This window comes from Acinetobacter sp. ANC_7634 (assembly GCF_056779875.1).
Genome location: NZ_JBWYIT010000005.1, coordinates 57,672 through 115,342 on the forward strand (window position 1 = coordinate 57,672; position 57,671 = coordinate 115,342).

The 57,671-nt window shown below is 39.9% G+C and carries 49 protein-coding genes, 1 tRNA gene, 2 pseudogenes and 1 riboswitch (2 of these 53 cut by a window edge); of the genes and pseudogenes, 24 read left to right on the forward strand and 28 right to left on the reverse strand.

Annotation, left to right across the window (positions count from 1 at the left end; translation table 11 throughout):
• The 8 genes and pseudogenes from aroB to AC1M9A_RS07195 form a co-directional block, all read right to left on the reverse strand.
• Positions 1 to 538 carry the 5' portion of a 3-dehydroquinate synthase gene (gene aroB / locus AC1M9A_RS07160; protein ID WP_481596118.1) on the reverse strand. Its footprint begins 542 nt before the window's first position, so only the first 538 of its 1,080 coding nucleotides appear in the window; the start codon lies at positions 536 to 538; the stop codon falls past the left edge of the window.
• A gap of 25 nt (positions 539 to 563) precedes the next feature.
• A complete protein-coding gene (gene aroK, locus AC1M9A_RS07165; protein WP_035263975.1) occupies positions 564 to 1,106 on the reverse strand; it encodes a shikimate kinase AroK in 543 nt (180 codons plus the stop codon).
• 36 nt (positions 1,107 to 1,142) lie between these two features.
• Positions 1,143 to 2,873, reverse strand: a pseudogene (locus AC1M9A_RS07170) (type IV pilus secretin PilQ); the annotation flags it as partial.
• A gap of 339 nt (positions 2,874 to 3,212) precedes the next feature.
• A pseudogene (locus tag AC1M9A_RS07175) lies at positions 3,213 to 3,632 on the reverse strand (AMIN domain-containing protein); the annotation flags it as partial.
• A gap of 19 nt (positions 3,633 to 3,651) precedes the next feature.
• On the reverse strand, positions 3,652 to 4,179 hold the full coding sequence (locus AC1M9A_RS07180; RefSeq protein WP_481589152.1) for a pilus assembly protein PilP: 528 nt from the start codon (positions 4,177 to 4,179) through the stop codon (positions 3,652 to 3,654).
• Positions 4,179 to 4,907: a type IV pilus inner membrane component PilO gene (locus tag AC1M9A_RS07185; protein WP_481608945.1), complete on the reverse strand. Its 729-nt coding sequence runs from the start codon at positions 4,905 to 4,907 to the stop codon at positions 4,179 to 4,181. Before AC1M9A_RS07185 ends, AC1M9A_RS07180 begins: the two co-directional genes overlap by 1 nt.
• The gene (locus AC1M9A_RS07190; protein ID WP_035263969.1) at positions 4,904 to 5,530 is read right to left on the reverse strand and encodes a PilN domain-containing protein; all 627 of its coding nucleotides are present in this window, start codon (positions 5,528 to 5,530) and stop codon (positions 4,904 to 4,906) included. The genes AC1M9A_RS07185 and AC1M9A_RS07190 overlap by 4 nt, the downstream gene beginning before the upstream one ends.
• Positions 5,530 to 6,588, reverse strand: a complete 1,059-nt coding sequence (locus AC1M9A_RS07195; RefSeq protein ID WP_035263966.1) for a pilus assembly protein PilM — start codon at positions 6,586 to 6,588, stop codon at positions 5,530 to 5,532. The genes AC1M9A_RS07190 and AC1M9A_RS07195 overlap by 1 nt, the downstream gene beginning before the upstream one ends.
• Before the next feature lie 168 nt (positions 6,589 to 6,756).
• On the opposite strand from AC1M9A_RS07195, the gene ponA reads away from it, so the two are divergent.
• Positions 6,757 to 9,282: a penicillin-binding protein PBP1a gene (gene ponA, locus AC1M9A_RS07200; RefSeq protein WP_481596116.1), complete on the forward strand. Its 2,526-nt coding sequence runs from the start codon at positions 6,757 to 6,759 to the stop codon at positions 9,280 to 9,282.
• Between the two features lie 32 nt (positions 9,283 to 9,314).
• Here the strand turns inward: ponA and AC1M9A_RS07205 are convergent, their stop codons facing one another.
• The 9 genes from AC1M9A_RS07205 to AC1M9A_RS07245 form a co-directional block, all read right to left on the reverse strand.
• The gene (locus AC1M9A_RS07205) at positions 9,315 to 10,121 is read right to left on the reverse strand and encodes a putative RNA methyltransferase (protein ID WP_481609946.1); all 807 of its coding nucleotides are present in this window, start codon (positions 10,119 to 10,121) and stop codon (positions 9,315 to 9,317) included.
• A gap of 71 nt (positions 10,122 to 10,192) precedes the next feature.
• Positions 10,193 to 11,311, reverse strand: a complete 1,119-nt coding sequence (gene mraY, locus AC1M9A_RS07210; RefSeq protein ID WP_092767279.1) for a phospho-N-acetylmuramoyl-pentapeptide-transferase — start codon at positions 11,309 to 11,311, stop codon at positions 10,193 to 10,195.
• Complete coding sequence (locus tag AC1M9A_RS07215; RefSeq protein WP_481609947.1) at positions 11,312 to 12,715, reverse strand: UDP-N-acetylmuramoyl-tripeptide--D-alanyl-D-alanine ligase; 1,404 nt, start codon at positions 12,713 to 12,715, stop codon at positions 11,312 to 11,314.
• A 9-nt stretch (positions 12,716 to 12,724) separates the two neighbouring features.
• Entirely contained in the window at positions 12,725 to 14,221 is a 1,497-nt protein-coding gene (locus tag AC1M9A_RS07220; RefSeq protein WP_481609948.1) for a UDP-N-acetylmuramoyl-L-alanyl-D-glutamate--2,6-diaminopimelate ligase, read from the reverse strand.
• A 7-nt stretch (positions 14,222 to 14,228) separates the two neighbouring features.
• Positions 14,229 to 16,058, reverse strand: a complete 1,830-nt coding sequence (gene ftsI / locus AC1M9A_RS07225) for a penicillin-binding protein PBP3 (protein WP_035263956.1) — start codon at positions 16,056 to 16,058, stop codon at positions 14,229 to 14,231.
• A 9-nt stretch (positions 16,059 to 16,067) separates the two neighbouring features.
• A complete protein-coding gene (gene ftsL, locus AC1M9A_RS07230) occupies positions 16,068 to 16,412 on the reverse strand; it encodes a cell division protein FtsL (protein WP_092767285.1) in 345 nt (114 codons plus the stop codon).
• Positions 16,412 to 17,335, reverse strand: coding sequence for a 16S rRNA (cytosine(1402)-N(4))-methyltransferase RsmH (rsmH, locus tag AC1M9A_RS07235; RefSeq protein WP_481591473.1), 924 nt, complete (start codon positions 17,333 to 17,335; stop codon positions 16,412 to 16,414). The genes ftsL and rsmH overlap by 1 nt, the downstream gene beginning before the upstream one ends.
• Before the next feature lie 184 nt (positions 17,336 to 17,519).
• Positions 17,520 to 18,536, reverse strand: coding sequence for a sulfate ABC transporter substrate-binding protein (locus AC1M9A_RS07240; RefSeq protein WP_481609949.1), 1,017 nt, complete (start codon positions 18,534 to 18,536; stop codon positions 17,520 to 17,522).
• 239 nt (positions 18,537 to 18,775) lie between these two features.
• On the reverse strand, positions 18,776 to 19,750 hold the full coding sequence (locus tag AC1M9A_RS07245) for a sulfate ABC transporter substrate-binding protein (protein WP_481609973.1): 975 nt from the start codon (positions 19,748 to 19,750) through the stop codon (positions 18,776 to 18,778).
• Between the two features lie 405 nt (positions 19,751 to 20,155).
• Between AC1M9A_RS07245 and AC1M9A_RS07250 the strand changes: the two genes are divergently transcribed.
• The 5 genes from AC1M9A_RS07250 (at position 20,156) to AC1M9A_RS07270 (ending at position 23,207) form a co-directional block, all read left to right on the forward strand.
• Positions 20,156 to 20,470 (forward strand): hypothetical protein, encoded by a 315-nt coding sequence (locus AC1M9A_RS07250; protein ID WP_092767291.1) that lies wholly within the window; start codon positions 20,156 to 20,158, stop codon positions 20,468 to 20,470.
• A 127-nt stretch (positions 20,471 to 20,597) separates the two neighbouring features.
• On the forward strand, positions 20,598 to 22,106 hold the full coding sequence (gene gltX, locus AC1M9A_RS07255) for a glutamate--tRNA ligase (RefSeq protein ID WP_481609950.1): 1,509 nt from the start codon (positions 20,598 to 20,600) through the stop codon (positions 22,104 to 22,106).
• Between the two features lie 114 nt (positions 22,107 to 22,220).
• Positions 22,221 to 22,296, forward strand: a tRNA-Glu gene (locus AC1M9A_RS07260).
• Positions 22,297 to 22,401: 105 nt separating this feature from the next.
• Positions 22,402 to 22,743, forward strand: a complete 342-nt coding sequence (locus AC1M9A_RS07265; protein ID WP_035263946.1) for a zinc-ribbon domain-containing protein — start codon at positions 22,402 to 22,404, stop codon at positions 22,741 to 22,743.
• 158 nt (positions 22,744 to 22,901) lie between these two features.
• Entirely contained in the window at positions 22,902 to 23,207 is a 306-nt protein-coding gene (locus AC1M9A_RS07270) for an SEL1-like repeat protein (protein WP_051586493.1), read from the forward strand.
• Between the two features lie 52 nt (positions 23,208 to 23,259).
• Here the strand turns inward: AC1M9A_RS07270 and ettA are convergent, their stop codons facing one another.
• Complete coding sequence (ettA, locus tag AC1M9A_RS07275) at positions 23,260 to 24,921, reverse strand: energy-dependent translational throttle protein EttA (protein WP_035263944.1); 1,662 nt, start codon at positions 24,919 to 24,921, stop codon at positions 23,260 to 23,262.
• Positions 24,922 to 25,219: 298 nt separating this feature from the next.
• Between ettA and AC1M9A_RS07280 the strand changes: the two genes are divergently transcribed.
• The 4 genes from AC1M9A_RS07280 (at position 25,220) to AC1M9A_RS07295 (ending at position 28,474) form a co-directional block, all read left to right on the forward strand.
• A complete protein-coding gene (locus tag AC1M9A_RS07280; RefSeq protein ID WP_035263942.1) occupies positions 25,220 to 26,497 on the forward strand; it encodes an O-acetylhomoserine aminocarboxypropyltransferase/cysteine synthase family protein in 1,278 nt (425 codons plus the stop codon).
• A 242-nt stretch (positions 26,498 to 26,739) separates the two neighbouring features.
• Positions 26,740 to 27,627 (forward strand): SDR family NAD(P)-dependent oxidoreductase, encoded by an 888-nt coding sequence (locus AC1M9A_RS07285; protein ID WP_092767298.1) that lies wholly within the window; start codon positions 26,740 to 26,742, stop codon positions 27,625 to 27,627.
• Positions 27,628 to 27,743: 116 nt separating this feature from the next.
• On the forward strand, positions 27,744 to 28,043 hold the full coding sequence (locus tag AC1M9A_RS07290; protein WP_481609951.1) for a hypothetical protein: 300 nt from the start codon (positions 27,744 to 27,746) through the stop codon (positions 28,041 to 28,043).
• 113 nt (positions 28,044 to 28,156) lie between these two features.
• Positions 28,157 to 28,474 (forward strand): hypothetical protein, encoded by a 318-nt coding sequence (locus tag AC1M9A_RS07295; protein ID WP_092767300.1) that lies wholly within the window; start codon positions 28,157 to 28,159, stop codon positions 28,472 to 28,474.
• A 58-nt stretch (positions 28,475 to 28,532) separates the two neighbouring features.
• On the opposite strand, the gene AC1M9A_RS07300 is transcribed toward AC1M9A_RS07295, so the two are convergent.
• Positions 28,533 to 30,728: a bifunctional SulP family inorganic anion transporter/carbonic anhydrase gene (locus AC1M9A_RS07300; protein ID WP_481607868.1), complete on the reverse strand. Its 2,196-nt coding sequence runs from the start codon at positions 30,726 to 30,728 to the stop codon at positions 28,533 to 28,535.
• Positions 30,729 to 30,923: 195 nt separating this feature from the next.
• Entirely contained in the window at positions 30,924 to 33,290 is a 2,367-nt protein-coding gene (locus AC1M9A_RS07305) for a Tex family protein (protein WP_481609952.1), read from the reverse strand.
• 482 nt (positions 33,291 to 33,772) lie between these two features.
• Here AC1M9A_RS07305 and ompR point away from each other — a divergent pair, with 482 nt between their 5' ends.
• The 3 genes from ompR (at position 33,773) to AC1M9A_RS07320 (ending at position 37,831) form a co-directional block, all read left to right on the forward strand.
• Positions 33,773 to 34,537, forward strand: a complete 765-nt coding sequence (gene ompR / locus AC1M9A_RS07310; RefSeq protein WP_035263934.1) for an osmolarity response regulator transcription factor OmpR — start codon at positions 33,773 to 33,775, stop codon at positions 34,535 to 34,537.
• 107 nt (positions 34,538 to 34,644) lie between these two features.
• Complete coding sequence (locus AC1M9A_RS07315) at positions 34,645 to 36,105, forward strand: ATP-binding protein (RefSeq protein ID WP_092767308.1); 1,461 nt, start codon at positions 34,645 to 34,647, stop codon at positions 36,103 to 36,105.
• A 208-nt stretch (positions 36,106 to 36,313) separates the two neighbouring features.
• The gene (locus AC1M9A_RS07320; protein ID WP_092767310.1) at positions 36,314 to 37,831 is read left to right on the forward strand and encodes an acetyl-CoA hydrolase/transferase family protein; all 1,518 of its coding nucleotides are present in this window, start codon (positions 36,314 to 36,316) and stop codon (positions 37,829 to 37,831) included.
• A 396-nt stretch (positions 37,832 to 38,227) separates the two neighbouring features.
• On the opposite strand, the gene phoU is transcribed toward AC1M9A_RS07320, so the two are convergent.
• Both phoU and abuO read right to left on the reverse strand, forming a co-directional pair.
• Complete coding sequence (phoU, locus tag AC1M9A_RS07325; protein WP_035263928.1) at positions 38,228 to 38,953, reverse strand: phosphate signaling complex protein PhoU; 726 nt, start codon at positions 38,951 to 38,953, stop codon at positions 38,228 to 38,230.
• 96 nt (positions 38,954 to 39,049) lie between these two features.
• The gene (abuO, locus tag AC1M9A_RS07330) at positions 39,050 to 40,390 is read right to left on the reverse strand and encodes a multidrug efflux outer membrane protein AbuO (protein WP_092767312.1); all 1,341 of its coding nucleotides are present in this window, start codon (positions 40,388 to 40,390) and stop codon (positions 39,050 to 39,052) included.
• A gap of 279 nt (positions 40,391 to 40,669) precedes the next feature.
• Here abuO and AC1M9A_RS07335 point away from each other — a divergent pair, with 279 nt between their 5' ends.
• The 7 genes from AC1M9A_RS07335 to AC1M9A_RS07365 all read left to right on the forward strand — a co-directional run bounded on the left by AC1M9A_RS07335 (position 40,670) and on the right by AC1M9A_RS07365 (position 47,360).
• Entirely contained in the window at positions 40,670 to 41,722 is a 1,053-nt protein-coding gene (locus AC1M9A_RS07335) for a hypothetical protein (RefSeq protein WP_481609953.1), read from the forward strand.
• 40 nt (positions 41,723 to 41,762) lie between these two features.
• Positions 41,763 to 41,882: riboswitch (TPP riboswitch) on the forward strand.
• Between the two features lie 87 nt (positions 41,883 to 41,969).
• A complete protein-coding gene (gene thiC / locus AC1M9A_RS07340; RefSeq protein ID WP_481591483.1) occupies positions 41,970 to 43,865 on the forward strand; it encodes a phosphomethylpyrimidine synthase ThiC in 1,896 nt (631 codons plus the stop codon).
• 73 nt (positions 43,866 to 43,938) lie between these two features.
• Positions 43,939 to 44,565, forward strand: a complete 627-nt coding sequence (locus tag AC1M9A_RS07345) for an NUDIX domain-containing protein (RefSeq protein ID WP_035263922.1) — start codon at positions 43,939 to 43,941, stop codon at positions 44,563 to 44,565.
• Positions 44,566 to 44,568: 3 nt separating this feature from the next.
• Positions 44,569 to 45,375 (forward strand): 3',5'-cyclic-AMP phosphodiesterase, encoded by an 807-nt coding sequence (gene cpdA / locus AC1M9A_RS07350; RefSeq protein WP_481590437.1) that lies wholly within the window; start codon positions 44,569 to 44,571, stop codon positions 45,373 to 45,375.
• 206 nt (positions 45,376 to 45,581) lie between these two features.
• Positions 45,582 to 46,103 (forward strand): RNA polymerase-binding protein DksA, encoded by a 522-nt coding sequence (dksA, locus tag AC1M9A_RS07355; protein ID WP_035263919.1) that lies wholly within the window; start codon positions 45,582 to 45,584, stop codon positions 46,101 to 46,103.
• 59 nt (positions 46,104 to 46,162) lie between these two features.
• The gene (gluQRS, locus tag AC1M9A_RS07360) at positions 46,163 to 47,026 is read left to right on the forward strand and encodes a tRNA glutamyl-Q(34) synthetase GluQRS (protein ID WP_481609954.1); all 864 of its coding nucleotides are present in this window, start codon (positions 46,163 to 46,165) and stop codon (positions 47,024 to 47,026) included.
• A 79-nt stretch (positions 47,027 to 47,105) separates the two neighbouring features.
• Positions 47,106 to 47,360, forward strand: coding sequence for a zinc-ribbon domain-containing protein (locus AC1M9A_RS07365; protein WP_481589171.1), 255 nt, complete (start codon positions 47,106 to 47,108; stop codon positions 47,358 to 47,360).
• A 16-nt stretch (positions 47,361 to 47,376) separates the two neighbouring features.
• On the opposite strand, the gene ftsW is transcribed toward AC1M9A_RS07365, so the two are convergent.
• The 5 genes from ftsW to AC1M9A_RS07390 all read right to left on the reverse strand — a co-directional run bounded on the left by ftsW (position 47,377) and on the right by AC1M9A_RS07390 (position 52,467).
• The gene (gene ftsW, locus AC1M9A_RS07370; RefSeq protein ID WP_035263915.1) at positions 47,377 to 48,573 is read right to left on the reverse strand and encodes a putative lipid II flippase FtsW; all 1,197 of its coding nucleotides are present in this window, start codon (positions 48,571 to 48,573) and stop codon (positions 47,377 to 47,379) included.
• A gap of 10 nt (positions 48,574 to 48,583) precedes the next feature.
• Positions 48,584 to 49,939, reverse strand: a complete 1,356-nt coding sequence (gene murD, locus AC1M9A_RS07375) for a UDP-N-acetylmuramoyl-L-alanine--D-glutamate ligase (RefSeq protein WP_481591487.1) — start codon at positions 49,937 to 49,939, stop codon at positions 48,584 to 48,586.
• Between the two features lie 150 nt (positions 49,940 to 50,089).
• Positions 50,090 to 50,338, reverse strand: coding sequence for a DUF6587 family protein (locus tag AC1M9A_RS07380; RefSeq protein ID WP_035263913.1), 249 nt, complete (start codon positions 50,336 to 50,338; stop codon positions 50,090 to 50,092).
• 24 nt (positions 50,339 to 50,362) lie between these two features.
• Positions 50,363 to 52,219, reverse strand: a complete 1,857-nt coding sequence (feoB, locus tag AC1M9A_RS07385; protein ID WP_481609955.1) for a ferrous iron transport protein B — start codon at positions 52,217 to 52,219, stop codon at positions 50,363 to 50,365.
• A complete protein-coding gene (locus AC1M9A_RS07390; RefSeq protein WP_092767423.1) occupies positions 52,216 to 52,467 on the reverse strand; it encodes a FeoA family protein in 252 nt (83 codons plus the stop codon). The genes feoB and AC1M9A_RS07390 overlap by 4 nt, the downstream gene beginning before the upstream one ends.
• 170 nt (positions 52,468 to 52,637) lie before the next feature.
• On the opposite strand from AC1M9A_RS07390, the gene xerD reads away from it, so the two are divergent.
• The 4 genes from xerD to thrC all read left to right on the forward strand — a co-directional run bounded on the left by xerD (position 52,638) and on the right by thrC (position 57,109).
• A complete protein-coding gene (xerD, locus tag AC1M9A_RS07395; protein WP_481609956.1) occupies positions 52,638 to 53,555 on the forward strand; it encodes a site-specific tyrosine recombinase XerD in 918 nt (305 codons plus the stop codon).
• Between the two features lie 109 nt (positions 53,556 to 53,664).
• The gene (locus AC1M9A_RS07400) at positions 53,665 to 54,480 is read left to right on the forward strand and encodes a DsbC family protein (RefSeq protein ID WP_481609957.1); all 816 of its coding nucleotides are present in this window, start codon (positions 53,665 to 53,667) and stop codon (positions 54,478 to 54,480) included.
• A gap of 124 nt (positions 54,481 to 54,604) precedes the next feature.
• Positions 54,605 to 55,909: a homoserine dehydrogenase gene (locus tag AC1M9A_RS07405; RefSeq protein ID WP_481609958.1), complete on the forward strand. Its 1,305-nt coding sequence runs from the start codon at positions 54,605 to 54,607 to the stop codon at positions 55,907 to 55,909.
• Between the two features lie 60 nt (positions 55,910 to 55,969).
• Positions 55,970 to 57,109: a threonine synthase gene (gene thrC / locus AC1M9A_RS07410; protein WP_092767330.1), complete on the forward strand. Its 1,140-nt coding sequence runs from the start codon at positions 55,970 to 55,972 to the stop codon at positions 57,107 to 57,109.
• 48 nt (positions 57,110 to 57,157) lie between these two features.
• On the opposite strand, the gene AC1M9A_RS07415 is transcribed toward thrC, so the two are convergent.
• Positions 57,158 to 57,671 carry the end of a serine hydrolase gene (locus AC1M9A_RS07415; RefSeq protein WP_481597448.1) on the reverse strand. It continues 548 nt past the right edge of the window, so 514 of the gene's 1,062 nt are visible here — the last part of the coding sequence; its start codon lies beyond the right edge, outside the window; the stop codon is at positions 57,158 to 57,160.

Sequence of the window (57,671 nt, forward strand, 5' to 3'; positions counted from 1 at the left end):
CTGCTGATAACTCACGCTCAGGCAATGTTTTAAGTTGCGCCATATCCGCAAGTACGACCTGTGGCTGCTGGAATGCGCCAATCATGTTTTTGCCTAATGAGTGGTTGATTCCAGTTTTACCGCCAACGCTCGAATCGACTTGCGATAGCAGCGTAGTCGGGACTTGAATAAAATACACTCCGCGTTGGAAACAAGCTGATGCAAATCCAGCCATGTCACCAATCACCCCTCCACCCAAGGCAAGCACTGTACAATCTCGGTTAAATCCTGACTCAAGCAAGGCATCAAAAATTAAATTCAAATGTTCAATATTTTTATAACATTCACCATCAGGTAGAACACATGTCTCAACTTTTTTACCTAAACCTTCCACAGCTGATACATAGTGATTTAAATACAACGGTTTAACCGTTTCATTGGTGACAATCATGACCTGTTGCCCATGAATATAGGGTTCAAGTAATTGTTGCGGATCTAAATCACTACCAATGAAAATAGGATAACGGCGTTCACCGAGTTCAACGAATAAGGTTTGCATGATGTTATAAGCCAATAAAACAAATTTAATTCAATTCTTTTGCGACAATCACATTAAGAATACGTTGTGCCAAATCACGCGCAGCACCTTGATTCGTTTCAATAATATGATGTGCAACTTCACGATACAGCGGATCACGAATATTCAATAATTCACGTAATTTCTGTTCAGGATTTTCGACTTGTAATAAAGGTCGATTTTTATCACGGTAGGTTCTTTGAAGTTGTATTTCTACGGGAGTATAAAGATAAATCACAATACCTCGATCTTTTAGATAAGATCGATTAATCGACTGAGTAACTGCACCGCCACCCGTCGCAACAACTAAATTTTGTTTTGATGTTAAATCATCAATTACCAGTGATTCACGATGTCTGAATCCCTGTTCACCCTCTTTCTCAAAAATCCATGGGATGGTCGCCCCAGTTTTTCTTTCTATCTCATGATCACTATCAAGAAACTCTCGATGAAGTAAATCTGCAAGATGTCGACCAACGGTTGTTTTACCAGCTCCCATGGGCCCTACCAAATAAATATTCGGTAGGGTTTCAAACTCTTTGCTTGGCAAGGAGTCACCTATTGAATTGCTTTCATTGAAACTATATTAATTGTTTCTAGTTTGCCTGTCATTAACAATTCTTGGTGTCACAAAGATTAATAACTCACGCTTATTCTCTGTTTTACTGTCTTTACGGAATAGACGACCAACAGCAGGAATATCACCAAAGAAAGGCACCTTGGTTTGGTTAAAAATCGTTTCTTGCTCGAAAATACCACCTAGCACCACAGTTTCACCGTTATTCACAAGCACATTGGTATCAATTTGATTTTTATTCAAAATGATTTCCCCATTCTGTGCATAACCTGCTGGTGAATCACTGGTAATGTTCAATTTCATTTGAATTTTACCATCAGGCGTAATACTTGGTGTTACCTCTAAGCTTAACAACGCTTCTTTAAAGGAAGTCGTCGCCGTTGCAGCACCACCTGCAGTTTCAGTGGTTTGGTAAGGGATTTCCTGACCTGAAGCAACTTTCGCTTGTTGCTTATCAGCAGTGAGAACTTTTGGGGTAGAAATAACTTCACCGTAGCCATCAGCTTGTAGTGCCGATAACTCAAGGTCCAGCATAAAATCAGACATATTGATTAAACCAAATGCAATTTTACCTGCAGCCCCAGCCACACCTAAATCCACATTTAAGTTATCAGGACGTTGAATATTATAACGACCATCCTCACTTGGTGATTTTAAATCCCACAGCGTTTGATCACTACCACCAACCAAAAGATCATTATTGGTTGCAACACCTTTCGATACTACCCCCCATTTCACACCCATTTCTTTAGTGAAATCTGTTGTCGCGCGTACAATACGAGCTTCGATCATGACTTGTTTTACAGAAACATCCAATAAATCAATCATCTTGCGAATTTGATCAATTTTTTGAACTGTATCGTTAATGATCAATGTATTGGTACGTGGATCAATTGAAACTGTACCACGTGGACTTAATAATGACCCGACACTGTCCCCCAATGGGTCAGTTGTTGAATTTGTATTATTACCATTAGATGAACGGCTGTTACGACCTTCAGTAATCAACTTTTCAATATCTTCAACTTTGGCATAGCTCAATTGAATATATTCGGTTTGCAATGGTGCCAACTTCACACTTTGTGCAATGGCTTTCGCCTCTTCTTCTTCGGCTTTAATCAATTCTGGAACAGGTGCAATCCAAATCACGTTTCCGTTGCGACGCTTATCCAAGTTCTTGGTTTTCATTACAATATCAAGCGCTTGATCCCAAGGCACATCTTTTAAGCGTAATGTAATATTCCCTTGAACTGAATCCGAAGTCACCATATTAATGCCGGTAAAATCAGCCAACAATTGTAATACGCGGCGCACTTCAATGTCTTGGAAGTCGAGAGAAATCTTGTTACCTGTATATTTAGGTGTACGATTTTGGCTGCTTAAGCCTTTTTTCTCTTCTGGGCGTTTTAAACTGATCGTTAACTTACCATCTGTTTGATAAGCCATATATTCGAAGCTACCACTCGACTGAATGGAAATTACACCATTCGACTTATCATTATAAGCGTCTACTGTAGAGACAGGCGTGGCAAAATCATTAACGTTTAAACGGCGCACCAAATGCGATGGAATTTTGTTACCGAGGAAACGCACCACAACTTTGCTACCTTGCTGTTGTACATCTACTGGTGTATCTGCTGTTTTTAAATTCAGTACAACTTGTCCCTCACCTGCACTACCGCGCTCAAAACCAATATCTTGCAGTCCTTGTTGTACTGCTTGATAAGCGACAGGTGCTGGCGGTGTATACGCAACAGGCTGCTGATAAACAGGAGCTACTGGAGGTGGTACAGGTGCTGCAACTTGCTGACGAACCACTGGTGCAGGTGGAGCGGCAGGTCTTAAAACCGTAGGCGTTGGTGCAGTTGGTTTCAATACCTGCTGTGCTGCAACAGGAATCACAGGTGTTGGCGTTACAGGTGTCGTTGCCACAGTTGTAGCCGCAACAGGTGTAACGTTATTCGTCAGATTAGGACGTATGACTGGCTTTAAAACACTTGTTTTAGGCGCTGGTTCTGCTGCTTTGGCTTGTGTAACCTCTGGCGCCGCTGGTGTTGCCACTTTCGCAGAGTTTGGATTATTTATTTTTAAAATAAAGGTATTGCCTTCAACACGTGTCGTGTAGCTCCCCTTCTGCGTTAAATTGACAGTTAACCGTGAACGCTGATCATTAGAAATGACTTCAACTGAGTTTGCTTCAGTGGTCGACACAGGTATTTTAGTATTCGCCAGTGTTTGACCTGCCTGCATAAAATCCAAAACGAGTCGAGATGGATTTTCCAATTGATACGACTGTGGCTGTGGAGGTAATCCGTTAAACATGACACGGATTTCTGTTCCTTGACCTGGCACCTGCAAAGGCACAATATTGGTCATCGTAGTTTTAGCCGCCGCTGCCTGCATAACAGCTATAGAAACAGTGGTCATAGCGAATTGACGAAGAAAACGGTTCATATACTGTCGATCCCCACCCCAAAAATTTTGCATACTCTTTTTCATTGTTATTCCTTAACTCGTCTTAACCAACAGGCCCAAGCAACACTAAGCTTCTCGGTCTTTCGATATAACCATCTCGACCATCTGAAACAATTTCAATCAGATCGATTTGAGTCGGCGTTATCTTCACGATGCGCCCTTGGTTCATCCCCATGTAATTACCACGTTGCACACGCTCAATCTCACCATCAGGGGTTTGAATCAAAGCGAGAATCTGGCCATTGTTACGTTTTAAACTTCCTTTGAAGTTTAACGTTTCCAATGCATAGCTTTCTAAAGGCTGTGGTTGACGATTAAAATTAGGATAAACACGTTTACCCGACATGATTCTTAGCTCTGTTGCCAATGAGTTTGGCAAGAATGGACTTCGAAGTTGATGTGCCGAGTAAAGAAAATTTGGAACTGGATTAAATACAGGTGCCGGTTCTATGGGTAAAGGCGGCTGGCTACGAATATTCGCCATTTCTTGATTGACCGCATCAATACGCGAATCACATCCCACCAAAGTCGTTGCAATAATTAATCCGCACAAAAGCTTAAATGATTTCATTATTGTCCTCCTGCTGGCATATCAGCTGGTGGAACAACCGCTGAACCTACCGTATCTTCAGTCGATGCAACATAACGATATGTTTTGGCTTTTAATGAATAATTGATCAGTGGAATATCAGATTTTTTATCTGTACTTGGCGTCGCTGTAATCACAAAATCATGTAAGGTCACGATACGCGGTAAAGACGCAATTCCACTCACAAAACGCCCAAATGAATGATAATCACCTGTCGTTTCTATCGAAATTGGCTGCTCAATGAAGAATTCTTGAGCCACTTCATTTTCGAGACGGATATTTTTAAATTTGAGCCCTGAATTCACACCTGTTAAGTTGATGTCCTCAACTAAACTTGGAATTTCTGTTTCTTTTGGCAATTGTTGTAATTGCTCATTGAAATTCATTTCCATTTGTTGCAACTGTGCTTGGTATTGCTGCAAATTACGGAGCTTAGAATCCTTTTCTTTAAACTCTGTCAGTAAATTTGCCTCTTGTGCTTTAGCAAGATCAATGGATTCAAGTTTTGGTTTAATCACCAAAAAGTAACCAATAGCACAAACAAATAGGAAAATAAAAATCCAACAGGTAATTTTTACAGACAGTGGCCAACTACCGTAGTTATTGGAGTCCAAAGTATTAAATTGCTGAAAGAACTTTTCAACAGTCATGGACTTCTTTTTAGGTACAGTGACATCTGAATCAAAATCATTTAAATCACTACGACTCATGGTGCACCTCCCACATTATTCGCGTCCATCTCTGATGTCGGTTGAGCAATTGCACCCAAGTCGACAGTCACGATAAATGTACCGTAAGACTCTTCAACTCGAGGGATTACCGAACTTGGTGCTTTTTCCTTCACTTCTGGGGCAGCCAAGAATGAATTCATAAATGCATTTCGGTACCACTGGGAAGCTTCTAAACCACGTAATAACTCTGCTACCGCATTCGGACTTTCAGCTTTACCTTCGATGGTAAATTTATTACCAGTACGGGTAAATTTCGTCAGATACACTGTTTCAGGAACAACACGTACCAATTCATCTACTAAACGCACAGTAACAGGTCGTTGACCTTCAAGACCTTGAATCAGTTTCATCCGCTCAATCACTGCATTTCGACGTTCTTGCAATCCTTCCAAGGATTTTAATTGAACGTCTAAACTTTGATTGGTGCTTACAATAAGTTGGTTTGCTTGTTCTTGGTCTTGCAATTTATGATTCAAGAAGAACCAAGCTGCTAAAACCGATAAAATCGCAAGTAATACCACTGCGATACAGATATAAACAAATTGCTTTTTTCGCTGTTCTCTTAGCTCTTCGCGCCAAGGGAGTAAATTAATTTTAGCCATTAATCAAAACTCCTCAATGCCAAGCCACACGCCACCAATAATGATGGTGCATCATTTTCTATTTTTTTCAGGTCGATTTGAGGAGAAAAGCCCATTTGTAAAAATGGATTAGCAATAGTGACGCGATATCCCAATTTTTGTTGCATCATTTTTGCAAGACCTGGGATATTGGCATTACCACCCGCCAATAAAATATGATCAATCTCGTTAAATTGAGAAGAAGAGAAAAAGAACTGTAATGAACGCGCTGCTTGTTGAATCACTGCATCAAGGAATGGCATTAAAACTTCTGTTTCAAAGTCATCTGGTAAGGTGTTGTCTTTTTTAGCACGCCCAGCTTCATCATAAGATAAGCCATAACGATTTTGCACATCTTGAGTCAATTGCTTACCGCCAAACACTTGTTCGCGCGTGTAAATAATTTTGCCATTTTGCATGACTGATAAAGTCGTCATGGTATGACCAATATCAAGAACGCCAACAAGATTTGCACCAATCGGCAATGTATCTGCAAAGACTTCAAAACTACGTTCCAGTGCATAGCTTTCAACATCGGCAACTTTTGGGGTAAGGCCGACCAAATCCAATACTTCAATACGAGAGTCCACGTTTTCAGTACGTGTCGCAACGAGTAGAACGTTCACTCTGTTTGGATTGTTTAATCGCTCAGGAAGCACTTCAAAGTCTAAACTGACTTCGTCAAGTGGGAATGGGATATATTGCTCAGCATCCATACGAATCTGAACTTCACGCTCATCATCGCTCATGTCGGCATCCATCTCGATGACCTTGTGAATCACCATAGATGTAGGTACCGCAAAAGCAGCATTCGTCGATTGCGGATTTGCAATATTAATCGCGCGCTCTAAAGCATCAGCCACGTTATCCTGATTGAGGATGTTTTTTTCAACAACACTCCCATCAACCAATGGACTTAACCCGTAACTTTCAACCCAATAGCGACCGTTTTTAACTGATAGCTCTAATAGCTTAACAGAGGTCGAACTAACATCTACCCCCACTAACCCCTTATTTGGCTTACGATATAGTCTAAGCACAATGCAATTCCTATTATTTTTTTGTCCCCAACAACAGCACAATACAAACTAACTACACTTGGTCTAATTTTTTTGCGGATATAATAACTCAACTAACATTCTGTTAAATGAGAAGCTATACTGACCTTCTATTAGTTTGCCTTTAGCACCTATTAAAACTTACTTGTTATGAAAAAGCTATCTTGTTGTGGACAGATTCACCCTTTTTTTTTGCTGATTATCATTATCTTAGTCACAATTCCAATGGGCTTTTATGGAATGTATCTCTATATTGCACCATCTTTGCCAGAGATGACTGCTTTTAAGAAGGCTCCATTATTAAAACCGCTGCAAGTTTATACAGCAGATAACCAATTAATCGCAGAATATGGTGGCAAACTTTCTGTTCCAGTTGAATATGAGCAAATCCCACAAGATTTTATTCATGCTTTTTTAGCTGCAGAAGACTCTTCTTTTTTTGAGCATAGCGGTATTAGTTTTAAAAGTTTAGGACGTGCAGTCAGTGAATCGATCACGGGTTCTGACATTCAAACTGGTGGTTCTACAATTACCATGCAGGTGGCAAAAAACTATTATTTAACACCAGAACGAACTCTCAAGCGCAAACTCACCGAAATTTTCTTAGCACGTAAAATTGAACAAAAATTATCAAAAGAAGAAATTCTTACTCTCTACGTCAATAAAATTTTCCTCGGTAAAAATGCTTATGGCATCGCCGCAGCAGCAAAAATTTATTACAACAAGAATTTAGACGATCTTTCAATTGCCCAAATGGCAATGATTGCAGGATTACCTAAAGCACCCTCTAAGTATAATCCTGTGGCCAATCCTGAACGTGCGTTAGAACGTCGCAATTGGATTTTAGGTCGTATGCTACAGTTGGGTTATATTAGTCAAATTGAATATGAAGATGCAGTATCAGAGCCTATCGCTTTGGACATGCCTGATCGCGGTATTAACAATAAATTCCCTTATGTCGGTGAAATGGTTCGTTCTGAACTCGTCAAAAAATTTGGCGATCTCGCGATCGATTCAGGATATAAGGTTTACACCACTATTGATTACAATCGTCAAGCCTTTGCCGAAGAAGCAGTTCGTGTTGGTTTAGAAAGTTATGACCGTCGTCATGGATGGCGTGGCCCAGAAGCCCATGACAAACCCTTAAAAGACTTTGTACCATTTGCAAACACCTATCCTGCTGAAGTCACTAAAGTTTTAAGTAATTCTTTTGAAGCAACTTTACAAGATGGTTCATCAGTCACTGTTCCTTGGTCTGGCATGTCTTGGGCGAGACGCTATCGCAATGCCAATAGTGTGGGTGGTGCACCGAGCAATGCCTCACAAATTGTAAAAGTCAAAGATATTGTTCGTCTACGTCCAAATCAAAATCGTAGTATGTGGTCCTTGGTACAGGTGCCTCGTGTACAAGGTCAGTTAATTGCACTTAACCCAAATGATGGCTCAATTGTCGCGATCGTTGGTGGATATAATTTTTATCAATCGAAATTTAACCGTGCACTGCAAGGTTGGCGTCAACCTGGCTCTATTATCAAACCATTTGTCTACTCGCTTGCACTTGAACGAGGTATGACGCCGCATACCATGGTTAGTGATAATCCCATTACCATTGGTAAATGGTCACCACGCAATTCTGATGGGCGCTATTTGGGGATGATTCCATTACGTCGCGCTTTATATTTGTCACGTAATACTGTCTCTGTTCGCCTTTTACAAACAGTCGGTCTAGAACGTACTCGCCAATTGTTTATGGATTTTGGTTTGCAGGATGATCAGATTCCACGTAACTACACGATTGCATTAGGAACACCTCAAGTACTCCCTGTTCAAATGGCAACAGGCTATGCCGCAATTGCCAATGGCGGTTTCCGCGTGCAACCTCACTTCATTAGTCGTATTGAGGATGCTTACGGCAAAGTGATTTATCAAGCCAATCCAGAATACGCATGTATTTCATGTATTAAATCTCAGAAGCAAGATACAACCTCTGCTGAAGCAACAACACCAGACGACGAAATTATTGAAGTTACCAATCAGTCTTTAGAGGATAAGCAACCCACTTTAACTGATGAAGAGCGCAGCCAATATCGTCAAGCACATCGAATTTTAAAATCCAGCTCAGCATTTGATATGGCGAATATTTTACGAGACGTAATTCAGCATGGTACTGGTCGCGCAGCATTAAAAATTGGTCGTGGTGATTTAGGAGGTAAAACAGGAACAACCAATGATGCAAAAGATGCTTGGTTCGCTGGCTTTAACGGCAATTTAGTCGCAGTTTCATGGGTAGGTTTCGACCAACCGACTACGCTAGGTCGTCGTGAATATGGGGGGATCGCTGCTCTTCCAATTTGGAGTGACTTTATGGAGAAGTCTCTTGCCAATACACCATATGCTTGGGTAAGTTTAGATAAAAATGCAAAAGCTCCTTTAACTCGAGAACAACGTGGTCGTGTACATACATTAAACCATGAGCAAAAAGATAAAACTCCACCTTTAGCTCGTCCAATTTATCGCCCTGCTCCAGTGGTAGCACCAACGAATGATCGCGATTTTGATGATCTACCAGATAACGATCAACCGTTAACGCCGACGTCGTCGACACCACCGGATATGAATTCAACACCACAAGTTAAACGAGATTCAATCGAAAATTTGATTAATCAAGTTCAATAACCAAAATAAAGCCCTCTAAAAGAGGGCTTCTTTTAACTTTTCTTTTTTAAAATATAGATCTGAAACTCTGCACTCAGTTCAAATTTTTCAACTTGCTCTAATTGCTCACGCCGTTCAGGTTTGGCCTTATAAGCATATGGCGTCATTGCGATAAGAAACTTTAGGTCATTTTGGTTCAACACCAATGGTGCCTGAATTAAGCTTTCATCAATTAACTCAAAGTGCTCGCTCAACTGTGCTACAAATTTATGTGGCTCATGTGCCTTAACTTCTTCAAATAGTGCTTCTCGCATTTTATATAAATGTTGTGGACCTGGGGTAACAACCATTAAATACCCCGATGATTTTAATACACGTAATATTTCCGCCTCGGGAATAGGACTAAATAAACTGGTACATAAATCGATGGTCTCGCTTAAAACAGGCAACACAGCCCCCGTACCCACAACCCAAGTGACATTTTGATTTAATTTTGCTGCTACCTGAACTGCAGTTTTAGCAATATCCACCCCCACAACTTGTATCGCTTCAGCTTCCATTGCATTGGTGTAATATCCTTCACCGCAACCAATATCTAAAAGATTTTCAATACGTAATTCTCGGATTTTAGCAACGACAGCTTGCTGTAATGGCGCATAAAATCCCGCTGATAAAAACGACCGTCTAGCTTGAACAGACTCAGGGGTATCCCCTGGATTTTTACTATGTTTATGCTGTACGACATGCAAATTCACATAACCTTGCTTTGCAATATCGTAACTATGATTACTCTTGCAGCGCCATGTTTTCCCCTCAAGCGCCAATGCCTCGCGACAAACAGGACACATCAACAGATTCATCATTTTCTCCAAAAAATTTTAGCGATGAAAAAAAGTCGGCATAAGCCGACTTGATCTCATTTGATTCTTGCTTAGCGCAATTTTAAGGTCATTAGACCTAAAACTACTAGCATAATTGTGATAATCCAGAAACGGATGACCACCTGTGTTTCACGCCATCCTTTCTTTTCATAGTGATGATGTAACGGCGCCATAAGGAAAACACGTTTATTTCGCATACGAAGCGAACCGATTTGTAAGAATACAGAGACTGCTTCGACTACAAATACACCCGCCATAATTGCAAATACAATTTCCTGACGTACCATCACCGCAATAGTTCCCAGCATCGCTCCAAGCGACAAGGCACCAACATCACCCATAAATACTTGTGCAGGATGCGCGTTATACCAAAGGAATGCTAAACCTGCACCTATCATTGCAGCACAAATAACAACGAGTTCAGATGAATATTTCACATAGGGAATATGTAAATAATTTGCAAAACGAACATCACCCGCCAAATAAGCAAACACCCCTAGGCCCGCCGCAACCAATACAATTGGCATAATTGCAAGACCATCTAAACCGTCAGTCAGGTTAACAGCATTCGACGCACCGTTAATCACTAAATAAGTGAATATGATAAAACCGATCCCTAAAGGGATTACCGATAAAGGAATTGTAAGATCTTTAAAGAAAGGGATCAGCAAATCCAACATATTCGCAGTGTGTACAGGATTAGTTTGCTGAGTCGCAATTACGTAGAGTGATATCCCTGCACCCAAAGAAGCGACAGATGTCCAAAAAAACTTCTTACGCGCTGGCAAACCTGCATTGTCTTTATAACGGATTTTAATCCAATCATCCGCCCAACCTACGGCGCCAAATATCACCATCACGCCAAGCACAATCCAAACATAAGGGTTTGAAAGATCTGCCCAAAGTAAAGTTGAAATCCCAATAGAAAGCAAAATAAGGAGACCACCCATGGTTGGTGTTCCCATTTTTTTGGCATGGTTTTCCGGAGCGAAAGAACTTACCGCTTGGCCATATTTTAAAGCTTGTAACTTACGGATCATGACAGGACCAAGAACTAGGCCTATCGTGAGTGCTGTCAAGACACTGAGCAGCGCACGTAATGTTAAATAACGAACCACTTGGAACGAGCTGTGATAGCCGGAAAGTTGTTCAAATAACCATAACAGCATTTAGAGTTTCTCCATCAAATCTGCCATCAACGTTTCCATATGGGTATAACGAGAACCTTTGAATAAGAAACTCATTTTTTGCGGTTGATGTGTTTCGATTAGACTAATTAAAAATGGTAGAGCTTGCTCTTGATTGAGGAAAGCTTGTAACTTTTTCCCGTACTGAGTACTACGTGCACCTTCCTGTGTTGCTGGTGCAAACTCACCAACAGCAACGACAAAGTTGAGTCCGCGAATCGAAACCAAATCTCGCCCGAGTAAATAATGTTGTTGAGCAGCAGTCGGACCTAACTCACCAATATCCCCAATCACCATGACACGAATACCTTCTTGCTGTGCAAGCACTTCACCCGCTGCACGCATCGACGTCGGATTGGCATTGTATGTATCATCGATAAATAAAAAATCATTTTTTTGAATAAAATTCAAACGCCCCTTTGCACCCACAGCTTGTTCTAAACCCGTGACAATATCATCCAAGCTGATATTTAATGACAATGCAAATGCAGCAGCAGCCAAAGCATTTTGAACATTATGCTCACCAGCAAAAGGTAAATCCACAGGTTGGACACCTACAGGCGTATGTAATTTAAATTGAACACTCTGTGGATTCAGCTGAATATCTGAAGCATAGACATCGCCACTTTCTCCAAAACTTAAGGTTTTTGTTGTTTTTACACTTTGACGGATCTGGTCTATATAATCATCAGCTGCTGGCACGATCGAAGTTTCTGAAACATGACCATAGATTTCAGATTTAGCTTTACAAATTCCGTCACGCCCACCGAACTCACCAAGATGAGCCGTACCAATATTAATAATACCCGCAACATGAGGTTGAACGAGCTTCGAGGTATAGTGAATTTCTCCTTGATGACTTGCTCCAAGCTCCATCACTGCATATTCATGATCTGGTCGAAGCTCTAATAGCATCATAGGCACACCCAGATCATTATTGAGATTACCTCGCGTGATCAATGTCGGTGCTTTGCGAGCAAGAATACTACCAAGCATTTCTTTAGTCGTGGTTTTGCCGCTACTACCAGTCAGTGCGATAACTTTTAATTGCGCATGTTGAGCGCGACGAAATGCACCAAGCATACCTAATGCTAATCTCGTATCTGTTACCACCAACTGACAAATATCAATGTCTAAAGGCCGCTCAACAATCGCAATCTGACAGCCTCTTTCAGCCACTTGTTGAACAAACTCATGCGCATCAAAACGCTCACCTTTCAGGGCTAAAAAAGCATCCCCCGACTCCGCATGACGTGAGTCTGTCAAAATACGCTTTACTTCTCCAGTCGGTTTTTTATCATTCAACCAATACCCTTGAGTAGCAGCAACAAGATCAGACAAAGTCCATGGGACAAGTGTCGCAGTACTTGTAGTAGATGTGTGCATAATGATTCCTTAGTCTGCTGGATAAGATGCTGGCTTAGTCGCATGCTGACCCTTAATGGCTGCTTGGACTTCTACCACATCATCAAACCAATGACGAACACCATCAATCTCTTGATAATTTTCGTGGCCTTTGCCTGCAATCACAACAATGTCACCTGCTTTTGCTGTTTTCACTACAAACTTAATCGCTTCACGACGATCATGAATTTCATGAACCTCTCTGTCCAAAAATTCAATTCCAGCCTTCATGTCAGCAAAAATTTGTTCTGGGTTTTCAGTACGTGGATTATCTGAGGTAAGCAATACAACATCTGCATGATCTAAAGCAGCCTGTGTCATTAATGGTCGTTTACCGCGATCGCGATCACCACCGCACCCAAACACAGCCCATAATTGCTGTGAAACATGACGTTTTAATGTTTGAAGAACCTGAATTAATGCATCAGGAGTGTGCGCATAATCCACGACAAACAAACGATCTCGATCACGCAACACTTGCATACGCCCTGGTGCACCTTTTAACTGAGGAACTAAAGCGACTAACTGAGATAAATCTAAACCCGCCTGTTCAACAGAGATTAAGCTCGCAACAACATTTTCAATATTAAAGTGACCTAATAACGGACTATTCACTAAATAGCTTTGGGTCTTGGTCACCAATTTAAAATGAACACCGTCTAAACTATATTGAATCTCTTCAACACGGTAATCCGCGGGTCGAGTGGTGGAATAAGTCAAAATTTTAGGTTTTACTGGATTTTGCTCCGCCGCTTTGAGCATGATATTTGCGTAAGCATCATCGATATTGATAATTGCAACTTTAAGACTCTCAAACTGAAATAAGCGTGATTTTGCCTCAGCATAGGCCTCTAAAGTCTTGTGATAATCCAAATGATCGCGACTTAAATTACTGTAAGCAGCAACTTCAATTGGCGTTCCATTGAGACGCCCCTGTTCAAGACCATGGGAGCTTGCTTCAATAGCAGCAAACTTAGCCCCCTGCTGAGCATAAGCATGCAATTGATTTTGCATATGCAATGCATCCAACGTAGTATGTGTAGATGCTTCAAGGTGAGGTAAAATCCCATTCCCCGTCGTCCCCATCACAGCACATGGGTACTTACTTAACATCAGTAGCTCTGCAACAAGCCTTGAAATGGTCGTTTTACCATTGGTTCCCGTGACAGCCAATACTCGAAGTGGATTTACTGGCTGTGTCTGTTGCAAATAATCTTTCTGCCATTGTCCCATGAGCATACGCACATTCGGAACGATCAAACTTGGCGTTAAACCTAAATCTTGTTCTGAAATAATAGCCAAAGCACCAAGATCCAGTGCCTTCTGTGCATATTCTGCAGTTTTTTCAGGTTGAGAAAGACTGGTCAAAGCAATAAACACTTGTCCCGCTTCAACTTTACGACTATCTAATTGGAAGCCATTAAATGCTTGTTGCATCCATTCTGCTGGATGATCTACAGCGTAGATTTGTTGAAATGTAATCGACATTCATCACCTATGGAATGGATTTTGGAGTATCTAAGGGTTTATCCAATGGTACGTTTAACAGTCTCAGCGACTCCTGCATTACTTTTGCGAAAACAGGTGCTGAGACAGTACCACCGTAATACGTGCCTTTTGGATTTTCGACCACGACGACCATCGCCAAACGTGGATCACTTACAGGTGCAACACCTGCAAATAAAGCTCGATATTCATTGGTCGAATAACCTTTACGGTCAGCACGTAATTTGTGTGCTGTACCCGTTTTACCTGCAACGCGATAACCTGGTATTTGAGCACGAGTCGCTGTACCGCCTGGTAATGTTGCTGTCTCCATCATTAACAAGACTTGATCCGCAATTTTAGGATCAATCATTTGTTCACCTTGAGGAGCTTCATCCAACTTGTACAAACTTAAAGGAACTTTCTTCCCTTTGTTTGCCAACATGGCATAAGCGTCTGCCAATTGTAGTACCGTGGCATTAAGACCATATCCATAGGACATGGTTGCAACTTCTGAAATATTCCATTTACTTGGCGGTAAGATCAGACCTGGACTTTCACCAGGGAATTTGACAGCCGAACGCTGTCCAAAACCAAGACGCTTATAGAAAGTTGGTAAAGTCGGATAAGGCAAAGATAAGGCAATTTTCGCTACACCTACGTTGGAGGATTTTTGAATAATGCCACCTAAAGTAAGCGCTCCATAATTATGTGTATCACGAATCGTATGATTACCGACACGCATCGACCCTGGCGTGGTATTAACGACTGAGTTTGCAGTGTACTTACCACTTTCAAGCGCCATCGCCACCGTTAATGGTTTCATCGTCGAACCTGGTTCAAACGAATCAACTGCACCGCGATTTCGCATTGCATCTTTATTGGATAAACTTTTTTTATCATTCGGGTTATACGACGGCCAACTGGTCATCGCTAGAATTTCACCGGTTTTGACATCGACCGCAATTGCTGTAGCAGAACGTGCATTATTTGCCACACCCACCGCGGTAAGCTCTCGATACATAATGTATTGCAATCGAGAATCAATACTCAGTGTAATATTTTCCCCAGCTTCAACTTCTTTAATAACTTCTGGAACTTGAACACGGTTTCCATGCTTATCACGTACAATTTTCTGTTCGCCATTGACCCCTGCAAGCCGCTTATTCAGCTGCATCTCCAAACCTTCAATCCCTGTTCCCTCGGTATTGGTTAAACCAATGATTTGAGAGTTGGGTTGTGGTTGTGGGTAATAACGTTTATATGATTTTTCAGAATATACGCCAGCAAAATTACGTTGTGCTAACAGAGCCGCTTGAGCAGGTGGTACTTCTTTTTTCAATACTAAATAACGTGAACGAGCTCGATCTTGAACACGCTTTTTGAGGTCAGCTCGATCCAACCCAACTGCATCTGCTAGCTCATCTAAATTCAGGTTTTCCTGTGGTAACTGATTTTTTAATTTACGGCTGGTTGGATTCTTTTTTAACTCTTCAGTGATTTCATCAAAAGTTGCTTTAGTTTCAAAATAATGTTGAGGATCAATCACCACCTTCATAATTGGTGTACTAATAGCCAAGGGAACGCCATTACGGTCGCTAATAACCCCTCGCATCGCGCTTAATTTTTCAGTACGTAAAATTTTGGCATTGGCTTTATTTTGCAAAAAGTCTTTGTTCACAATTTGAACATAAAAGGCACGTGCAACCAATACTACAAAAAATGTCAGGACTAAGCCCCACATTAAATAGAAACGCCACATATCTACAGCAACGGTTCTTTTCTGTGTAATGGGCTGCTGTTTTTTACGTGTTTGTTTTGTTTTGCTTTTATCAACCATTCAGCGTGCCTATTGATTTTTCGCGGTTTCAGCAGGAAGTGAAATCACCACAGTCTGTGATGTTGGTGGTGAATACATACGTAATTGTGTCACTGCACGTGTCCCAATTTGTGCAGTCGCTCCAAATGTCTGTTGCTCAATAAGTAGACGACCCCATTCAGCATTGATGTCTTCAAGCTCACGCATATGCGTATTGAATTCACGAAAATCTTGACGATAAGAATAGACCTGATAGACCACCATAAATGCGCTCACCATGACCATAGCGGTTAAAACGCTATAGATCAGTATTTTTTTACGCACCAAGGTCGTTGCTACCAGTTCCTGTTGTTCTACGTCTTTTTCCTTTTTCATTATTCGCCTTTAAAATTTATTCGCTCTGCAACTCGCAACCAAGCACTTCTAGAACGCGGATTTTGTTTCACTTCTTCTTCACTTGCACGTACGCGATCAATTTTTTTCAAACGACGAGTTTCTTTAGGTTTCTGAGGTAAGCCCCAACCATCATCCTCAGCTAAAGTCGACTCTTTTTGAATAAATTGTTTAATAATTCGATCTTCTAAGGAATGGAAACTGATGACCGCTAATCGACCTCCATTATGAAGCATATCCAGTGCTTCAGGTAAAAAAGCATGCACATCTTCTAATTCTTTATTGATTTCAATTCGAATTGCTTGGAATGTACGTGTCGCAGCATGCTTATTTTTTTCCCATTTCGGATGGGCAACTTTTACAATTTCAGCCAATTGACCTGTAGTCTCAATATAACCTGCTGCTTTAATCGCTTTCGCAATGCGGCGGCTATATCGTTCTTCACCATACTGAAAAATAATATTCGCTAAATGCTCTTCATCAACTTCAACCAACCATTGCGCTGCAGTTAAGCCTTGAGAGTTGTCCATTCGCATATCCAGTGGACCGTCTTTCATAAAGCTGAAACCACGTTCGGCCTGATCAAGTTGTGGTGATGACACACCTAAATCTGCCATAACACCATCGACAGTTTCAACACCGCGTTGATTTAAGGCTGTTTTAATATCTGCAAAACTTGCATGAATAATGGTAAATCTTGGATCTTCTTGTTCTAACTGAGCAGCCACAGCCAAAGCCTGCGGATCTTTATCAAAGGCATAGACACGAGAATGTTCATCTAATTTGGACAAGAGAAGTCGAGTATGACCTCCTCGACCAAAGGTGCCATCTACATAAATCCCTGTATTACGCCCACCCAATAGAGCATCTACAGTTTCATGAAGTAATACAGAAATATGCGACATAATAACGTTTCAGAACATCTAAAAATTTAACTGCACATTATTACCTTGTTTTAATAAAGCTCCAAACGACTTTTTGTAGGTAAATTTTACTTTCTATAGGCAAAACCGTTTCATTCACTGGAATGTTCAAATAAAAAAGCCTCACTTAGAGGCTTTTTTATTGAATTTCAATTACTTCGGTATATTAACGACGGCTGTTATAAATCTGATCAAAAATCGCACCATTCACAAAATGTGCTTGTTGTGCTTTTGCCCAACCACCGAAAACCTCATCAATGGTGAATGTTTTTAACTTAGGAAATTGTTTTGAGTATTTTGCTAACACTTCAGCATTACGCGGACGATAGAAATGCTTAGCAGCCATCTCCTGACCTAATGGTGAATATAAATAGTTAATATAGCCAGTTGCCAACCATTTATTGCCATTTTTCTCTACAGTACGATCAACGATGGCAACAGAAGGCTCTGTTAAAATCGAAATAGATGGATAAACAATATCAAACTGATCTTTGCCCAAGGCTTTTTGAGTGACCAGTGCTTCATTTTCCCAAGTGAGCAACACATCGCCAATTTTACGCTCAGCAAATGTCGTCATAGAAGCGCGCGCCGCAGAGTCCATCACTTTGACGTTATGGTACATCTTGCCGACAAAGTCTTTTGCTTTCGCTTCATTACCACCTGGTTGTTTGAGTGCATAACCCCAAGCTGATAAATATACCCAGCGTGGTAGTCCACCTGTTTTAGGGTTTGGTGTGATGATTTCTACACCCGGCTTAACAAGATCTTGCCAATCCTGAATTTTTTTAGGGTTACCTTTACGCACCATAAAAACAATGGTTGATGTATAAGGTGCAGAGTTATAAGGGAACTCTTTTTGCCATCCTTTATTGATTTGACCCGATTTTACAATCTCTTCAATATCATTTGCCAATGCCAAGGTGACAACGTCGCCTTTCAAACCATCAACCACAGAGCGTGCTTGTTTACCTGAGCCACCATGAGATTGTTTAAAGTTGACTTTCACTCCAGTTCTTGACTGCCAATATTGACCAAATGACTGATTAAACTCATCATAAAATTCACGAGTCGCATCATAAGATACATTCAGGAAATCACGTTGTGCTGCTTGAGAAGATACGCTGAACGATAAACCTGTTGCGAGTAAGCCCGCTGTAAGCAAGGCTTTAAATTGAGTTTTCATAGTCAAAAAATCTAGATATACATAATTAATCTAAATATATGAAATAAAGTCATATTCATCAATTTAATTTGGACATGTGATTTACGTTATATTGCTACCATTTTTCTTTCAAACTTATGAATTAATTCATAAATCATCTTAAATACAGTCTATATTCAAATATATAGTATTTTATGCATTTCTTATAAGTAAAAATGGATAGCATATCACGATCCATTCACATAAGTTCTAAAAATAGATTATTTTTCTGCTGAAATTTGGTCGTAAATCGCGCCATTTACAAAGTGCGTTTGCTGCGCTTTCGCCCAACCACCAAATACTTTATCGATGGTAAATAATTGTACCTTTGGAAATTTAGTACTGTATTTAGCTGCGATTTTTTCATTACGTGGTCGAAAATTATGTTTAGCAGCTAATTCCTGCCCCAAAGGTGAATACAGATAGTTAAGATATCCTTTTGCGAGATTACGATTCCCATTTCTATCTACGGTTTTATCTACGATGGCAACAGAAGGCTCAGCTAGAATTGAAATGGATGGATAAATAATTTCAAATTTATCTTGCCCCAAACCTTGCGTCGCTAAGAGCGCTTCATTTTCCCAAGACAGTAAAACATCACCCATTCCACGTTCAGCAAAAGTCGTGAGTGATCCACGGGCTCCTGAATCTAACACTTTGACATTTTTGTATAATCGTTTGACTAACTCACGAGCTTTGGCATCATTTCCGGCAGGCTGTTTAAGTGCATAGCCCCATGCAGATAAATAAATCCATCGTGGCGCACCACCTGTTTTTGGGTTCGGGGTAATGATCTCAACACCTGGTTTGACTAAATCATTCCAGTCTTTGATATTTTTTGGATTGCCCTTTTTTACTAAAAAAACAATGGTAGATGTATAGGGTGCTGAATTATTGGGAAATTCTTTTTGCCAATTTTTTATGATATAACCTGCTTTTACAATTTCTTCAATATCATTTGCAAGTGCCAAGGTCACAACATCTGCTTGTAATCCTGTTGCTACAGCACGTGCTTGTTTCCCAGATCCACCATGAGATTGCTTAAATTGCACGTCTTGACCAGTACGTTTTTTCCAAAACTCACCGAAACTTTGGTTATATTCTTGATAAAATTCGCGAGTGGGATCATAAGAAACATTTAAAAATGATGTATTCGCCTGTGCAGTCATACTGAACAACAATGCCCCAATACTCATTGTGCCCAATAATTTATTGAAAAAGTGCTTATTCATTAAAATCTCTTTTTTATTACATTTATGAATTGCACTATATTTTTTATTTACTTCAGTCACAATGTATTCAATAGACGAATTAAATCATTGTAAATATGTAAATTTTATATACATTTTCTTCATATGAATTGCATTTTTATCACTTATATTCTCTTTAAAATTTACCGCATAACATCATATCTTCACCAAATCTCCATATTTTATTGATAAAAAGAGGCAAAATTTATTTCAGCTACAGGTTGAGTAACTTAAGGATTGTTGAATAACAAATTGTAAGAAAGTGTGATGCATTTGTACTTTTGTGAATTTTATGTTTAAAATGTAAACCTAATTACTCTTACAATAAATTCAAAATAGGGGAAAATTGAAATGAATTTGTGCTATTTACAAGCGTTAAGCTTAACTTTATGTGTTTTTGGTATGAGCCAGACACATGCAGCAGCGTTACAAAATCCTGCTAAATCACTACAAAACTCTAGTGTTGCTGAAAAGTCATTAACACCTATCGAACGCGCATTGACTCAACAAAAACGTGAACGTGCTGAGAACAAACCTTCTTCAGAGATGGATCAGATTAAAGTGATCACCTCTATTAAGAATGCTCCAACGCAAAACTTCCTAGCATCGCAACACCAACAGTTTTCGCGTTTTTTACAAAGTTTATTTCCTCAGCACACATCTTAAGCACCATTTTTCTCAATCTCCCCAATTGAGTCAAATTTAGCCCAGTCCGATTTAATGAATTAATCATTAAGCCACTGGGCTTTTTGCTATAATAAAACCAATTTTTATTTGATAACTTTTTCTGGCTATGACAGTTCGTACTCGTATTGCACCATCTCCTACAGGTTTCCCCCATGTAGGTACTGCTTATATCGCATTATTTAACCTATGCTTTGCTCAACAGCATGGCGGTGAATTTATCTTACGTATTGAAGATACAGACCAACTCCGTTCAACACCTGAATCAGAAAAAATGATTCTCGATTCATTGCGCTGGTTAGGTTTAAATTGGTCAGAAGGTCCAGATGTGGGTGGCCCTCATGCGCCATATCGTCAATCTGAACGTATGGATATTTATAAAAAATATGCGTTAGAACTGGTTGAAAAAGGTCATGCATTCTATTGTTTTGCCACTGCTGAAGAATTAGATCAAATGCGTGCAGAACAACAAGCACGTGGTGAATCTCCTCGTTATGATGGTCGTGGTCTAAAACATACGCCAGAAGAAGTTGAAAGACGTTTAGCGGCTGGCGAACCGCATGTTATTCGCATGAAAGTACCTGAAGAAGGGATTTGTAAATTTAATGACTTACTGCGTGGTGAAGTAGAAATCCCATGGGCACAAGTTGACATGCAAATTCTTCTGAAAACCGATGGCCTACCAACTTACCACTTAGCAAACGTTGTTGATGACCATTTAATGGAAATCACTCACGTGATTCGTGGTGAAGAATGGATTCCATCGGCACCTAAACACCAATTGCTTTACCAATATTTTGGTTGGGAAATGCCTGTGCTTTGCCACATGCCACTTTTACGTAACCCTGATAAGACAAAACTATCTAAACGTAAAAACCCAACTTCAATCAATTACTACAAAGATATCGGTGTATTACCAGAAGCATTATTAAACTATTTGGGTCGCATGGGTTGGTCAATGCCAGATGAACGCGAAAAGTTCAATTTGACTGAGATGATCGAGAATTTTGACATCCAACGTGTATCGCTTGGGGGTCCAATTTTCGATGTAGAAAAACTCAATTGGTTAAACGGTCAATGGATCAAAGCACTTAGCCCTGCTGAGCTTTTAAATACTTTATTGGCGTGGAAGGCAGATCGTGCCAAGTTAGAGGAAATTGCGGCTGCAATTCAACCACGTATTAACCTATTGTCTGAAGCAGTGAATTGGTCAGCACATTATTTTAATCACTTCCCTACACTGTCTAAAGCACAATTCGAAAGTAAAAAGTTATCTGAAGAGCAAGTTCGTCAAAGCCTACAATTTGCAATTTGGCGCTTAGAAAGCTTATTTACTTGGAATAATGACACTGTTAGCCAAACGCTAATGGATTTAGCTGCACAAATGGAAATTAAATTACGTGACTTTATGCCTGCGTTCTTTATTGCCATTGCGGGTTCTACTGCTTCAACGCCAGTGATGCAAACCATGGTGACCATTGGTCCTGATTTGACTTTTGCTCGCCTGCGTCATGCACTCGAAATCGTTGGCGGTCCAAGTAAAAAAGAGCTTAAAGTATGGGAAAAATTGAATGAAAGCTTAAAATTGCCGAAAAATGATGCAGTTGATGAAGCTTAATTAAATTTTTTATTGACGCATGAGTGTTATATCCCTAATATAGCGCTCACACAGATTGAGCACTTAGCTTGATACCTAGATTGCTTTTATAGCATTAACTGTGTTGCCTCATAAGTCCCTATCGTCTAGAGGCCTAGGACATCGCCCTTTCACGGCGGTAACCGGGGTTCGAATCCCCGTAGGGACGCCAAATTCTAAAAAACCACTGACCTCGATCAGTGGTTTTTTTTCATCTATACATTTTTGATTTTAGTTTCGATGTTATAGAATTAAGCAAAAGAAATACGGAGCGCTCATGCAGTACCAATGCCCTAAATGTCAAAGTCGTAAAATTCTTCCTTTAGCAAGTGCCAATGCACCTGCTGTACGACCAAATGTTCCTAAAAGCTTAATCATCCTCGTACCCACTCTATTTTTACTCCTATTATTGGTGATTATTAGCGTTGTACTGATGATTTTTAGTAATGGTGCTGGCGAGACACTTCAAATTGCAACTGTGATCGTATTTTTAATTGCAGTGATAGCGGGTGTGATGTTCTGGAAAGATTTACCAGATTTCAAAATTTCGATGCAAGCCTTCATGCAATCTCAAAAGAAATGGAAATGCCGTGAATGTAATCACGAATGGGAAAATTAATTGTTTATTTTCATCAGTCCTAAAAGCTCATTTGAACTTTTAGGACTTAAAATTAAATAAATTTAAATTTTATATATGAGTAGTAGACAAAACCTTCAAAAGAGCATAATTTAATGAAATAGATCTCATTTTTGCATGGATAAGCAAGGAGAACCATAATGATAATAAAACTATTTCAATCACTATTCTTTGATCTAAAACGTACTCGAACGGCTAATTTATCCAATCTCGAGCCATCCACATCCTTAAACCCTCGAAATCAAATGTGGTTATACCTACGTGATGCATTACGTGGGAATGCTGAAGCACAATATCAATTAGGTCTGAGTTACTTAAATGGTGAACTAGGTTTGGATCGAAATTATCAAATTGCTGAAAAATGGCTGAACCAATCAGCGAATGCTGGAAATGAAAATGCAAAAAGAACTCTACTTCAAGCTTATAGTCTTTTAGCATTTTCATAAAATTAATTCATAAAAAAACCAGCCTGAAGGCTGGTTTTTTTATTAGATGGAATTAACCACCAATTTTGCGATATTTTTGGCGCTTAGCCACTAGATCATCGCCATCGCGTTTACGACGGTATTCTTCGAACTCAGCATAGTTTCCTGTGAAGAATTCTGGTGTTTCACCTTCGAATGACAAGATGTGCGTTGCAATACGGTCTAGGAACCAACGGTCATGCGAGATGACCATTACAGTACCTGGGAATACTAAAATTGCATCCTCAAGCGCACGTAAAGTTTCGATATCCAAGTCGTTCGATGGTTCATCGAGAAGGATAACGTTTGCGCCCATTTGTAGAATTTTCGCAAGTTGTAAACGGTTACGCTCACCACCTGACAATTGACCTACACGCTTCTGCTGATCTTGGCCTTTAAAGTTAAAACGACCAATATATGCACGTGATGCGATTTCATATTCACCAATACGTAAGATATCTAAACCGCCAGAAACTTCCTCCCAAACCGTTTTATTGTTATCTAAGGTGTCACGAATCTGACCCACGTAAGCCACTTTAACTGACTCACCTAGCGTTACCGTACCTGTATCAGGTTGTAATTCACCTGTCATCATACGGAATAGTGTGGTTTTACCCGCACCGTTCTCACCCACGATACCCACGATCGCACAAGGTGGAACAACAAAAGATAAATCTTTGTAAAGCGTACGATCACCAAACGATTTGCTGATACCTTCAACTTCCACAACCTTGTTCCCTAGACGTGGACCAGGTGGAATGTAGATTTCAGACGTTTCGTTACGTTGTTGGAATTCACGAGAGTTAAGCTCTTCAAAGCGTTCCATACGTGCTTTATTTTTCTTTTGCTGACCTTTTGCATTAGAACGAACCCATTCAAGTTCTTTTTTCAATGCTTTAGCAAAAGATTCTTCTTGCTTCTGTTCTTGCTCTAAGCGGGCATTTTTCTGCTCTAACCAAGAAGAATAATTACCTTGATAAGGGATACCCATACCACGGTCAAGCTCAAGAATCCACTCAGCAACGTTATCCAAGAAATAACGGTCATGCGTAATCGCAACGATTGTACCAGGGAAATCTTTTAAGAAACGTTCCAACCATGAAACAGATGATGCATCCAAATGGTTCGTCGGTTCGTCAAGAAGCAACATGTCTGGTTTAGACAAGAGCAAACGGCAAAGTGCCACACGACGGCGCTCACCACCTGACAATTTAGTGACATCAGCATCCCAAGCTGGCAAGTTTAACGCTGCCGCTGCTTGTTCAAGCTGGTTATTTAAGTTATGCGCATCCCAAGTTTGAATAATTGCTTCAAGCTTTTCTTGCTCTTTTGCAAGTGCATCAAAGTCGGCATCTTCAGCTGCATATTCAGCGAAAACTTCATCAAGACGAGCTAATGCATCAAGTGCTTCACGAACGCCATCTTCAACGTTGCCACGAACGTCTTTTGTTTCATCTAATGGCGGCTCTTGCTCAAGGTAGCCGATCTTGATACCTGGTTGTGCACGAGCTTCACCAGAGAAATCTTTATCTACACCAGCCATAATACGAAGCAAGGTAGATTTACCTGCACCGTTTAAACCAAGAACACCAATTTTAGCGCCCGGGAAAAATGATAAAGAGATGTCTTTAAGGATTTCGCGCTTAGGCGGAACCATCTTAGAGACACGGTTCATCGTGTAAATATATTGGGCCACGTAGGACTCCTCTATAAAAAAAACAAAATCCGCTGTAAATACAAATCGCGGACAAATAATTAGGGAGCATTATACGATGAATACGATAAAAACATAAGCCATACGCCCGAACTTGCAAGGAATGTTACAAGTTTATTTTTTCATCAAACTTACCATTCAAAGTGCACAAGAATATGGCTTTTAAATGAGCAACATATGAGAATTTTAGATAACTTTTTCAATATTTTATAAATTTTATAATATGATTAGGGTGCTATATTCTCATTGAACAATTTTTAAACCACAAGAAGATCTCAAAATGACATATAAGGACGAAACCCTCGCCATCCATGCTGGATACTCACCTGAACCAACGACTAAAGCAGTTGCGGTACCCATTTATCAAACGACGTCTTACTCATTTGATAATACGCAACATGGCGCAGACCTATTCGATTTAAAGGTCTCTGGGAATATTTATACACGGATTATGAACCCAACGACTGCTGTGCTTGAACAACGTATTGCAGCACTCGAAGGTGGGATCGGCGCATTAGCACTTGCATCAGGTATGGCAGCCATTACCTATGCCATTCAAACCATTGCTGAAGCTGGGGACAATATCGCTTCTGTATCTACACTTTATGGTGGTACATATAATTTATTTGCACATACGCTACCAAAACAAGGGATCGAAGTGCGCTTCTTCGATTATCAAAATCCAGAAAGTTTGCGAGCACTTGTTGATGAAAAAACTAAATTAGTCTTCGTTGAGTCTATTGGTAACCCGCTCGGCAATATTATTGATTTAGAAGCGATTTCTAAGCTTGCACATGAACTTGGCATTCCTGTAATTGTGGACAATACAGTTGCTACACCAGTACTTCAAAAATCTTTTGAATTTGGTGCAGATATTGTTGTTCACTCTCTAACCAAGTACATCGGCGGACATGGTAATTCGATCGGCGGTATCATTGTTGACAGCGGTAAATTCCCTTGGGGTAAATATCCAGATCGTTTTAAAGCGTTAAATACGCCCGATCCAAGCTATCACGGCGTGAACTATGTCGAAGCGCTTGGTGAAGCAGCTTATATTGCACGTGCTCGTGTCGTGCCATTACGCAACACAGGTGCAGCGATTAGCCCACAAAATGTTTTCTTAATCCTGCAAGGTTTAGAAACATTAAGTTTACGTATGGAACGTCATACTGAAAATGCTTTAAAAGTTGCTCAATATTTACAAGCTCATCCAAAAGTAAAATGGGTAAATTACGCAGGACTACCTGATCACCCGCAACATGCTTTAGCTCAGAAATACGTTAAGGGCAAACCTTCAGCAATTCTTTCATTTGGTGTACAGGATGGCTTAGCAGGCGGAACTCGCTTTATAGATGCCCTACAATTATTCACACGATTGGTGAATATCGGTGATGCAAAAAGCTTAGCATGTCACCCAGCAACTACAACGCATCGCCAACTGAATGAAGAAGAGTTAAAAGCTGCTGGCGTTTCTACGGATATGGTTCGCTTATCTATTGGAATCGAACATGCTGACGATTTAATCGCCGACCTAGAACAAGCGCTCGCTCAAGTTTAATCTTGGTAATACATTAGAAATAAAGCCTCATGACTGGGGCTTTATCCTCATTTACCATATCGTCCTTTTTCAATTATTTTATTCGTATTACCACAATAAAAAATTAGAGCATTTACTCTAATTTTTACAATAAATTCATAAACTTATGCCATGGTTTATTTTCATTTTTCCACTATGCTGATTTGTATGACACGTTTAAAAATACGTGTTCCACAATTCATTGCATTTACAGGGAGAATGAAGTGAATAAAAAATTAGAACAGCGTTTTAAAAAACGTGTCCATGGAAAAAATATTCTGATTACAGGCGCGTCCAGTGGTATCGGTTTAACTGTTGCACATCAATTGGCTGCGGCAGGTGCGCATGTATTATTGGTGGCACGAACTGAGGAAACTTTACAACAAGTAAAATATGAGATTGAGCAAAAAGGGGGAAAAGCTGACATTTTTCCTTGTGATTTGAATGATATGAGTTCAATCGATGCTGTAACGCAACAAATCTTCAATAGCGTCACACATATTGATATTTTAATTAATAATGCAGGTCGTTCGATTCGCCGTGCAGTCCATGAGTCCATCGACCGTTTTCACGATTTTGAACGCACGATGCAACTCAACTATTTTGGTGCTGTTCGCCTCATTTTAAATATCCTTCCACATATGATAGACCGTGAACGTGGACATATTATTAATATTAGTTCAATTGGTGTATTAGCCAATGCTACACGCTTCTCTGCATATGTCGCTTCAAAAGCTGCATTGGATGCATTTAGCCGTTGCCTATCAGCTGAAGTCCATGCGCATAATATCGCTATCACCTCGGTCTACATGCCTTTGGTCAGAACGCCGATGATCGCTCCAACTAAAATATATAAATACGTGCCAGCACTTTCACCGAATCAAGCTGCAGATTTAATCGCTGGTGCTATTGTGAACCGTCCAAAAAAGGTAGCGACTGGTCTTGGAAAACTTGCATCAATTACTTATGCAATTGCACCTGATATTAATAATAAATTGATGTCGATTGGATTTAATTTATTTCCAAGCTCTACTGCTTCTGTCGGTCGCCAAGAGAAATTAAACATTGTACAGCGTGCATATGCCCGACTATTTCCTGGCGAACATTGGTGATCGAACAAGTTAATTTAAGTACTTTGTGAGATGATTTTGTTACATTTTCACTGTGTGATTTTAATTATTCTTTAAGAATTAAATGCCATGATCAAAACATAAAATAGGAGTTTGTCATGGCTCAAATTTATTTTTTTAGATTATTTTTTCTAGCAGTTGCTGTTTTGATTTTTACTCAAATCATGAGCATGATTATTCAGCAACATTACTCATTCGACACCTTATTACAGCTAGGTTTATTTTTAATTTTGCTTGAGCTGGGATTCAGCATAAAACCAGCCGATGCTCAAAATAAAACTGAATTGGATCAACAGCAGATGAATCATGCCAAAGCACCAAAGTCTTATGCATATCATTTGTCAAAAATAGGTTTAGGCACTATTGCATTCAGCTTGATCTTACCGAATCTTATTTAGTGCTAATCATGATTGGGTTCAAATCTAGGCGTAAAAAAAATTTTGAGATCATTCGTTAGGCGGCAGAGTTATGTTATAAACCTTGCATCTTATTGATTTTATGCTTTGTACTTATGCGTGGTTTAGCTTTAGTGCTGCAATGTGCAGCCATCGCATTTGCGATATTCCTCATTTATCAAGTTACTCTCGGTTTTTATACTCAAGAATTTAAAGTTTTAGACGTAGTCGCAGATGTAGGAACTATTCTCATCTGTATCGATCTTGCCGTATTCTTGTGGCATAGCCGCCAAACTAAAGCTGCCAACCTACAAGACTATGCACAAAAGATCGAACAATCAGTTCCAAAATTCGTAAAAATTTCACGAAAATTAGGTCATCTCGGGATTTTATTGATCTTAACCAGCTGGATTGTCCCCATGATTAATGGATAAATTAAAAACCTCCCATTTGGGAGGTTTTTAATATCACTTACTGATGAAATGAGATCATTTAAGATAAAAAGTTGACTTGACCAGATTTCACATCATAGATTGCGCCAACAATCCCAATCTCTTTACGCTCAATCATGTCTCTTAACGTGTCACTATTTTTAATAATATAATTAATATTATTTCGCACATTTAACACAGTTACGGCATCAATAAAATTGGTTGTAAGTTGATAATTACTCATATCATTTTTGACTGTTTCCGCCGCCTGCATAATCGGCTTCAAAAAATGCTGAACGTTCGGTGTATCTTTTAGTTGACTCAAATCCACTTTTTGCTCAAATAAATGACAAGCAGATCCTACCGCACCACAGTCCGTATGCCCCAATACCACGATCAGTTTTGAACCTTTGGTTTTACATGCAAACTCTAAAGAGCCCACGACTTTTTGACCAGCAATATTTCCAGCAATACGCAAACTGAATAAATCACCGATTCCTACATCAAAAATGCGCTCTGTCGGTGCTCTAGAATCCATACAACCCAACACTGCAGCAATAGGATGTTGCCCTGCATTTGACGTCACTTGAATTTGGCGAGCAATATTATGGTGTAAACGCTGATGATTAATAAAACGCAAGTTCCCGTCTTTTAGCATCTGTAAAACTTGATCAGGACTGAGCTGTTTTTGGAGTTCTTGCGTACTCACATCAAGATCGAGCTCGTCCTCTTTTATTTCAGGATAATGTGCTTTAAAACCTTGTAAATTAACTTTTATCCCCTGCTTTACCGCCACTTCACTTTGAAAGTCCTTAATAATTTGATAGATATCTGGATCAATATAATAGGTATTGGATGCATCGATTAGCACATTTTCATGCGGTTTAACTTTTTCTAAAGCGGTGACGAGTGCGGCACGATTTAAAAAACTTAAATTCGGTGCTAATTCAATACGGGTAAGTGAACCATGCAAGTGTTTTTCATGGATCACACGTACACCACGGTGTAAATGACTCTGTAAGATAATCAATAAACTGATCACTAGACCAATCATGATACCTTTCAGTAAATCAGTTGCAATGATTGCAACTACCGTGACAATAAAAGGTAAAAATTGTTTCCAACCTTGCGCATAAATCCGTTTAAATAGGCTTGGTGTTGCCAATTTAAATCCAGTCAAGATTAAGATTGCTGCCAATGAAGATAGCGGTATCGCATTGATTAATGGGGTGAGCGCCACCACTGCAACAATCAGTAAAAAACCATGAAAGATTGCAGAAAATTTGGTTTTAGCTCCACTGGTTGCATTCACTGAACTACGAACAATGACTGAGGTAATCGGCATACCACCGATCAATCCTGACATAGAGTTTCCAACACCCTGTGCAAATAATTCACGATTCGGTGGTGATGAGCGCTTTTGTGGATCCATCTTATCGGCAGCTTCTAAATTCAATAGTGTTTCAAGAGAAGCTACCACCGCTAATGTAATTGCACCCGTATAAATTAAACTATTATTCCAATACGAAAAATCTGGAAACTGGAAAATCGTTTCTGAACCAGAAAAGATATTCGGAAGATTAATCAATTGTTGAGGGTTTACTGCATATGGAGAGCCGATTTTCAACATGATAAAGTTAAGAAGTCCAGCAAATATCACCGCAATCAAGGCTGAAGGCAGCGGCAGTTTTTTTAATTTACTACTATCCCACAGTAGGATTAACGCAATACAACTTAGACCAATTAATCCTGAGCCAATATCAATATGACTCAGTACAGATTGAATTGACCATTGATCAATCAAAACAAAGCCTTTGACATCCAAACCAATCAATTTAGGTAATTGACTGATAATCAGTAACAGACCAATCGCGGCAAGCAATCCCAAAATCACATTGGTGGGTACGAAATTTGAGAAAACACCTAACCTAAAAATACCAAATAATATTTGTAAAATTCCAGCTAAAAACAATGTGAACAAAAAGGCTTGATAATTACCTTGTAGTAATTCAATTTGGGTCAATACAATCGCCACTAAGCCTGCAGCGGGACCAGATACACTGATATGTGAGCCACTAAAAAAACCAACAACGATTCCACCAATCACGCCAGCAATAATGCCTGAAATGAGTGGTGCACCTGATGCATGAGCTATGCCCAAACAAAGCGGAAGTGCAACAAGGAAAACAACCAGACCTGAGAGCAAATCACGATTATAAAATCGAGGTTTCAGCTCGTTATTTTGAGATATACTCATGTTTAATTTCTCTTAATTATATGACTTATAAAGTTAAAAATAATTTTGAAGTGAATTGATTATTAAGTTTTTCTTGTTGTTTTATACCATCTTAAAGTTTACATTTAAAATAAATCACCTTGATGTTCTTCATTTATTTAAAAACATAAGCATAAAAAAACCTCCCATATGGGAGGTTTTTTACCTGATTAAAGATTACTTCGAACCTTTAACCCCTGCTTGTAATAATAATGCACCTAAACCACCAATCTTCTGTTCTTGTGGTTTCTGCTGCTGAGGTTTTTTCGCATGTTGTGGGCGATCACCCTGTGGACGTGCTTGCTGAGGACGCTTCGCGTGTGGTTTACGCTCACCACGTTGCTCTTGCTGGCCATGAGTTTCACGACGTGGCTGGCGCGGTGCCTTCGCAGGTGCTTCAGATCCTGCAGGGCGCATCGATAAATTAACACGATTACGTTCCACATCAACTTGTAACACACGCACTTGAACAATTTGCCCTGGTTTCACAAACTTATGTGGATCAGAAATAAATTCATTCGCTAGTTCTGAAATATGAACTAAACCATCTTGATGAACACCAACATCAACAAATGCACCAAAGTTCGTTACATTGGTCACTACACCTTCAAGCTCTAAGCCTTCAGTCAGTTGTGAAACCTCAGTAATGTCATCACGGAACTTCGCTGTACGGAACTCTGGACGTGGATCACGACCTGGTTTTTCAAGCTCCGCCAAAACATCTTGGATCGTTGGTAAACCAAATTTGTCATCAACAAACTCTTCAGGTTTAACCTGACGAATGATTTCAGTATTGCCAATAATATCTTTTACAGTGGTCGCTTTCGCTTCAACAATCTTGTTGACTAAACCATAAGACTCAGGATGAACTGCTGAAGCATCCAATGGCTCTGAACCGTCTTGAATACGTAAGAAACCTGCAGCTTGCTCAAAAGTACGCTCACCTAAGCGTGGTACTTTTTTCAAATCTTGACGATTATCAAAACGACCATTCTCTTTACGGTAGTCTACAATTTGCTGTGCTATAGATTTGTTTAATCCTGCGATGTAACCCAAAATCGCTGTAGATGCTGTATTCACATCTACACCAACTGAGTTCACACAGTCTTCCACTACAGCTTCAAGCGTTTTTGCCAAGCCTGTTTGATTCACATCGTGTTGATATTGACCTACACCAATTGATTTAGGATCAATCTTCACAAGTTCAGCCAATGGATCTTGTAAACGACGCGCAATAGATACTGCACCACGAATCGATACGTCTAAATCTGGTAATTCTTGTGAAGCCAATTCAGATGCTGAATATACTGAAGCACCTGCTTCAGATACAGACACGCGCGTTAATTTAAGATCAGCATGAGCAGCCATCATTTCCGCAACAACAGCTTCTGTTTCACGACTCGCGGTACCGTTACCAATAGCAATTAGCTCAACATTGAATTCACGGCATAAACGTGCCAATTCATTGATTGAGCCTTCTTTATCTTCTTTAGGTGCGAATGGATAAATCGTGCTGTGTGCCAGTACATCTCCAGATGCATTCACGACAGCCAATTTCACACCCGTACGGATACCAGGATCCACACCTAAAGTAGTACGTGAACCTGCTGGTGCAGATAAAAGTAAATGACGTAAATTTTCTGCAAATACTTGCATTGCTTCTGCTTCAGCAGCCAAACGCTTTTCTGTCAGAAGTGAATGCTCAATTGTAGGCCGGACTTTGCCGAGCCAGAATAATTTTGCAGTTTGCTTCAGAAAATCTTGACGGGCTTGAGGTTGAACTTGATCAAGATTGTATTCAGTTTCAATGCGCGCCAAAGGAGCATCATTTTCACCATCAACTTTTAGACCGAGTACATTCTCTTGACGTCCACGTAACATTGCCAATAAGCGATGTGATGGAACTTTGTTTAAGTTTTCAGAAAAATCGAAGTAGTCACGGAATTTTTTACCAACTTCTTTTTTCTCTTCACTAGCAACTAAGCTTTTTAACACTGCTGTTTTTGCAAACATCGCTTTAAGCTCTGTCGTGAGTGCAATATTTTGTGCCCAGTCATCAATGAGAATATGCTGAACAGCGTCTAATTGACTCTCTAAATCAGGATAATCTTCATGATTAAATCCTGCTAAAGCTTCTGCAGGTTCAACATTTTCATTATAGATTTTTTCAGCGATTGGGCCTAAACCAGCCTCTTTTGCTTTAAATGATTTACTCGTACGTTTTGGACGATACGGTGCGTAAATTTCTTCTAATGCATTTTTTGTTTCAACGGCATTGACGCGAGCTAACAAATCATCCGTGAGTTTATTTTGTTCTTTCAGTGATTCAATGACCTTTTCACGGCGTTCAAATAAATCACGAAGGTAAGTTAATCGGGTATCCAGTTGACGTAACTGCGTATCGTCTAAGCCTTGAGTTACTTCTTTACGGTAACGTGCAATAAATGGAACACTAGAACCTTCATCAATCAGCTTAATGGCAGCTTCTACTTGGTTTGGACGTACGGCAAGTTCACTTGCCAACTGCTGAACTAAGTCAGTCATCGTGTTAAATTCCACAAGGATAAGGACTAAAAGTTAGTGATTATAAAGACCGAGACTATAAAATCCACAATTGTTTTGAATATTTGCAATGAAATTTTAAATAAAAGTCTCAATTTTTCTAGTTTTATCTCCCAAAGAAAAAGCTTCTGGTGAAGTCTCTGATCAATTATTTGAGTGTAATGCCTCATTGTGTCATCACTTTGACAATGAACTAAAACATTTAACTCTTTATAATCACTTTATTTTTCTGATTTTGATGTAAATTTTTTGCTTTCAATAGCACTTCAAATTAGCTTCATATTGAATAGCGATTTTATTTTAAATTATTTGCTTAAAAACAGGTCAATACATGTTGTGATTTGGTTTCAGAACACACTTAAAATTGTAATTTTGAGCAATTTGATACATAGTCTTAACAAGAACTTAGGCATTATACTGAGACAAATGACTATTTATAAATACAACTTTTAAGGGAGTGCATCATGAGTTTAGTTGTACCTGCTGAAAATACTGATGTAGTACACAATGACACTGACAGAGTTGAACGCATTCTGGTCGTCGACGATGATGTGCGTCTTCGTACCCTTTTACAACGGTTTTTAGAAGATAAAGGTTTTGTGGTTAAAACCGCACATGATGCCACGCAAATGGATCGGTTATTACAACGTGAACTTTTCTCGCTCATCGTTTTAGATTTTATGCTTCCTGTAGAAGATGGTTTGAGCATTTGTCGTCGTTTAAGGCAGTCTAACATTGACACGCCTATTATTATGCTCACTGCACGTGGTAGCGACTCTGATCGTATTGCAGGGCTTGAAGCAGGTGCTGATGACTATCTACCAAAACCATTCAACCCAAATGAATTGTTAGCTCGTATCCGAGCTGTACTACGTCGACAAGTGCGTGAGGTTCCTGGGGCACCAAGCCAGAATGTTGAAGTGGTTTCATTTGGTCCTTGGTCACTCGATCTATCGACTCGAACATTGACTCGTGAGGGTCAAGTGGTGACCTTAACTACTGGTGAATTCGCAGTACTCAAAGCATTGGTGCAACATCCTCGTGAACCGTTGACACGTGATAAATTAATGAATTTGGCACGTGGTCGTGAATGGGGAGCAATGGAACGCTCTATTGATGTTCAAGTCTCTCGTTTACGTCGTTTAATCGAGGAAAATCCGGCTCGTGCACGCTATATTCAAACGGTGTGGGGTGTGGGATACGTATTCGTACCAGATGGTGCAGAATAATTTTTTAAACAATGGACTCCGCCATCAATGATGTCGGGGTCTTTATTTTATGTATTAAACAATTACATGCACTTATTCTTTTTCAGCCCAAACTCTCAGGTTAGACCGTGAAACTTGATCCTATTGACCCACAAAAATTTAATGAATTTGTTGCGTATTCAGAGCGAAAACGAACGAAATGGGAACGCTTTCTTGACAAAATCAAGCCGCGCTCCGCTGCAATGCGAACAACAGTTTTGGTTGTTTTTGTGGTGTTCTTTAGTCTGTTTATGTCACTTTGGTTTTTTTGGAAAACCCTCTATTTACCAGAGATTCAACAGCATGCACGCTACCTTGCGGTTGAACTCGAAATTATCAACAACCCCGACCTTCGAATTTTTCATGGTGACACTGAACTTGATGTTGACACATGGTTAAAACAGCGTGTTGGAATTGAATACGTTACAGACCCTGCTGCGTTCCCCAACCAGCGCGATAAAGTCATTGCTGAATTCTTTACGAACCAAGTTGAAAAACGTTTGGCCAAAGAGCTCGACGTGCCTGAGGTCACCGTCTATTTCCAATTTAAACCTAGCCCACGTATTTGGATTCAAACCCCAGAAATGAACGGGAATTGGGTTCAAGAACCGTTAAAAACTTATGCAAATTATAGCCCCGAATTGATTTTGGCATGGTTTCTTGGCGTACCGCTGATTTCAGCCATGATTATCTTAACTTTAGTGAGACAGCTCAATCGCCCACTACGCCGACTGCAAAATGCAGCAAATAGCTACAGTAAAACTGGAAAAGCCCCCTATCTTGAGACGAACCACGGACCTTTGGAAATCCGCCAAGTCAACCAAGCCTTTAATCATATGATTTATACATTGGAGCTCACTGAACGTGATCGTCAAATTATGTTGGCTGGTATTTCACATGATTTAAGAACCCCGCTCACTCGAATTCGACTGAGTGCTGAAATGATGTCAGATGATGACTTCTTGAAAGAAGGCTTAATCTTTGATGTGGATGATATGGATGCCATTCTTAATCAGTTTATTTCTTACATGCGTGATGGTTCAGATGAAGACCTAAAAGAAACCAATATCAATACCCTTTTGCAAGAATTGGTTATTCAGTTTAAACCCCTGGATATTCGCTTTGAACCAGAAGAACTCCCACTGATTACTGCTCGTTCGCTTTCCCTCAAGCGCTTAATTGGTAACTTAATTAATAATTCTAAGCGTTATGGTGCTGAACCCATTGAGCTAAGTGCGAAAGTCGAGGGAGATCATCTAAAAATTTGTGTTGCTGATCACGGTGATGGAATCCCAGAAGATCAAATTGCAGACCTTATGCAACCTTTTGTACGTGGCAATGAAGCACGTACCATCCAAGGGAGTGGTCTTGGTTTAGCTATTGTAAAACGAATTGTCGATATTCATGAAGGTGAATTAAAAATTCATAATCGTCCTGAAGGAGGTCTTGAAGCTATCATTCTACTGCCCCTTTCAACACCTCAAGTTGCTGATATTTCAACCAATAGCACCTTAGATAAAATCAGGCAAACCATCACCGAACGATTTTGATGAATGGTGAATAGTTGAACGGTTGAATTGGTTTAATTATTCACCACAATGAAAATTAAAAATAAAAAACAATATCTTACAAACCATAATATATCTTTATATCCGCATTTTTTGAAAAAATTAGACCTTAGCCTAACAGGTATGCAAAATGGCTCGCTTGATCGGTACAATCGGTGCCAGATCCAGAATATCAAGAGAAGAGTAAACCATGTCTTTAGATCGCATTCGTTTAGAGTCACTTCATGAAAAAGTCATTTCAGCTGAACAAGCTTCAACGTTTATTGAAGATGGCATGACCGTAGGTATGAGTGGTTTCACGCGTGCTGGTGAAGCTAAAGCAGTTCCATTGGCATTGGTAAAACGCGCTCATACAAACCCTTTAAAGATCACTTTAATCACTGGTGCGTCTTTGGGTAATGACTTAGATAAACAGTTAACTGAAGCTGGCGTATTGGCTCGTCGTCTACCTTTCCAAGTCGATAATACTTTGCGTAAGGCGATCAATAAAGGCGAAGTAATGTTTATTGATCAGCATTTGTCAGAAACTGTTGAACAAATGCGTAATAAACAATTGAAAAAGCCTGATATTGCTGTAATCGAAGCTGTAGCAATTACTGAAGATGGTGGCATCATTCCAACGACTTCAGTAGGTAACTCAGCAAGCTTTGCAATCTTTGCAGAAAAAGTAATTGTTGAAATTAACACAAATTTAAGCCCAGCATTCGAAGGCTTGCACGATATTTATATCCCATCTTATCGTCCGACACGTCAGCCGATTCCACTCACTCAAGTCGATGAGCGTATTGGTACACATGCAATTAATATCGATCCTGCTAAAATTGTTGGCATCGTATTTAACAGCGAATTCCATGATTCTCCATCAACAGTCACTGCACCAGATGATGAGACTCAAGCAATTGCAAACCACTTAATCGAATTCTTTGAAAAAGAAGTGGCTGAAGAACGTCTTCCTAAAAATTTAGGTCCATTACAAGCAGGTATTGGTTCAATTGCGAATGCGGTATTAACGGGTCTTAAAGAATCGAATTTTGAAGATCTCATCATGTACTCAGAAGTACTTCAAGACTGTACTTTTGAATTAATTGATGCTGGTAAAATGAAATTCGCTTCTGGCTCATCAATTACACTTTCTGCACGTTATGGTGAAAAAGTATTCAATAATCTTGAGCAATACAAAGACAAACTTGTATTACGCCCTCAAGAAATTTCAAACCACCCAGAATTGGTACGCCGTTTAGGGATTATCGGGATCAATACTGCGCTTGAATTTGACATCTACGGCAATGTGAACTCTACGCACGTATGTGGTTCAAAAATGATGAATGGTATTGGTGGTTCAGGTGACTTCGCACGTAATGCGCATATCGCAATCTTCGTGACTAAATCAATCGCTAAAGGCGGTGACATTTCATCTGTAGTGCCGATGGCATCTCACGTAGATCACACAGGTCATGACGTAGACGTTCTTGTGACTGAACAAGGTCTTGCTGATTTACGTGGTCTTGCACCGCGTGAACGTGCACGTGCAATCATCGATAACTGTGTTCACCCATTGTATAAAGATGCATTAAACGACTATTTCGATCGTGCATGTGCTAAAGGTGGACAAACTCCTCACCTACTTACAGAAGCGCTCTCTTGGCATTCTAATTTCGAAGAAACAGGTCATATGTTATCTGCACCTGCTGAAGCAAAATCTGCATAAGTATGACTTAAAAAAGCCCTGAATATCAGGGCTTTTTTTATTTCAAAGATTCTAAAATACTTTTAGATCATCATAATAGTTGACATAAACCAATAAAATAGGCAGGATTGAATAAGATACTTAAATGTGAACTGTTTTACATTTTATTAATATTAAATTACACAAAATCACACTTTTACAGCTGAACTTTACACATAATTTAAATATTATTATTTCATAGCAAGATTATGAGTGAACAAATAATAATAACAGCGTACTGTTTCATCAGTTTTCCTTCCTAGATTTCCCCCAAAATCTAGGAATTTTTTTGTCTATATGTTTTACAGAACTCAAGTTTAGTGTCCACATAAAAAACCTCGATATTCGAGGTTTTTTGTGTTTGAGACGAATTCTATTTTAATGATTACCTTGAACTTTTTCCTCAATCTCTTCCACACTGGTGTGACGAACATCGTAGCCTTTAGCCATATAAATCACTTGTTCAGAAATATTACGCGCATGGTCACCAATACGCTCTAGAGATCGCAGCACCCACATGACATTCAGAACACGAGAAATATGACGAGGATCCTCAATCATGTAAGTCATTAATGTACGTGTAGCAGATTGGTATTCACGATCGATATCTGCATCAGCCAACAATACTTTTAGTGCTTGCTCTGCATCAACGCGTGCAAATGCATCCAATGCATCATGAATCATTACTCGAACTTGGTTACCGATATGACGTGTTTCCATATAACCACGAGGTGACTCACCTTCTTCACATAGATTTTGGGCTATACGTGCAATTTTAGCTGCTTCATCACCTATACGTTCTAAATCGGTATTGGCCTTGCTCATTGCAATCACCATACGGAGATCACTTGCAGCAGGATGACGGCGTACTAAAATCAAAGTCAAGCCTTCATCAATTTCACGCTCGTAGCGGTTTACCGTATTATCTTGAAATTGGACATCTACAGCCAAATTCACATTGGTGTCTAAAAGAGCATGAATGGCATTAGCAACTTGTTGCTCAACCAAACCACCCATCGCCATAAATTTGGTATGGACATCTTGCAAATCTTCGTTAAATTGAGAAGAAATATGGTGGCTAAGTACAGGATTATTAGAGCTCAAAGTCTTATTACTCCACACAGCGTGAATGGATTGAAATTTTTGCCATATTAAAGCATATCAATTGTGAATATTTGATGACAAAACAATCAATTTATTCTATTTTTCAACTAACCATGCATTCATTTGACGAAGCTCATTTTCATTCAATTGTCCCACAGAAGCCTTCAACCTCAACACATTCAACACATAATCATATTGAGCATTCACAAAATCTAATCGCGTTGCAAAAGCATTTCTTTGTGCAAGCAACACATCAACCATACTTTTAAGCCCTTCATCATACTGAGCTTGGGATGCTTTCGCGACTAATGCGGAAGAATCCATGGCAGCTTTGCGCGCTTGCAATGTAGCACTATCCATATCAATTTGTAGGTAAGATTTTTTAGCATCTGTGGTTGCTTTACGTATCGCAGCTTCTAATTGGCGTTCCGACTTTTCAACATTTTTTGTCGCTTTATCAATATTAATTTTAGTTCGTCCACCGGTATAGGCATTCCAGTTCATTTCTACACCCACCTGATCAAATTTCCCATCACTTGATATAGCTGTTTGTGGTGACTGTTCACTATAACCATAAGTGGCTACTGCTTCGACTTGAGGATAAAGCGCCGCTTGCTCTACACGTCGCTGATCATTGGCATATTGACGTTGCAAACGCGCTTGTAGAATTTCAAGATTCTGTTCTTGAGCTAATTTAGTCCATTCACTCATGATATTCGGTACAGGCTTTTGATACTCGAAATCATCACTTAAAACAGCGAGCTTTTCTTGGTAAGGTCCAATCAACTGAGCAAGTTGCTCTTGTGCCAAGATTAATTGAACACCTGTCGCAATTCGATTTGCTCGCGCATTTTGATATTGTGCATTCGCTTCGCTCACATCGCTTTCAGCAACTAAACCTTCTTTGAGTTTGGCATTCATCATATTGAGCTGCTCGAATAATGCTTTTTCTTCTTGAGCGTTAGTGAGCGTTAAAGCCTGTTGACGTAGTACATTAAAATAAGCTTCAGAGACATTTAATATATGTTGTTGCTGTTGCTGTTTTAAAGTGACTTCACTCAGTTGAACTGAGGTTTTTACCTGTTTATATCCCTGCCAAGCATCCATTCTGAAAATGGGTTGTCGTGCAGTAATCGCAATTTGACGAGTGGTCGATGTCGATGCCAACAGGTCAGAACTATTAAAAAAAGGATTCGATTCTGTACTTGAACGATTTACATCTTGGTTTTTACGCGTCACATTTCCTGAAACAGTTACTGTCGGCAGCAAATTACCTTTTGCTAAACCTATATTTAACTGATCAGCCTCATACTGCAAAACGTTGGCTTGCCAATTTGGATCGGTTTGCTTTGCTCGCTCATAGGCTTCAACGAGGTTCAATGCAAAGCTCATCGGGCTAAGCGCAATTAAACTGACTGCAAGTAGAGTTTTTTTCATGATAATGACTTCACAGTACCTTAAGCATTTGAATAACAAGTAATTAGAATAGGATGTTGCAAATATAATCTTTAATCGAGCTTTTTACGTATCAATTTTATTATTTTTTCATTTAATCCGGAGAATTATTTTGAATTATGCGCATTGATGTATGTTTTTCATACATTATTTTAACGCTTGATTGCGAAGCAACTACAATAAATTTCAGTGTACGGTTTTAAAATAAGTGAAAATCTATTTGCGCCTCATTTCACACTTTAACTGTATTTTGATATCTCAATGAAGTCATTTTTGCACACGTTTAAGCCTATTCGTCAATTATTGACTCTTATGGTCGTAAGTCTTGGCTTAACTGCATGTCAAAAACCGATTTCCGAAGAAATACCTACTGAATCTCCAAACCCAACCCAAAACCAGAACACCACACCTGATCTCAACCTCATTTGTCAAAAACTCAAAAAAGAAATGCTCGGGATAACTGCTCAACGGACTACATTCGCCATTGAGCAAATCAATCAAGATATTCGACTTTGTCTTCCCTTAATGCCCTTTCAGGAACAGAAAGAATTGATCGGTTTGGCAGACATCATGTATAGAAATTTCTTAAGTATAGATCGATCAGCTGATCAGCAAAAAGCTTTTGATTTATATGCTCATGGCCAGTCGCAATTTCCGACGATTCAACAATCACAAATTGAAAAATTACATCCACGAGATCAATATTTACTTCGGCATAAAGGTCAAGCGTATATTGATCTCGTCGATATTAACCACCAAGCAACCTATCAAAGAAACCCATATTATTTAGCACGAGTATTTGCCCCCTATTTCCCTGAGGCAGAACAAGCATTTATGCAAGAACTTGCTGAACAAAATCAGCAAGCACAATTTGAAGATCCTCATTTTCATCTTGAAGCAAAAGAGATTTCTAGACGTGCCCAGTATTGGGAAAATTATCTAAAAAAATATCCTCAAAGCAGTTTCCGTTTAGATGCAGAGTACCTTTATCATTTTTATTCAAATTTATTATTTAAAGGTCTCAACCATGATCCTGTTTCTCATGATTTTGAAGGACGTGTTGAAATTGCACCCGATGCTTTAGCTGAAATCGAACAACTCGCAAATATGAAAAATAGTCGCTTAGCAGATCAAGCGCGACTTTTCTTAAAATTTATCGAACTGGATTCACAACAAAAAAGTAAATTAACTTCAGATCAGACTGATGAAAATCCGCAAGTTCTTATACAGCTAAGTCACTATTTAAACTTAAAAACTGTTGATCTTGAAAATCGTCGTAATTGCTTTAAAGACGCAATTTGTTATGCATCATAGTCTGATGACTTTAATCTGACTTTATATGTTAATATTTTGGCATCGCTTGACGGAGCGCGAGTAATAACTCGCTGAGATCACCTAAAACATTGTTTTGATGGTGAGTACCGTTGAACCTGATCAGGTTAATACCTGCGTAGGAATCAAGCCATCTAAAAACTTTGTTCTAGGTTATTCATTCAGGATAATTCCGCCACCGTTTTTGGTCGTGCTTGATTCGTTGATGTCATTCATAAGGATCATTGCAATGAACCAATTAACGAATCTTTCAAATACAGATCTCTCTGCTCAACATGAGCAAGATGCTCAAGATCTCACTCGCATTTTACCAGCGTCAAAAAAAGTCTATGTTCAAGGTTCTCGTCCAGATATTCGCGTACCCATGCGTGAAATTGCCCTCTCCGATACACCAACGGGCTTAGGCGGTGAGTATAATCCTGCCATTTTGGTGTATGACACTTCAGGTGTTTATACCGACCCTGAGATTCAAATTGATTTAAATCGAGGCCTACCAAACCTCAGAGATACATGGCTTGAAGAGCGCGCAGATACAGAACAACTCGCGACATTAAGCTCAAAATTTGGGCGAGAACGTCTTCAAGATATTCGTACAGCTGGCATTCGTTTCGCACATATCCAGAAACCTCGTCGAGCTAAACCAGGACATAACGTTACGCAAATGCATTATGCTAAGCAGGGTATTATCACGCCTGAAATGGAATACATTGCGATTCGAGAAAACCAAAAACAGCGCGAAGGTGTGGATACTCGCCAACATGTTGGTCAAAACTTTGGTGCAAAAAATTTATTAGAAATTACACCCGAATTTGTACGCCAAGAAGTCGCTGCAGGTCGTGCCATTATTCCTGCCAATATCAATCATCCTGAACTCGAACCGATGATTATCGGACGAAATTTCCTAGTGAAAATCAATGCCAATATTGGCAACTCAGCACTGGGTTCATCCATTGATGAAGAAGTGGCAAAAATGACATGGGCAACACGTTGGGGTGCTGACACCATCATGGATTTATCTACTGGTAAAAATATTCACGAAACACGCGAGTGGATTATTCGAAATTCTCCTGTACCTATTGGAACTGTTCCGATTTATCAAGCATTAGAAAAGGTGGATGGGATCGCAGAAGACCTTACATGGGAAATTTTTAAAGACACTTTAATCGAACAAGCTGAGCAAGGGGTTGATTACTTCACGATTCATGCTGGTGTTTTATTACGCTATGTTCCTCTCACAGCCAATCGCTTAACGGGCATCGTTTCACGCGGCGGTTCAATCATGGCACAGTGGTGTCTTGCACATCATAAAGAAAATTTCTTATACACCCATTTTGATGAAATCTGCGAGATCATGAAAGCCTATGATGTCTCATTCAGCTTAGGTGATGGTTTACGCCCTGGGTGCATTCAAGATGCCAATGACGAAGCCCAATTTTCCGAACTGCGTACATTAGGAGAATTAACCCATCGAGCTTGGGAACACGATGTGCAAGTCATGATTGAAGGTCCTGGTCATGTTCCTATGCATATGATTAAAGAAAATATGGATTTACAACTTGAGGTTTGCAAAGAAGCACCTTTTTATACATTAGGACCATTAACAACAGATATTGCACCTGGTTATGATCATATTACTTCAGCAATTGGTGCAGCCATGATCGGTTGGTATGGAACAGCGATGCTTTGTTACGTAACACCTAAAGAGCATTTAGGTCTACCCAATAAAAAGGACGTCAAAGATGGCATTATCACCTATAAAATTGCAGCACATGCTGCAGACCTCGCCAAAGGACACCCAGGTGCTCAAGTCCGTGATAATGCGCTTTCAAAAGCACGTTTTGAGTTTCGTTGGGAAGATCAATTTAATTTAAGTTTAGATCCTGATACGGCACGTAGTATGCATGATGAAACCATGCCGAAAGAGGCACATAAATCAGCGCATTTCTGTTCGATGTGTGGACCTAAATTTTGCTCAATGAAGATTACCCAAAATGTGCGTGAATACGCTCAAAATCAGCAGTCTGACAACCTAGATCTCAAGTTAAATCAAGAGATTGAATCAGGTCTCAACGCCATGAAAAATGAGTATCATAAGCAAGGACAAAAGTTGTATCAGAAGCTGTAAAAATTAAAAAACCTGTTTTTCTTTAATGCAATCTCAGTTAGGATGAAATAAATTTTTGTCCTAACGTATACGAATGAAAATTCTTGAAAAAGCTACTTACAATAATAAAGATTTTAAGGTCCATTCTCGCGAATCCCTTTATCAAGGATTCATTCGTATAGAGAAAGTGAGCATCACACATCGTTTATTTGGTGAGAATACTTATACCCCAACAATTCATCGTGAATTAGTGCATCGAAAAGAAGCTGCTGGTGTACTCATCTACAATGATGCACTCAAGCGCTTTGCACTGATTGAACAATTCCGAATTGGTGCAATCGATGATCCTATCTCCCCATGGCAACTAGAAATCATTGCAGGCGTATTAGATGGCGATGAATCACCTGAAACATGCATTCAGCGTGAGAGTTTAGAAGAATCTGGTTGTGAAATTCGTAATCTGGAACATTTATTTACCTTCTACCCTTCTGCTGGTGCGTGCGATGAAGTTTTTCATTTGTATGTTGCAGAAGCAGATCTTCCTGAGCAAGGCGGTATTCATGGTATGCCAGATGAAGGTGAGAATATCCAACTGCATATCTTAGCTTATTCAGATCTTGAACCATTATTGGCATCCAAACGATTGTGTAATGCACCTGTCATCATGGCTCTGCAATGGCTCAAACAGCACATTGCCACTACCTCTATAGCGCTGAGGTAATTTATGACGCCTTTAATCAAACAGAATAAAAATGATCAGCTCATTATCCAAATTACCGATACTCATCTCATGGATCATCCTGACACGCCGTTTGTTCAGATAAATCCTGAACAAAGTTTTCATGCAGTGATCAATGATATTTTAAATCGCTATCAAGACATTGATGCGATTATTCATACAGGTGACTTGGCACAGGTACCACATGAGGCAACTTATCAGCGATATTTGAGTTTCATGAAAAATTTGAATATTCCGTTTTATCAAATTCCAGGGAATCATGATGATGCCGAATATTTTCCTTTTGCAGCGCCTGATCCTATACCGGCCGTGTTAACTTTCGAAACGTGGAAAATCGTCCTATTAAATAGTGCTGTGCCCCACAAAGTAGATGGTTGGATTAAAGCAGAACAATTGAATCATTTATCAATGATTCTTCAGGAAACACAGCAGCACCCTGTCATTTTGGCGTGTCATCATCACCCACTTGAAATGAAGTCCAAGTGGATTGATCGACACATCTTAAAAAATTCAGATCAATTGACCCAGATCATGGCAGAGTATCAACACATTCAAGCAGTGATCTTTGGACATGTGCACCAAGATTCGTTAAATGTTTGGAAAAATATTCAATTTTTATCAACGCCCTCCACCTCCGTTCAGTTTAAACCAAAGACTGAAGATTTTGCCTTTGATGACCTTGCACCAGGCTATCGCAGCCTACTACTGAAAACTGACGGTAGCTTTGAAACACGTGTTCATCGCCTACAAAATTTCGCGCAAAATATTAATAAAGAAATTTCAGGTTATTAGCTTTTCTTTTAAAGTGTTTTGGATTAAGTTATCTGTCCGAATGGAATCTGAACAGTCCAAAACAGATATTCATAGCTTTCATCTTTGATAAAAAATCTATATGATGACGCCCCCGATAGCAACAATCTATCGGAAGCGATAAAAACACTTGCATATCACCATATTTTTTGCGTACGCAAACACGCATATGATGAGGAATGCCCTTTATGGCGAATGACAACCAAAATCAAGTCTTGGAAGAAAACAACGTAGTTGCTGAAAAAGTAAAACGCGTGCGTAAGACCAAGCCAAAGACTTCCGAAGGCGGTACTACAGCGAGTCTATTTGGCATCGAGCCTTATCAGCCGAAAAAAAATGAAGAATACATGTCTGAAGGTCAACTTGAGCATTTCCGTCAAATTTTATTGGCATGGAAAGACGAGTTAATGTCAGAAGTGGATCGAACATTAAATACAATGCAAGATGAAAATACTGCATTGCCTGATGTAAATGACCGTGCAACGCAAGAAGAAGAGTTTGCGATTGAGCTTCGTACTCGTGACCGTGAACGCAAGTTAATTCGCAAAATTGAACAATCTATCGAAGCAATCAAAAATGATGACTATGGTTTCTGTGAAACCTGTGGGATCGAAATTGGCTTACGTCGTTTAGAGGCTCGTCCAACAGCGACGCTTTGCATTGATTGCAAAACTTTAGCTGAAATTAAAGAGAAACAAAATAACGGTTAATCATGTTATTTAATAATCCTTCCCTAACCCCTCCTTTGATAAAGGAGGGGGACAACAGGATGGCTTATGTGGGTCGGTTTGCGCCATCGCCAACCGGCCCTCTTCATTTTGGATCACTCATTACAGCTGTTGCAAGCTATTGTGAAGCAAGATCTCATGCAGGCAAATGGGTTGTACGAATTGAAGATACAGACATCCCTCGCATATATCCTGGTAGTGAAGAACATATCTTGTCATGTATTGAAGCTTTCGGTTTCGAGTTTGATGACGAAATTATCTTTCAAAAAGACCGTTTAAACATCTATGAATCTGTCTTAAATGATCTTCAGCAACGTGACCTCACCTATGCCTGCCAATGTACACGCAAAATCTTAGGCTCTAATCATATCTATAGCGGTACTTGCCGCGATTTAAAACTACCATACGATCAACAAGCCATTCGGGTTAAAACATCAGACGAGTTGATTTGTTTTGAGGATCTTTTACAAGGTCAGCATTGCTCTAATTTGACCAATGAATTAGGAGATTTTGTTCTTAAACGTCGCGACGGTATTATTAATTATCAGCTCGCCGTGGTTGTGGATGATTATCTACAAGGAATGACTCATGTTGTGCGTGGTGCTGATTTGCTAGATAACACTGAACGACAAATTTGGTTAGGGCGATTATTGGGCTACCCTGAACTTCAGTATATGCATTTACCCCTAGCAATGAATAAAGATGGTACAAAGCTTTCTAAGCAAAATTTAGCTGTAGCACTTGATCTCACCCAAGCCCCCCAACTCTTGAACAAAGCTATTCACGCATTAGGACAAGATCCAGTTGATCTAGATCAACCAAATCGCATGCTTCTACAGGCAATTCAACAATGGGATCGTAAGAAAATTCCAGTTGGCACCACAATACAAGGTGTTTTTGAATAGTGTCCATACAGAATCATGCTTGTTATTCAGCTGAAAATGTTTTTGAATTCCATTTAGATAGATTAATCAGGAGTTCATTATGTTTTTTATTTTTGGGGTAGGACCTAAAACCATCAAAACGGAAAAGGGGCAATTTCTATGCCCAGTCTGTCGTACACATAGCAATTATGAAATTAAACAACAACGCAATTATTTTTCTTTATTTTTTATTCCATTGATTCCACTATCAAAACCCAAATCTGGTCAAGTCACCTGTTTAAACTGTGGCACACATATGCCAACAATGGTGTTGCAGCAAAATAGTACTCCACCATCATCAGATTTGAATGCTTAAGATACAATCGTGTATTTTAAAAGCTAGATACTTCCTTAGCCTGATTCTTTTCTTGGGTTGTTGCTTCAATTTTCAGCATTAAACTGACCATGACAGCACACATAATCAGAGATGAACCACCATAACTAATAAATGGTAAAGTTAAACCTTTTGTTGGGAGCAGCCCCATATTCATGCCAGCATTTACCATAATTTGCAGAACAAAAATAATGCTAATCCCGTAAGCCAAATAACCCGCTCTCAAGAATTGATGTTGAATGGCACGATGCCCAATTCGAATACACGCACCCACCATAAGAAATGACAGTGCGAGAACAACGGTAATGCCCATGAAACCGAACTCTTCTGCCAAAATAGCCAACATAAAGTCCGTATGCGCCTCAGGGAGATAAGACATTTTTTGAATACTATGGCCTAAGCCTACCCCTAACCATTCACCACGTCCAAAGGCCATAAGCGCATTTGAAAGCTGATAACCAGAACCTAAAGGATCTGCCCATGGATTGGTAAAAGACATTAAACGCTCGAAACGATAAGGCTCGAACACAACCAGCACTACAAATGCCATGATAATGGCACCCAATGCAATACCAAACTGGATTAGTGGCGCACCTGCAAGAAAGAACACCCCTAACATCGTTAAGGCAACCACTACCGTTGCACCTAAGTCAGGTTCAGCAATAATCAAACCAACTGTACATAGCATTACTGTTGCTAATCGTGCTAGCCCTTTCACATTATTCCGCACTTCTTCTGCCCGACGGACAACATAATCTGCAGTAAAAATAGCCATCATCACTTTCGCAGCTTCAGTAGGCTGGAAGGTAAATCCTGCGATTCGAATCCAACGCGTCGAACCGTTCACTTCCGAACCGACTAATAACACCGCGACAAGCAATGCCATAGTCATCATCCATAACGGAAATGTGTTATTAAACCAGGTATTTAACGAAACACGATAAACCAAAATTGCTGCGACAAACGCAACCACGATGGATATGGCATGGCGGATGACATAGTGGAATGGATTTTCATGCAATCTTTCTGCGTAAGGCATAGAAGCTGAACCAACCATCACCGTTCCAATACAGAGCAGTGCAATCACACAAAAAATTAGAACATTCCTTGATGTAATTTCACTTGGAATACGTGGTAACCAACGTTGGTAAATTTTATTCACTTTATCAATCGTTGTCTGAGCTGACTCAGCCATATCTTCGTCCTTATTGTTCTTCGTGCAGCGCATTCACACAAGCAACAAATTGATGTCCGCGTTGTGGATAGCCAGTAAACATATCAAAACTTGCACATGCCGGCGAAAGCAATACCACATCATGTTGCTGTGTATTTGCTTGACATAATTTTACTGCTTCTTCTAATGATGTAGCGTGAAGAATTGTGGTTGTGCCTTGAATTGCTTGTTCAATCACTGGCGCATCTTCACCAATGAGTACCGCGAGTTTTGCAAATTCCGTTAATGATTTTCTTAAAGCAGTAAAATCTTGCCCTTTACCTTGACCACCTAAAATGATGGCAACTTTAGCTTTCTGTACTGCGATCGCCGCACCTAAGCCGTCTAATGCTGCTAAGGTTGCCCCAATATTTGTACCTTTTGAGTCGTTATAATAACGAACACCTTGCACTTCTTTGACAAATTCGCAGCGATGTTCCAACCCCTTGAAGGTTTTCAAAGTTTCCAGCATGACCTCTAATGGTAGACCTATCGCTTCACCTAAAGCTAAACACGCAAGTGCATTTGCGACATTGTGTGTCCCTTGAATATACATCTCAGAACTTTTCAATAAACGTTCACGCCCCCTTGCTAACCACATCGTACCATCAGTATCTCTGAGTACACCATACTGATTCATATCTGGTGCATTGAGCCCAAAACTCTGCATTGGCGTTGCATCAGGTACTAAAGGACGTGTCAAAGAGTCATCCCGATTGAAGACCACTTTCTTGACACCTTGAAAAATACGATGTTTGGCAGTGTGATATCCCATCATATCGCCATGACGATCGAGATGGTCTTCGCTCATATTTAAGACGACAGCAACTTCAGCATTTAAGTTCGATGTAGTTTCTAATTGGAAACTGGATAGTTCTAAGATATATAGCTCTGGATCATCTTTGGTTAAATCTAAGGCTGGACGTCCTAAATTCCCCCCTACAGCGACTTTTTTGCCTGCATATTTCGCCATTAAGCCGATCAAGGTGGTCACTGTACTTTTTGCATTAGAACCTGTTATTGCAACAATAGGCTTTTCAGTCGCACGTCGTAAAATTTGAATTTCACTGACAACAGGAATGCCTTGTGCAAGTGCTGTTTGAATCACTGGCAGTTTAGGATCAAGCCCTGGACTGATAATAATTTCCTCAGCAGACAACAACATTTCTTCGTCAAATTTCCCAAAGCTAGTTTGGACTTCAGGTGGAATTTGATCATGTCCAGGTGGAGAGGTCCTCGAATCTGTTACTGCAACGTGATAGCCTTTTTCATGTAGAAAATTTACCGCAGCAACACCCGAAATTCCGAGTCCTGCGACAACTTTTAATCCACCACGCTGTATTAACATTTCTGCCCCATATTTTAGTCTAATTAGAAACTGCCGAAATGTTAGCACTTTGCTGCTTTGAATGCTTTTTTTGATTTCATAATCTTGACATTATTTTGTGTCCATGCGTAAAAAAACCGCCAATTTAGGCGGTTTTTTTATTGAAGTAAACTACTTCCATTTCACAGCTTGAGGGTTTAACTTGGGTGTTTCCTTGTCTGAAACAGGACAAGCGCAATTTCCGCCACATCCAGCAGTCATTTTGGGTTTAAGCCACTTTGATAGTGCCTTCCACCCTTTTCTTTCCGTAGCATCTGACAGTTTCATAAAGACTGAATTTGACGTCTGTGGAAAAACCTTTTTGAATACGACCAATGCACTCCAAAGGACCAATGCCGTAATAATTAGAATTTCAATCATCTCAGTCTCCTCAACTCTTCAGATTTAAGCTAACACGCTGGTCGCGACTTGATAGGTCAAGAACGACATAAAGTACGCTAAACCAAATAAATAGACGGTCATAAAGCCAACTGTCTTCCAAGAACCTGTTTCGCGTCTCACTGTCGCTAATGTCGCCAAACAATGTGGTGCATAAATGAACCAGACCAAAAGTGATAATCCTGTTGCTAAAGACCAGCCCAAATCCCCACCACTACTAATCAGTGATGCCAAGCCTTCCGACATCGCATCCTCATCAACAGCAGACAAAGCATACACCGTGCCTAAAGCAGCAACGACAACTTCACGCGCAGCCATGGCTGGAATTAAGGCAATACAAATCTGCCAATTAAAGCCTAATGGCGCAAAGATTGGTTGCATCAAATGACCTAACATCCCCGCAAATGAATAATCAATCGCAGGTAATGTTGCACCCTCAGGTGGTTGTGGGAATGTGCATAAGAACCATAATAAAATAGAAAGCGCAAAGATGATTCCACCGACTCGCTTTAAAAAGATTTTTGCTCGATCAAGCAAACCAATCCACACATTTTTTAAATCTGGAAAACGATAGCTTGGAAGTTCCATCAATAGCATATGTTGAGATTTATCTTTTTGGAAAAACTTCAACACAAACGATACGATCAGTGCACTCACAATCCCTGCCATATATAGACCGAACAGCACTAAACCTTGAAGGTTAAATAGTCCCCAAACCGTTTGAGAAGGAACAAAAGCTGCAATCAACAACGCATAGACGGGTAAACGAGCTGAACAAGTCATCAATGGTGCAACAAAGATCGTGGTCAAACGGTCTCTTGGATCACTAATAGTCCGTGATGCCATGATTCCAGGAATTGCACAGGCAAAACTTGACAGTAATGGAATAAATGCACGTCCCGAAAGACCTGCTTTATACATCAACTTATCAAGTAAGAATGCCGCTCGGGGTAAATAACCTGATTCTTCAAGCACCAAGATAAAAAAGAATAAGATGAGAATCTGAGGCAAAAAGACAACTACACCACCAGCACCCGCGATAATTCCATCAACCACTAAACTATTGAGTAATGGATGGGCAATATTCTCGCCAACAACTTCACCCAACCAGCCAAAGAACGTCTCAATACCATCCATGAAGGGTGCCGCCCAAGCAAAAACTGCTTGGAAAATGATGAACATCATCACCGCTAAACTGAATAGACCAAGTACTGGGTGCAGAAAGATTTTATCGAGAAAAACTGAACGTTTATCATCAAATTCAACAAATTGAACGGCATCTTTGACAATCGCTTCAACTTTGTCGTGATCAGATCCTTTCAAACCTGTCAGCTCAGTTTGAGGAACAGCATATTTGCCATGATCTAGCGCATTCATCAGGTTTTCAATACCTGAGCGACGCACAGCAACCGTTTCTACAACTGGAATGCCTAAGCGCTCAGAAAGCTTTTGGGTATTTATTTGCATTCCACGACGACGAGCTTCATCCATCATGTTAAGTACGAGTAGCATTGGACGACCCAATTGGATCAACTCCAAAACTAAACCAAGGTGCAACTTCAGATTGGTTGCATCAACAACGCATAAAAATGCATCTTGATGACCTTCTTCCGCAATTTTCCCATACACAACATCACGGGTGATTTCTTCATCTGGACTAGTTGCGTCTAAACTATACGTTCCTGGCAAGTCTAAAACACGAACCGCTTTACCTGAGTTTAGCGTGAAGTGACCAATTTTTCGCTCAACGGTTACACCTGCATAGTTACCTACTTTTTGGCGTGTTCCAGTCAAATGATTGAATAATGAAGTTTTACCACAGTTAGGATTACCAACAAGGGCAACACGCAACGCATCGCTCATGCCGACACTCCTTCTATTTCAATTTTTTGTGCTTCATTTTTTCTTAAGGCAAAGCGAGTAAAACCCACTTGAATGAGAATTGGATCACCGCCAAACAGTCCTTTCGTAATGACTTGTACTTTAGTTCCGGAAACAAATCCTAGCGTTTCTAAACGACTTGCCACCATATCTGTAGAAGTACCATCTACAGTGCGATGCACTTGCGTAATGATGGCAGATTGTTTGACTTTCAAATCAGATAAACGCACCGTACCTAACCCTAAAAAATTTTGAACAGTATACATACAAATGAGAATTATTACTGCACTCTCATCAAGAATGATTCGCATCTTCTTATAACACATCGACATGCATAGAAAATTACACTACATTAGATAATCTCAATTAAATCAATCGAATTTCTCAATCGAATATCCCTATGATTAATAAGAAACCTCGAATTCCAGCCCCCATCCAAATTCCAGAACAACTTTCGTTCTTACACGGATTTCGAGATTATTTAATCGCTCAGTCTGTTAGTCCGCACACCCGAAATGCCTATCTCACAGATTTAGTCCAATGCAGTACTCTGTTAACCAGCCCCATGAACTTATGGTCACATGATGATATTTCAGATGTACTGATTGAGCTCACCAAACAAGGAAAAAGTCCTCGATCAATTGCTCGCACTTTATCGGCACTTCGGTCTTTCTATAAATTTTTAAGAGAGCAAAATTTAAGAACAGATAATCCTATAGCCGCACACAAAACACCCAAGTTAGGACGAGCGTTACCTAAAGATTTATCTGAGCAAGATGTTGAATCACTCATTCAAGCACCAGATACAAACACAGCGTTAGGCTTGCGTGATCGCACGATGTTTGAAGTCCTTTATGCTTGTGGTTTACGCGTGAGCGAACTGATTAATTTAAGAATAGATCACATCAATCTCAATCAGGGTTTTTTGCGAATTTTGGGCAAAGGAAATAAAGAGCGTTTAGTTCCTTTGGGGCAAATTGCTGTGGAATGGATTGAAAAATACTTAGCAGAAGCTCGCCCCCAACTCCATAAAAGTGCTACAGATTACTTATTCCTGACCCAACATGGCGGGATTATGAGCCGTCAAAACTTTTGGTATGCCATCAAACGTTATGCCCTCCAAGCAGGTATAGCGACAGAGCTATCCCCCCATACATTAAGACATGCTTTTGCAACTCACCTGCTCAATCATGGTGCAGATCTCCGAGTGGTACAAATGCTCTTAGGGCATAGTGATTTATCGACAACACAAATTTATACGCATGTTGCACAAATTCGCATGCAACAACTTCATGCTCAGCATCATCCCCGTGGCTAAGTCATCGATCTGAATTTTGTAGCACTAAGCTATAATTTACGATTTGAGAATATTTTTTGTTATGCTTAGCACAGTAAAAATAATGCTGAAAACTTTAAAAGGGTTGTTTATGTTATTTACCCGTTCGAAAATTTTATTCGCTTCTACCCTTGCAACGACGCTTTTTATCAGTGCATGCTCCAAATCTGAAGACACGCAAAAATCTGATGGGACTTTAACGGCAACTGCACCAGCAACGGGCCAAGCATCAAATTTAACTGAGCGAAATGCGCAACAACGCTTGATTCAAAAGTTAGAGAAAAATTTTAAAACCGCAAATATCAATGCCAAAATTATAGACATTAAACCAACCGAAGTACCAAATCTTTACTGGGTCAATTTAGAGGGTATGACTGCGGTATACACTACTGCAGATGGCCAATATATTTTCCAAGGTGATTTACTACGTTTAGGTAATAAAAAAGTTGAAGATATTGGACAATCCTTCCAGTCGGCATTGAGTAAAGGATTACTAAGCCAGTTAAAAGCTGAAGATCTCATTATTTATCCAGCTAAATCTAAAACCAAACATATCGTTTACGTTTTTACAGATATCAGCTGCCCTTACTGCCATAAATTGCATGAACATATGGATGAAATCAATTCTAAAGGAATTGAAGTTCGTTATATCGCGTGGCCACGTGGAGAACAGTATTTCCCAGCAATGGAAAGTGTCTGGTGTAGTAAAGATCGTAAAACTGCATTTGATCAAGCTATTTCAGGTCAACAATTGGACAATACCAACTGTGAAAATCCTGTTAAAGATCAGTACCAAATGGGTTTAAAAATGGGTGTAAATGGAACGCCTGCAATTTACAGCTCAGAAGGTGTTTATCTTGGTGGATACATGACAGCAGATGAAATACTACGTAGCTTAAATAACTAATATTTATGAGATAAATTACTGCTTTTTATACATCAATATTTAACTCGATTGACCCTAGAGTCTGCCTCTTTTTTTAGCTATGATCTAGGTTCAATAAAATTTTACATATTTTTTGGAGTGTGACGTGAAACCAGTTCGTCTGGCAATACTCGGTCTTGGAACCGTAGGTGGTGGTGCCCTTAAACTATTACAAGAAAACGCTGCTGAAATTAGACGTCGCACCGGTCGTGAAATTCAAATTACTTATGTGGGTACTCGTCGCCCTCGCCCAGATTTAAATCTTCCTGACTCAGTTAAACAAAGTGCCGACCTTCTTGATATCGTTCGTCAACCTGATGTTGATGTTGTTGTTGAAGTCATGGGCGGTATTCACCCTGCTTATGAAGTCATCAAAGAAGCAATTGTTCATGGCAAACAAGTTGTCACTGCAAATAAGGCGCTTTTAGCTGAACATGGTAACGAATTATTTAAACTTGCTGAAGACAATGCTGTGCAGATCGCCTATGAAGCAGCTGTTGCTGGCGGTATTCCAATTATCAAAGTAATTCGTGAAGGCTTAGCTGCCAACAAAATCGATTGGCTTGCAGGCATCATTAATGGTACAGGCAACTTTATCCTAAGTGAAATGCGTGAAAAAGGACGTGCTTTTGCGGACGTTCTGAAAGAAGCGCAAGAACTTGGCTACGCTGAAGCAGATCCAACCTTTGATGTAGAAGGGATTGATGCTGCTCACAAGTTAACCATTCTTGCATCTTGTGCATTTGGTATTCCACTTCAATTTGATAAAGTTTTTACTGAAGGAATAGGCAAAGTTACTGCTCAAGATGTTAAGTACGCCGAAGATCTTGGCTTCCGTATTAAGCATTTAGGTATTGCACGTCGTGCAGAAAAAGGCATTGAACTACGTGTTCACCCAACGCTCATTCCAGATGACCAGTTGATCGCAAATGTAAACGGCGTTAAAAATGCTGTTCTCGTACAAGCGAACGCAGTCGGCCCAACTTTATATTATGGTGCTGGTGCTGGTGCTGGTCCAACTGCTTCTGCCGTAGTCGCTGACGTTATCGATATCGTTCGTGACATTTCTTATACTGAAGACGGTGCTGGAACTATTCCACAATTAGCATTTGAAGCACTCACAGACTTACCAATTCTAAGTCGTGAAGAAATGACAACGGGTTACTACATCCGTATTAATGCTGAAGATCAAACAGGCGTACTTGCTGAAGTTACTACGATCTTGAGTCGTGCAGGAATCAGTATTGATGCCATTATGCAGCAACCTCGCTTAAAAGACCTTATTCCTATCGTGATTCTGACAGATCCTATTGTTGAATCAAAAATGGATGAAGCGCTTTCACAAATTCAAGCATTACCCGTCATCCATGGCGAAATTGTACGAATTCGTTTAGAATCGCTTGATAATTAATCATCTCGGGTAGAGGGTACTGCTGCCCTCTCCAGCTCTACACACAATTGGAACATCATCATGTCTAATGCCAATCGTTACACTGGTTTAGTTGACCGTTATCGCGACCGTTTACCAGTGTCTGCAACTACTCGTGCAATCTCCCTAGGCGAAGGTAATACACCACTGATTAAGCTTGCGAATATTCCACGTTTAATTGGCAAAAATGTTGAAATTTATGTGAAGTACGAAGGCTTAAACCCGACTGGTTCATTTAAAGACCGTGGTATGACCATGGCAGTCACTAAAGCGGTTGAAGAAGGCTCTAAAGCGATTATCTGTGCATCTACAGGTAATACCTCTGCTGCCGCTGCCGCTTATGCTGCTCGCGCTGGTATTAAAGCATTCGTTTTAATTCCAGAAGGCAAAATTGCAATGGGTAAAATGGCTCAAGCAATGATGTATGGTGCGATCACAATGCAAATTCGTGGTAACTTCGATGACGGTATGCGCCTTGTTAAAGAAGTTGCTGACCAAGCCCCTGTAACTATCGTAAACTCAATCAACCCTTACCGTTTGCAAGGCCAAAAAACGATTGCATACGAAATCGTTGATGAATTAGGTCGTGCACCTGACTATCACTGCTTACCAGTAGGCAACGCAGGTAACATCACTGCACACTGGATGGGTTATACAGAAGCTGTTGCAAACCAACCTGCGGATCAATTTGAGCAAGTAATTTACGATGCTGAAACTGATCAATTCACTGGTCCTAAACCTGAAGGTTTACCGACGATGGTTGGCTATCAAGCTTCTGGCGCAGCACCATTCTTACGTGGTGCACCTGTTCAAAACCCTGAAACTGTTGCAACAGCAATCCGTATTGGTAACCCACAAAGCTGGAACCATGCGAAAGCGGTAGTACGTGACTCTCAAGGTTGGTTTGATGAGTTAACAGATGCTGAAATCTTAGAAGCTCAACGTTTGCTTTCTATGTATGAAGGTGTATTTGTTGAGCCAGCTTCTGCAGCTTCGATTGGTGGTGCAATCCGCGATATTAAAGCGGGCAAAATTGCTGAAGGTTCAGTCATTGTTTGTACTGTAACAGGTAATGGTCTTAAAGATCCTGATACTGCTATCAAACAGTGTTCTGATGCAGTCATGCTTTCAATTGATGCAACGATGGATCAAGTACGCGATTCAATTTTGTCTAATATGTAAGATTGCATCATAAAAAACCCTGCATCTGCAGGGTTTTTTATTTATGGTCTAGATCGCACGTGGTAACTGACTGGTCCAACGCATTAAGCGAACAGCATCATCATTACGAGCTTGAGTATTGCTTGCTCCTAAAAGCACAACTACAGCTGGACGATTATTCAAAGTCGTATGCATCACCACACAACGCCCAGCCTCATTAATAAATCCCGTCTTTGAAATGTTAATATTCCAGCCACCGTTACGAACGAGAGAGTTCGTGTTGTTCGATTTCAACACACGATAACCGAGGTTAAAATCATAGGTTGGCGTCGTAGAAAATTGACGAATAAGACCGTACTGTGATGCGGTACTCACCAAGATGCCCAAGTCCCGCGCAGATGCAACATTGCGAGGATCTAGACCTGTTGACTCAGTAAATTTAGATGAATGCATCCCTAAGGCACGTGCTTTATTATTCATAGCAGAGACGAAAGCCGCACGACCTCCTGGATATGTTCGAGCCAAAGCCGCAGCTGCAGGATTTTCAGATTTCATTAAAGCGAATAATAAGGCTTCAGCACGA

Coding starts and splice junctions, on each gene's coding strand:
- AC1M9A_RS07320 (WP_092767310.1), top strand. CDS start 36,314: ATGTCTTTAGATCGCATTCGTTTAGAGTCACTTCATGAAAAAGTCATT.
- thrC (WP_092767330.1), top strand. CDS start 55,970: ATGTCTAATGCCAATCGTTACACTGGTTTAGTTGACCGTTATCGCGAC.
- rsmH (WP_481591473.1), bottom strand. CDS start 17,335: ATGTCGCATATTTCTGTATTACTTCATGAAACTGTAGATGCTCTATTG.
- AC1M9A_RS07240 (WP_481609949.1), bottom strand. CDS start 18,536: ATGAAAACTCAATTTAAAGCCTTGCTTACAGCGGGCTTACTCGCAACA.
- mraY (WP_092767279.1), bottom strand. CDS start 11,311: ATGCTGTTATGGTTATTTGAACAACTTTCCGGCTATCACAGCTCGTTC.
- AC1M9A_RS07335 (WP_481609953.1), top strand. CDS start 40,670: ATGAAGTCATTTTTGCACACGTTTAAGCCTATTCGTCAATTATTGACT.
- AC1M9A_RS07380 (WP_035263913.1), bottom strand. CDS start 50,338: ATGATTGAAATTCTAATTATTACGGCATTGGTCCTTTGGAGTGCATTG.
- ftsL (WP_092767285.1), bottom strand. CDS start 16,412: ATGAAAAAGGAAAAAGACGTAGAACAACAGGAACTGGTAGCAACGACC.
- AC1M9A_RS07365 (WP_481589171.1), top strand. CDS start 47,106: ATGTTTTTTATTTTTGGGGTAGGACCTAAAACCATCAAAACGGAAAAG.
- AC1M9A_RS07185 (WP_481608945.1), bottom strand. CDS start 4,907: ATGAGTCGTAGTGATTTAAATGATTTTGATTCAGATGTCACTGTACCT.
- ponA (WP_481596116.1), top strand. CDS start 6,757: ATGAAAAAGCTATCTTGTTGTGGACAGATTCACCCTTTTTTTTTGCTG.
- gltX (WP_481609950.1), top strand. CDS start 20,598: ATGACAGTTCGTACTCGTATTGCACCATCTCCTACAGGTTTCCCCCAT.
- AC1M9A_RS07290 (WP_481609951.1), top strand. CDS start 27,744: ATGGCTCAAATTTATTTTTTTAGATTATTTTTTCTAGCAGTTGCTGTT.
- feoB (WP_481609955.1), bottom strand. CDS start 52,219: ATGAGCGATGCGTTGCGTGTTGCCCTTGTTGGTAATCCTAACTGTGGT.
- AC1M9A_RS07280 (WP_035263942.1), top strand. CDS start 25,220: ATGACATATAAGGACGAAACCCTCGCCATCCATGCTGGATACTCACCT.
- murD (WP_481591487.1), bottom strand. CDS start 49,939: ATGTTAATACAGCGTGGTGGATTAAAAGTTGTCGCAGGACTCGGAATT.
- AC1M9A_RS07345 (WP_035263922.1), top strand. CDS start 43,939: ATGAAAATTCTTGAAAAAGCTACTTACAATAATAAAGATTTTAAGGTC.
- AC1M9A_RS07295 (WP_092767300.1), top strand. CDS start 28,157: ATGCGTGGTTTAGCTTTAGTGCTGCAATGTGCAGCCATCGCATTTGCG.
- AC1M9A_RS07215 (WP_481609947.1), bottom strand. CDS start 12,715: ATGCACACATCTACTACAAGTACTGCGACACTTGTCCCATGGACTTTG.
- AC1M9A_RS07205 (WP_481609946.1), bottom strand. CDS start 10,121: ATGAATCTGTTGATGTGTCCTGTTTGTCGCGAGGCATTGGCGCTTGAG.
- xerD (WP_481609956.1), top strand. CDS start 52,638: ATGATTAATAAGAAACCTCGAATTCCAGCCCCCATCCAAATTCCAGAA.
- ftsI (WP_035263956.1), bottom strand. CDS start 16,058: ATGGTTGATAAAAGCAAAACAAAACAAACACGTAAAAAACAGCAGCCC.
- AC1M9A_RS07220 (WP_481609948.1), bottom strand. CDS start 14,221: ATGTCGATTACATTTCAACAAATCTACGCTGTAGATCATCCAGCAGAA.
- AC1M9A_RS07400 (WP_481609957.1), top strand. CDS start 53,665: ATGTTATTTACCCGTTCGAAAATTTTATTCGCTTCTACCCTTGCAACG.
- AC1M9A_RS07180 (WP_481589152.1), bottom strand. CDS start 4,179: ATGAAATCATTTAAGCTTTTGTGCGGATTAATTATTGCAACGACTTTG.
- AC1M9A_RS07265 (WP_035263946.1), top strand. CDS start 22,402: ATGCAGTACCAATGCCCTAAATGTCAAAGTCGTAAAATTCTTCCTTTA.
- ftsW (WP_035263915.1), bottom strand. CDS start 48,573: ATGGCTGAGTCAGCTCAGACAACGATTGATAAAGTGAATAAAATTTAC.
- AC1M9A_RS07190 (WP_035263969.1), bottom strand. CDS start 5,530: ATGGCTAAAATTAATTTACTCCCTTGGCGCGAAGAGCTAAGAGAACAG.
- AC1M9A_RS07245 (WP_481609973.1), bottom strand. CDS start 19,750: ATGAGTATTGGGGCATTGTTGTTCAGTATGACTGCACAGGCGAATACA.
- AC1M9A_RS07300 (WP_481607868.1), bottom strand. CDS start 30,728: ATGAGTATATCTCAAAATAACGAGCTGAAACCTCGATTTTATAATCGT.
- cpdA (WP_481590437.1), top strand. CDS start 44,569: ATGACGCCTTTAATCAAACAGAATAAAAATGATCAGCTCATTATCCAA.
- abuO (WP_092767312.1), bottom strand. CDS start 40,390: ATGAAAAAAACTCTACTTGCAGTCAGTTTAATTGCGCTTAGCCCGATG.
- AC1M9A_RS07270 (WP_051586493.1), top strand. CDS start 22,902: ATGATAATAAAACTATTTCAATCACTATTCTTTGATCTAAAACGTACT.
- dksA (WP_035263919.1), top strand. CDS start 45,582: ATGGCGAATGACAACCAAAATCAAGTCTTGGAAGAAAACAACGTAGTT.
- gluQRS (WP_481609954.1), top strand. CDS start 46,163: ATGGCTTATGTGGGTCGGTTTGCGCCATCGCCAACCGGCCCTCTTCAT.
- ompR (WP_035263934.1), top strand. CDS start 33,773: ATGAGTTTAGTTGTACCTGCTGAAAATACTGATGTAGTACACAATGAC.
- thiC (WP_481591483.1), top strand. CDS start 41,970: ATGAACCAATTAACGAATCTTTCAAATACAGATCTCTCTGCTCAACAT.
- AC1M9A_RS07305 (WP_481609952.1), bottom strand. CDS start 33,290: ATGACTGACTTAGTTCAGCAGTTGGCAAGTGAACTTGCCGTACGTCCA.
- AC1M9A_RS07250 (WP_092767291.1), top strand. CDS start 20,156: ATGAATTTGTGCTATTTACAAGCGTTAAGCTTAACTTTATGTGTTTTT.